General features: G+C 59.9%; 46 protein-coding genes (2 of these 46 only partly in view). 17 read left to right on the forward strand and 29 right to left on the reverse strand.

Annotated elements, in window-relative coordinates:
* Together ACFFT4_RS04370 and ACFFT4_RS04375 are read right to left on the reverse strand one after the other, a co-directional pair.
* Positions 1–368 carry the 5' portion of a CehA/McbA family metallohydrolase gene (locus ACFFT4_RS04370; RefSeq protein WP_378045366.1) on the reverse strand. Its footprint begins 628 nt before the window's first position, so the window shows 368 of its 996 coding nt (coding positions 1–368); it begins with the start codon at positions 366–368; the stop codon falls past the left edge of the window.
* Complete coding sequence (locus ACFFT4_RS04375) at positions 365–835, reverse strand: hypothetical protein (protein ID WP_378045368.1); 471 nt, start codon at positions 833–835, stop codon at positions 365–367. The genes ACFFT4_RS04370 and ACFFT4_RS04375 overlap by 4 nt, the downstream gene beginning before the upstream one ends.
* 342 nt (positions 836–1,177) lie before the next feature.
* On the opposite strand from ACFFT4_RS04375, the gene ACFFT4_RS04380 reads away from it, so the two are divergent.
* Positions 1,178–2,947: a 5'-nucleotidase C-terminal domain-containing protein gene (locus ACFFT4_RS04380; RefSeq protein WP_378045370.1), complete on the forward strand. Its 1,770-nt coding sequence runs from the start codon at positions 1,178–1,180 to the stop codon at positions 2,945–2,947.
* Between the two features lie 257 nt (positions 2,948–3,204).
* Here the strand turns inward: ACFFT4_RS04380 and pyrB are convergent, their stop codons facing one another.
* Both pyrB and ACFFT4_RS04390 read right to left on the reverse strand, forming a co-directional pair.
* Complete coding sequence (pyrB, locus tag ACFFT4_RS04385) at positions 3,205–4,140, reverse strand: aspartate carbamoyltransferase (protein ID WP_378045371.1); 936 nt, start codon at positions 4,138–4,140, stop codon at positions 3,205–3,207.
* 242 nt (positions 4,141–4,382) lie between these two features.
* Positions 4,383–5,234 carry a patatin-like phospholipase family protein gene (locus tag ACFFT4_RS04390; protein ID WP_378045373.1) on the reverse strand — a complete coding sequence of 284 codons (852 nt, stop codon included), beginning with the start codon at positions 5,232–5,234 and terminating at the stop codon, positions 4,383–4,385.
* 147 nt (positions 5,235–5,381) lie between these two features.
* On the opposite strand from ACFFT4_RS04390, the gene ACFFT4_RS04395 reads away from it, so the two are divergent.
* Positions 5,382–6,473: a M24 family metallopeptidase gene (locus tag ACFFT4_RS04395; RefSeq protein ID WP_378045375.1), complete on the forward strand. Its 1,092-nt coding sequence runs from the start codon at positions 5,382–5,384 to the stop codon at positions 6,471–6,473.
* Between the two features lie 59 nt (positions 6,474–6,532).
* Here the strand turns inward: ACFFT4_RS04395 and rnr are convergent, their stop codons facing one another.
* The 4 genes from rnr to ACFFT4_RS04415 form a co-directional block, all read right to left on the reverse strand.
* Positions 6,533–9,370, reverse strand: a complete 2,838-nt coding sequence (gene rnr / locus ACFFT4_RS04400) for a ribonuclease R (RefSeq protein ID WP_378045538.1) — start codon at positions 9,368–9,370, stop codon at positions 6,533–6,535.
* 134 nt (positions 9,371–9,504) lie between these two features.
* Positions 9,505–9,741, reverse strand: a complete 237-nt coding sequence (gene secG / locus ACFFT4_RS04405; protein ID WP_378045377.1) for a preprotein translocase subunit SecG — start codon at positions 9,739–9,741, stop codon at positions 9,505–9,507.
* Between the two features lie 318 nt (positions 9,742–10,059).
* Entirely contained in the window at positions 10,060–11,667 is a 1,608-nt protein-coding gene (locus ACFFT4_RS04410; RefSeq protein WP_378045378.1) for a response regulator, read from the reverse strand.
* Positions 11,660–13,423 (reverse strand): sensor histidine kinase, encoded by a 1,764-nt coding sequence (locus tag ACFFT4_RS04415; RefSeq protein WP_378045380.1) that lies wholly within the window; start codon positions 13,421–13,423, stop codon positions 11,660–11,662. The genes ACFFT4_RS04410 and ACFFT4_RS04415 overlap by 8 nt, the downstream gene beginning before the upstream one ends.
* A gap of 141 nt (positions 13,424–13,564) precedes the next feature.
* Here ACFFT4_RS04415 and ACFFT4_RS04420 point away from each other — a divergent pair, with 141 nt between their 5' ends.
* The 10 genes from ACFFT4_RS04420 to ACFFT4_RS04465 all read left to right on the forward strand — a co-directional run bounded on the left by ACFFT4_RS04420 (position 13,565) and on the right by ACFFT4_RS04465 (position 23,073).
* On the forward strand, positions 13,565–14,896 hold the full coding sequence (locus tag ACFFT4_RS04420; RefSeq protein WP_378045381.1) for an ABC transporter substrate-binding protein: 1,332 nt from the start codon (positions 13,565–13,567) through the stop codon (positions 14,894–14,896).
* A 129-nt stretch (positions 14,897–15,025) separates the two neighbouring features.
* Positions 15,026–15,895 carry a carbohydrate ABC transporter permease gene (locus ACFFT4_RS04425; RefSeq protein WP_378045383.1) on the forward strand — a complete coding sequence of 290 codons (870 nt, stop codon included), beginning with the start codon at positions 15,026–15,028 and terminating at the stop codon, positions 15,893–15,895.
* A complete protein-coding gene (locus tag ACFFT4_RS04430; protein ID WP_378045385.1) occupies positions 15,892–16,725 on the forward strand; it encodes a carbohydrate ABC transporter permease in 834 nt (277 codons plus the stop codon). Before ACFFT4_RS04425 ends, ACFFT4_RS04430 begins: the two co-directional genes overlap by 4 nt.
* Before the next feature lie 18 nt (positions 16,726–16,743).
* Positions 16,744–17,757, forward strand: coding sequence for a zinc-dependent alcohol dehydrogenase (locus ACFFT4_RS04435; RefSeq protein ID WP_378045386.1), 1,014 nt, complete (start codon positions 16,744–16,746; stop codon positions 17,755–17,757).
* Positions 17,758–17,772: 15 nt separating this feature from the next.
* Entirely contained in the window at positions 17,773–18,690 is a 918-nt protein-coding gene (locus tag ACFFT4_RS04440) for a dihydrodipicolinate synthase family protein (RefSeq protein WP_378045387.1), read from the forward strand.
* 21 nt (positions 18,691–18,711) lie between these two features.
* Positions 18,712–19,695: a Gfo/Idh/MocA family protein gene (locus ACFFT4_RS04445; protein ID WP_378045388.1), complete on the forward strand. Its 984-nt coding sequence runs from the start codon at positions 18,712–18,714 to the stop codon at positions 19,693–19,695.
* 19 nt (positions 19,696–19,714) lie between these two features.
* Positions 19,715–20,902, forward strand: coding sequence for a mandelate racemase/muconate lactonizing enzyme family protein (locus ACFFT4_RS04450; protein ID WP_378045390.1), 1,188 nt, complete (start codon positions 19,715–19,717; stop codon positions 20,900–20,902).
* Positions 20,892–21,713 (forward strand): amidohydrolase family protein, encoded by an 822-nt coding sequence (locus ACFFT4_RS04455; RefSeq protein WP_378045392.1) that lies wholly within the window; start codon positions 20,892–20,894, stop codon positions 21,711–21,713. The genes ACFFT4_RS04450 and ACFFT4_RS04455 overlap by 11 nt, the downstream gene beginning before the upstream one ends.
* Positions 21,714–21,824: 111 nt before the next feature.
* A complete protein-coding gene (locus ACFFT4_RS04460) occupies positions 21,825–22,184 on the forward strand; it encodes an L-rhamnose mutarotase (RefSeq protein ID WP_378045394.1) in 360 nt (119 codons plus the stop codon).
* A 4-nt stretch (positions 22,185–22,188) separates the two neighbouring features.
* Positions 22,189–23,073, forward strand: a complete 885-nt coding sequence (locus ACFFT4_RS04465) for a fumarylacetoacetate hydrolase family protein (RefSeq protein ID WP_378045396.1) — start codon at positions 22,189–22,191, stop codon at positions 23,071–23,073.
* Between the two features lie 72 nt (positions 23,074–23,145).
* Here ACFFT4_RS04465 and ACFFT4_RS04470 read toward each other — a convergent pair whose 3' ends face one another.
* Complete coding sequence (locus ACFFT4_RS04470; protein ID WP_378045398.1) at positions 23,146–24,342, reverse strand: GNAT family N-acetyltransferase; 1,197 nt, start codon at positions 24,340–24,342, stop codon at positions 23,146–23,148.
* Positions 24,343–25,316: 974 nt separating this feature from the next.
* On the opposite strand from ACFFT4_RS04470, the gene ACFFT4_RS04475 reads away from it, so the two are divergent.
* Together ACFFT4_RS04475 and ACFFT4_RS04480 are read left to right on the forward strand one after the other, a co-directional pair.
* Complete coding sequence (locus ACFFT4_RS04475) at positions 25,317–25,817, forward strand: RNA polymerase sigma factor (RefSeq protein ID WP_378045400.1); 501 nt, start codon at positions 25,317–25,319, stop codon at positions 25,815–25,817.
* Positions 25,814–26,884 carry a hypothetical protein gene (locus tag ACFFT4_RS04480; protein ID WP_378045401.1) on the forward strand — a complete coding sequence of 357 codons (1,071 nt, stop codon included), beginning with the start codon at positions 25,814–25,816 and terminating at the stop codon, positions 26,882–26,884. Before ACFFT4_RS04475 ends, ACFFT4_RS04480 begins: the two co-directional genes overlap by 4 nt.
* Positions 26,885–26,997: 113 nt before the next feature.
* Here the strand turns inward: ACFFT4_RS04480 and ACFFT4_RS04485 are convergent, their stop codons facing one another.
* The 7 genes from ACFFT4_RS04485 to ACFFT4_RS04515 form a co-directional block, all read right to left on the reverse strand.
* Positions 26,998–27,762, reverse strand: coding sequence for a sugar phosphate isomerase/epimerase family protein (locus tag ACFFT4_RS04485; protein ID WP_378045402.1), 765 nt, complete (start codon positions 27,760–27,762; stop codon positions 26,998–27,000).
* A 181-nt stretch (positions 27,763–27,943) separates the two neighbouring features.
* A complete protein-coding gene (locus tag ACFFT4_RS04490; RefSeq protein ID WP_378045404.1) occupies positions 27,944–28,678 on the reverse strand; it encodes a nucleoside phosphorylase in 735 nt (244 codons plus the stop codon).
* A gap of 1 nt (position 28,679) precedes the next feature.
* On the reverse strand, positions 28,680–29,354 hold the full coding sequence (locus tag ACFFT4_RS04495) for a sulfite oxidase-like oxidoreductase (protein ID WP_378045405.1): 675 nt from the start codon (positions 29,352–29,354) through the stop codon (positions 28,680–28,682).
* A gap of 34 nt (positions 29,355–29,388) precedes the next feature.
* Positions 29,389–30,312 (reverse strand): ABC transporter permease, encoded by a 924-nt coding sequence (locus tag ACFFT4_RS04500; protein ID WP_378045407.1) that lies wholly within the window; start codon positions 30,310–30,312, stop codon positions 29,389–29,391.
* Positions 30,296–31,363: an ABC transporter permease gene (locus ACFFT4_RS04505; RefSeq protein WP_378045408.1), complete on the reverse strand. Its 1,068-nt coding sequence runs from the start codon at positions 31,361–31,363 to the stop codon at positions 30,296–30,298. Before ACFFT4_RS04505 ends, ACFFT4_RS04500 begins: the two co-directional genes overlap by 17 nt.
* Complete coding sequence (locus ACFFT4_RS04510; RefSeq protein WP_378045409.1) at positions 31,356–32,852, reverse strand: ABC transporter ATP-binding protein; 1,497 nt, start codon at positions 32,850–32,852, stop codon at positions 31,356–31,358. The genes ACFFT4_RS04505 and ACFFT4_RS04510 overlap by 8 nt, the downstream gene beginning before the upstream one ends.
* Positions 32,853–32,942: 90 nt before the next feature.
* A complete protein-coding gene (locus ACFFT4_RS04515; protein ID WP_378045411.1) occupies positions 32,943–34,007 on the reverse strand; it encodes a BMP family lipoprotein in 1,065 nt (354 codons plus the stop codon).
* A 153-nt stretch (positions 34,008–34,160) separates the two neighbouring features.
* On the opposite strand from ACFFT4_RS04515, the gene ACFFT4_RS04520 reads away from it, so the two are divergent.
* Both ACFFT4_RS04520 and ACFFT4_RS04525 read left to right on the forward strand, forming a co-directional pair.
* Positions 34,161–35,234, forward strand: coding sequence for an LCP family protein (locus ACFFT4_RS04520; RefSeq protein WP_378045413.1), 1,074 nt, complete (start codon positions 34,161–34,163; stop codon positions 35,232–35,234).
* A gap of 225 nt (positions 35,235–35,459) precedes the next feature.
* Positions 35,460–35,918: an OsmC family protein gene (locus ACFFT4_RS04525; protein ID WP_378045415.1), complete on the forward strand. Its 459-nt coding sequence runs from the start codon at positions 35,460–35,462 to the stop codon at positions 35,916–35,918.
* A gap of 570 nt (positions 35,919–36,488) precedes the next feature.
* Here ACFFT4_RS04525 and ACFFT4_RS04530 read toward each other — a convergent pair.
* Genes ACFFT4_RS04530 through ACFFT4_RS04540 form a run of 3 tightly spaced genes read right to left on the reverse strand, consistent with a single transcriptional unit; the run spans position 36,489 to position 39,993 of the window.
* Positions 36,489–37,322 (reverse strand): sugar ABC transporter permease, encoded by an 834-nt coding sequence (locus ACFFT4_RS04530; protein WP_378045417.1) that lies wholly within the window; start codon positions 37,320–37,322, stop codon positions 36,489–36,491.
* A complete protein-coding gene (locus ACFFT4_RS04535; RefSeq protein ID WP_378045418.1) occupies positions 37,319–38,629 on the reverse strand; it encodes a carbohydrate ABC transporter permease in 1,311 nt (436 codons plus the stop codon). Before ACFFT4_RS04535 ends, ACFFT4_RS04530 begins: the two co-directional genes overlap by 4 nt.
* A gap of 50 nt (positions 38,630–38,679) precedes the next feature.
* The gene (locus ACFFT4_RS04540) at positions 38,680–39,993 is read right to left on the reverse strand and encodes a sugar ABC transporter substrate-binding protein (RefSeq protein WP_378045420.1); all 1,314 of its coding nucleotides are present in this window, start codon (positions 39,991–39,993) and stop codon (positions 38,680–38,682) included.
* A 667-nt stretch (positions 39,994–40,660) separates the two neighbouring features.
* Here ACFFT4_RS04540 and ACFFT4_RS04545 point away from each other — a divergent pair.
* Positions 40,661–42,460: an alpha-glycosidase gene (locus ACFFT4_RS04545; protein ID WP_378045422.1), complete on the forward strand. Its 1,800-nt coding sequence runs from the start codon at positions 40,661–40,663 to the stop codon at positions 42,458–42,460.
* Here the strand turns inward: ACFFT4_RS04545 and ACFFT4_RS04550 are convergent.
* The 10 genes from ACFFT4_RS04550 to ACFFT4_RS04595 form a co-directional block, all read right to left on the reverse strand.
* Positions 42,424–44,208 (reverse strand): RICIN domain-containing protein, encoded by a 1,785-nt coding sequence (locus ACFFT4_RS04550; RefSeq protein ID WP_378045424.1) that lies wholly within the window; start codon positions 44,206–44,208, stop codon positions 42,424–42,426. The genes ACFFT4_RS04545 and ACFFT4_RS04550 overlap by 37 nt on opposite strands.
* Positions 44,209–44,246: 38 nt before the next feature.
* The gene (locus ACFFT4_RS04555) at positions 44,247–45,959 is read right to left on the reverse strand and encodes a hypothetical protein (RefSeq protein ID WP_378045426.1); all 1,713 of its coding nucleotides are present in this window, start codon (positions 45,957–45,959) and stop codon (positions 44,247–44,249) included.
* 202 nt (positions 45,960–46,161) lie between these two features.
* Entirely contained in the window at positions 46,162–47,454 is a 1,293-nt protein-coding gene (gene eno / locus ACFFT4_RS04560) for a phosphopyruvate hydratase (RefSeq protein ID WP_378045428.1), read from the reverse strand.
* A 39-nt stretch (positions 47,455–47,493) separates the two neighbouring features.
* Positions 47,494–49,029: a 2,3-bisphosphoglycerate-independent phosphoglycerate mutase gene (gpmI, locus tag ACFFT4_RS04565; RefSeq protein ID WP_378045429.1), complete on the reverse strand. Its 1,536-nt coding sequence runs from the start codon at positions 49,027–49,029 to the stop codon at positions 47,494–47,496.
* 1 nt (position 49,030) lies between these two features.
* Positions 49,031–49,786, reverse strand: coding sequence for a triose-phosphate isomerase (tpiA, locus tag ACFFT4_RS04570; RefSeq protein WP_378045430.1), 756 nt, complete (start codon positions 49,784–49,786; stop codon positions 49,031–49,033).
* An 11-nt stretch (positions 49,787–49,797) separates the two neighbouring features.
* Entirely contained in the window at positions 49,798–50,979 is a 1,182-nt protein-coding gene (locus ACFFT4_RS04575; protein WP_378045432.1) for a phosphoglycerate kinase, read from the reverse strand.
* Positions 50,980–51,715: 736 nt separating this feature from the next.
* Entirely contained in the window at positions 51,716–52,726 is a 1,011-nt protein-coding gene (gene gap, locus ACFFT4_RS04580) for a type I glyceraldehyde-3-phosphate dehydrogenase (protein WP_378045434.1), read from the reverse strand.
* A 166-nt stretch (positions 52,727–52,892) separates the two neighbouring features.
* Positions 52,893–53,915, reverse strand: coding sequence for a sugar-binding transcriptional regulator (locus ACFFT4_RS04585; protein ID WP_378045435.1), 1,023 nt, complete (start codon positions 53,913–53,915; stop codon positions 52,893–52,895).
* Positions 53,916–54,198: 283 nt separating this feature from the next.
* Positions 54,199–56,562 (reverse strand): family 78 glycoside hydrolase catalytic domain, encoded by a 2,364-nt coding sequence (locus tag ACFFT4_RS04590; protein ID WP_378045437.1) that lies wholly within the window; start codon positions 56,560–56,562, stop codon positions 54,199–54,201.
* Positions 56,559–57,671, reverse strand: the end of a protein-coding gene (locus tag ACFFT4_RS04595; RefSeq protein WP_378045438.1) for a glycosyl hydrolase. Its footprint extends 1,557 nt past the window's final position; 1,113 of the gene's 2,670 nt are visible here — the last part of the coding sequence; its start codon lies off the right edge, out of view — the gene reads right to left on this strand; its stop codon occupies positions 56,559–56,561. The genes ACFFT4_RS04590 and ACFFT4_RS04595 overlap by 4 nt, the downstream gene beginning before the upstream one ends.

Consider the following 57,671-nt stretch of genomic DNA (forward strand, 5'->3'; position numbering starts at 1 on the left):
CACCCGGTGCAGATCGGGCTGCCCAGCCGGAACGGATGGGCCATCCCGGCCACCCCGCCATGCCTTCGCACTTCGGCCGCGCCCGCCCCGACGCCGCGAATGTCCGCTTGCCGCCAATCCACGAACTGTCGCAGCCCGACGGTAACCATATGTCCATAAAACGTTGTCCACTCCATCCCGGGAATGACGGTCATTCCCGTCTCCCGTTCCGCCGCTTCCCGCTCGGCGAGACCGGACATCGTATTATGATCGGTAAGCGCAATGCACTCGAACCCCAGTTCGGACGCGCCGCTGGCCAATTCAAGCAAGGACTGCCTGCCGTCGCTGTGAAACGTATGCGTATGAAGCTCGCAGGCGATCCACCTCATCGGAATTCCTCCTCCGCCTCGGCGGCCCACACCTTTAATCGATAGACACACCGTTCCGTAACGATGGAATGGAGACTTAACGTGACGGTCCATGTCCCTTCGGGAATTGTCCCTTTCATTAATCCGGGAGACGCTTCCCGCTCGGAAAGATGCAGCTCCTGACCCGGATCCTGACGATGGCACGCCCCTCTGTATCCGCGGCTGTCGTCTATCGACACCGTGATCAAATTGCGGAGAGGATAATACTGCTCCGCCCGCTCCAGCATCCGCTTCTGCCGTTCCGGCTCGACATAACGTTCGATGCTCCGCTTGATCAGTTCCGCTGCCAGTTCCCTCTCCTCCAGTATTTTGGGCGCGTATTCGAAGCTGACCCGGAGACCGGGGCACGGACGGTCAAGCTTGAAATCGTAACGGAGATGGGAACGGGTATCCGCGGGCGTCACTTCATTTTCAATGTTAAGCAGCATGGGCTAAGCGCCTCCTTCACAAGCCTGTGAGAGCGATCCCACATGCCGGATATTTCGTAAGTGAGAGCGATCCCACAAACTAAATGTACCGCGGGAATATTCGCAAATTATCTTCGCTGTATTAAAGGTTTATTAAAAAAATCCGTTTGGCAATTCAATAAACATATGCGCATGCGCGAATTCATAACCCGTCTTTTGCAGCGCGCTCCTCCGTTTGCCCTGCTCCTACTCCCGCCAAATCCGATAAGCCGCTTTACCTCCGGAACATCCTTTCTACGATTTCCGCAAACAAATATACGTTAAAATAAAACTAAATCTATTACTCTATTGGGAGGCTATGGAATGAACAGATTCAAGAAAAGACTGATCGCCGGACTTACGGCCCTCTTCCTTCTGATCCCGGTCGGGGTGTCCAGCGTGCAGGCGGCGTCTGTGAAGCTGCAGATCGTCCACTTTAACGACGTCCATTCGCGCGTCGAGGAGAGCGACACCAGCATCGGCTATGCCAAAATAGCTGCCTTGATCAAACAGTTAAAAGAAGCCAATCCGAATACGCTCGTTCTTGACGCCGGAGATACGTTCCACGGACAGACGGTCGCCAACCTGGTCAAGGGAGAAAGCATCGTCCAGATTCTCGATATTCTCGGGATCGATGCGATGACGACCGGCAACCACGATTACAACTACGGGTACGAAAGGCTGACCGAGCTCGCGGATCAAGCCAGCTTTCCCGTCCTTGCCGCCAACGTCTATCAAGCGGACGGAACGAGACTGCTCGAGCCCTATACGATTAAAACGGTAGGAGACGTCAAGGTAGCGATCTTCGGCCTGGCTACGCCCGAGACGCTGTTCAAAACCCATCCCAACAACGTCAAAGGCTTAACGTTCGCCGATCCGGTCGAAGAAGGCAAAAAAATGGTTGAGGAGCTCCGTGATAAAGCGGACGTTATCATTGCGCTGACCCACCTCGGTTTGGATGAATCGAGCAAGGAGACGAGCCGCCTGGTTGCCGAGCAGGTTGCCGGGATCGACCTGATCGTGGACGGACACAGCCACACGGTACTGGAGCAGGGCTTGAAGGCGGGGGACACGCTGATCGCGCAAACCGGGGAATACGGCAACAATTTGGGTGTCGTGGAGCTGACGCTCGACGATTCCAAGAAGGTCGTCGACCGTCAAGCACGGCTGATCGCCAGACCGGCTGCCGACGATGTCGAGGCCGATGAAGCCATTACGGAGATTATTAATAAGGTAAAAGAAGACCAACTCCCCGTCTTGTCCGAGGTTGTCGGCTCGACAAAGGTCGATCTTCAAGGGGAAAGAGAATTCGTGCGGACTTCCGAGACGAATCTCGGCAACCTGATTGCCGACGCCATGCTGGCGGAGAGCGGCGCGGACGTCGCGCTTACGAACGGAGGCGGCGTCCGGGCATCGATTCCGGCCGGCGACATCACGGTCGGCCAGGTGATCACCGTCCTTCCGTTCGGCAACTATATTCAGACCAAACGGGTTAAAGGCTCCGATCTGCTCGCGGCGCTGGAGCTCGGCGTAGGTGCGTATCCGGATTCGCTTGGCGGATTTCCCCAAATCGCCGGCATGAAATTCACCTTCGACGAGAGCAAGCCGCAAGGGCAGCGCGTTCAATCCGCAGTCGTGGGCGGCAAGCCGCTGGACGCCAACGCCACCTATCTGCTGGCTACCAACGACTTCATGGCCGCAGGCGGCGACAACTATACGATGTTCAAAGATTATCCGATTGAAAACGACTTTGCTTCGCTGGAAGAAGCGGTCATCAAGCATATCCGTTCGTTGGGACAGCTGAATCCGCAGAAGGAAGGGCGCATCACCGCGGCGAGCCCGTCTCCCGCTCCGCAGCCCCAGCCGGCTCCCGAGAAATCGCCTGAGCCGACGCCGGTGCCGCAGCCTCAACCGCAGCAACCGCAGCCGAAGCCTCAGCCAAGCGATTCGCCGGAAATCTACGTCGTCGCAGCCGGAGACAATCTGACGAAAATCGCCAAGCGCTACGGCACGACCTGGCAGACGCTGCACAAGCTGAACAAGCTCGCCAACCCGAACCTGATCTTCCCGGGCCAGCGCATCGTTCTTCCTTGACGAAAATTGCGGACTGTTTCAAAAGGGGCTATCCCCTAAGCAATCCAAGCTGCTTTAAAAGATAATCGATGAACAAGGTGCAAGGGGTATGTGTCTCCTTCCGCTGCTATACGCTCCTGAAATGGGAATAATTAACCCGAGATAGGGTGATTTCAGGAGCGTATGAGGCAGTCTACAGGAGACACATCCCCCTTCTTTGTCTATCGATCATCTTAAGCAGCTCTGCTTAGGGGATAGCCCCTTTTCCGTTTCCGGCCTTATTTTCCTTGCGATTCCACGATACACTTATCCACCAGGGCCATCCGAATGTACAAGCCGTTGACGGCTTGGCGGAAGTACGCGGCGCGAGGATCGTCGTCGACTTCCTCGGTAATCTCTCCGGCGCGCGGCAGCGGATGCAGCACGATCGCCTGCTTGCTCATCCGCGACATCAGCTCGGCGTCGACGATAAACTGGCCGGAAGCCTTCTCGTACTCCTCGACCGACGGGAACCGCTCCTTCTGGATCCGCGTCTGATAGAGGACGTCGATCGATCCGGCAACCGAGTTCAAGTCGTTCGTCTCGGCGTAGCGAATGCCCTTCTCGTCCATATACCTCTTCACATTGTCCGGAATCCGCACATTGTCCGGCGAGATATAATACACCATGACATCCTGATAATTCGCCAACATGTAGCTGAGCGAGTGTACCGTTCGTCCATAGGCGAGGTCTCCGACCATCGCGATCTTAAGGCCATCGATTTTGCCGAATTCCTTGCGAATCGTGTAGGCGTCGAGCAGCGCTTGCGTCGGATGCTCTCCCGCGCCGTCTCCGGCGTTGATGACCGGAATCGAAGCGACCTTCGCCGCCCGCTTGGCCGCGCCGATCTCCGTATGCCGCATGACGATGACGTCGCTGTAGCCGCTGACGATGCGAATCGTATCCTCCAGCGTCTCGCCCTTGATCGCGGACGAGAATTGAGCCGCGTTCTCCGTCCCGATGACGCCTCCGCCGAGCCGATGCATCGCCGCTTCGAACGACAACCGCGTTCTTGTGCTGGCTTCGAAGAACAGCGTCGTCATAATCCGTCCCTCGTGACGCCGATCCCCGCCGCGGGCGACGACCTTCTCCATGTCCAGCGCCGAATCGAACAACCGCTCAAGCTCGTTTCTTTCGAATTGCTTCGCTCCAAGCACATGATACAACTGTTTCATCTATCGTTTTCCTCCCCGAACCTGTCCATGCACACCAAATATTATCCTATAAGATACGGAGCCGATTGTAAATCGGGAATCTGCCCCGTTCTTCCTCTTTCACGCAACGTACAAATTTATAGTGTTCGGGACGCCCGGCACGGTGCGCTTTCGGGTTCAGGTCCCGGTAAGGGGGACGGCATGGGTATCGGTATAGAGTATGACACGGGTCATAGCCATGCCCCTGCCTGCGGCTGCATCTCCTATCTCGCCAGCCATTCCCGCAGAGAAGGCAGAAGCGCTCTCGCGTCCTCGTACCCCCGATCGTACAGAATCTGCAGCTTGGCCGGATTCCGCTCCATCCGCCCGACCTCCAGAGGAAGACTCGGCCGAATGACGAACGCCGCGCCCTCGCTCGCCCGCTTCTGCGCATAAGCGACGGCCTCGTTGTAAACCTCGTGCCGGCGCAGCATCGTCGCCACGAATTCGGGATATTTGCCGTAAGCGGCCCGGAGTAGCCAGGAGAAGCGGTTCGGGGACTTGCGATATCCTTCGTTTCTCGTCAGTACGAGAAGATTGCGCGCACAGCCGTCCCGCTCCGCCTGGCGCAGCGGAATCGGGTCGGCGATTCCTCCGTCGAGCATCGGCACGCCGCCGTAATCGACGACGGGAGCGATGAACGGCAGCGAGCTGGAAGCTCGCAGCGCCCTCAGCACATCGAAGCCGGGGGCGCTTTTATAGTGATAGACGGCCTCTCCCGTCCGGCAGTCCGTCGTGGCCACGACAAGCTCTTCCTCGCTCGCCGCGAACGCGTCAAAGTCGAACGGAACCAGCGTATTGGGAATCTCGTCGAAAATAAAATCCATGCCGAACAACTGCCTGTCCCTAATCCAGTTTCTAACGGACAAGTACCGCGGATCGGACACCCAGTCGATGTTCACGACTTTGTTGCGTCCCCGCTGCCTGGACAAATAGCTTATTGCCAAGCAAGCCCCCGCCGATACGCCGATCGTATAGGGAAAGTATAGATCGCGCTCCGCGAAAAATTCCAGCACTCCCGCGGTATACGCCGTACGCATGCCGCCGCCCTCCAGCACCAGTCCGATCTTCTCCATATGACGGCCCTCCCCGTTTTTCCCGTATTCTACCAGACTAGCACCGAACCTGCAGGCATGCAAATGCGCGGCGATCCGGCGCTTCCCCGGAGTGGAACCCTCCTGCCCAATCCGCTACAATGAAAACAGAAAGGCGGTCGATGGCAGATGACGGAGAGAATTCGGCAGCTTCAAGCCTACATGGATCGGCAGAGCCTGGACGCCATGCTGATCACTTCCCCGAAACACGTCTATTATTTGACGGGCTTCGCCACCGAGCCTCACGAGAGACTCCTGGCGCTTATTCTGCCCAGAGGAGAGCAGGCCCGCCTGCTCGTGCCGGCGCTCGATTACGAGGCCGCCCAGACGGCCGGCTCCGTCGCCAATATTCATACGCACCAGGATACGGACAACGCGTACGAGATCCTCGGGCGACTGCTTCCAGACCGATTAACGACACTGGGCGTGGAAAAGGATAACCTCAACGTCAATCGGTACGAAGCGATCCAGGCCGCGGCGGAAGCGGAGCGATACGTCGACGTCGGCTTGGCGCTGCGAGAGATGAGAGCCGTAAAGACGCCGGAGGAGATCGGGCGCATGAAACGCGCCGTCCGCCTGGTCGAGGAAGCGCTGCGGGCCGGCGTCGCGCTCGTCAAGCCCGGCGTAACGGAGCTCGAGCTGGTTGCGGAATTGGAGTATCGGATGAAAAAGCTTGGGGCGCAAGGCCCGTCCTTCGACACGATGGTGCTGACGGGACCGAAGACGGCGCTGCCGCACGGCACTCCCGACAGACGCGCGGTTTCCGCAGGCGAGCTGATCCTGTTCGACCTTGGCGTCTATGCGGAAGGGTACGCATCGGATATCACCCGCACGTTTGCGGTCGGCGAAGTATCGAAAGAGCTGGCGCGTATTTACGACGCGGTCCTGCAAAGCAATCTGCGGGCGATCGAGGCGATCCGCCCCGGCGTCCCGTTCGGGAGCCTCGACCGCATCGCCCGGGAATCGATCGCCGCGGCCGGATACGGCCCTTACTTTAACCATCGCCTCGGGCACGGCCTCGGCATGGACGTTCACGAATACCCTTCGGTTCACGGGAACAACGAGGATGCTGCCGTCGAAGGCATGACGTTCACCGTCGAACCGGGCATCTACGTCCCCGGCCTTGGAGGCGTGCGCATCGAGGACGACGTGCTCGTCACCGCCGGCGGCGTCGAAGTGCTGACAACCTTCCCCAAGACGCTCACGACGATCGGGGCCTGACAGAAAGCAGAAAAACCTTCCGGCAGGGCCCCCTAGCACCCTTTCCGGAAGGTTCTTTGTTATTCCTTCTTTTTCTTGCGCTTTCGCGGCTTCTCGTCCCCGGCAGCCTGCGGCGTGACCGAGGCGTCCGGTTTGACGAGCGGCTTGGACGGCCTGGAAGGTTTGGACGGCTTGCCCGTGCCTCGAGCGCCGCCGTCTCCGCGGCCTTTGCGCTTGCCGTAGGACTTGCCGCCGTCGGCCTCGTCGTCGATCGTCTTGTAGTTGCCCGAACGGGGCAGCCCCCACATATCGACTCCGGGCCCGCGCCGCTTCCCGCCGGAGGCTTTGCCTGCGGCGCTCTCCCGAACGACGCCATCCTCCGCAGTCACCCGAGCGACGGGCGCCGCAGCCGCAGACGGAACGCTAACGGCCTCCGCCTCGGCCCGCGGCTTCTTCTTGCGCTTCCCGCTGCCGGCGACAACGCTGCTGTAGAAGCCGCCGTCCAGCTCGGCCGGCACCGAAGTGCCGCGGCCCGCGCCGCCTTTACGCTCCTCGCTCCCGGCACCCGGACCTCCTCTGCGATCTTCGCGCCCCGCCTCCTTGCCTCCGCGGCTGCCGCCCTTGCCGCGGCCGCTCCGCTCGCCGGAACCCGAACCGCCGCCTCCGCCGACGCCGACCCAACGTCCCGCCGCGTTCAGCTTCTTGCGCTTGCGGGCGGCGTTGCGCCCGGCTCCCGGTCCGCCGCGCGCGTCGACGAAGCTGACGCGCTCCGCGCTGCGCGGCCGCATGTTAAGCGGCTCGAAATCGATCGTATGATCGCCCATGTTCACCCGCGCCACGCGAATCTCCACCTCGTCGCCGATCCGGTAGATTTTCGACGACCGCTCGCCGATGAGCGCCATATGCAGCTCGTGGAAATGATAATAGTCGTCCGTCATATCGCTGAGACGAATAAGTCCTTCGACCGTGTTTTCCAATTCGACAAACATGCCGAAGCTTGTCACGCCGCTGATAATCCCGGTGAATTCCTCTCCGATCTTGTCGAGCATATACTCGGCCTTCTTGAGCTTCTCCGTGTCCCGCTCCGCGTCGACCGCCACGCGCTCCCGCTCGGACGATTGCGAAGCGATGTCCGCCATCCGGGCGTTGAGCGCTTCGAACCGCGATTCCGGCAGGGCCCCCTCGTTCTCCAGCACCTCGCGCATGACGCGATGGACGATCAGGTCGGGGTACCGGCGAATCGGCGACGTGAAGTGCGTGTAGTAATCCGCGGCCAGTCCGAAGTGGCCCAAGCTCTCCGCCTCGTACTTCGCCTGCTTCATCGACCTCAGCAGCATCGTGCTGAGCACCGTCTCTTCCTTCGTGCCGCGAATTTCCTCCAGCAGCGTCTGCAGCGCCCGGGGATGAACCGTATTGCCCTTGCCCCGAACCGCGTAGCCGAAGTTGCTCGCGAACTGCATGAACGTCAGCAGCTTCTCGTTGGTCGGCTCCTCGTGAATCCGATACACGAACGGCACCTTCAACCAGTGAAAATGCTCCGCCACCGTCTCGTTGGCCGCCAGCATGAACTCCTCGATAATCTGCTCGGCGATCGAACGCTCGCGCTTGATGATATCGACCGGCTTGCCCTGCTCGTCCACGATCACCTTCGATTCCTGAAAATCAAAATCGATCGCGCCCCGACGCATCCGCATCGACCGCAGCCCGAGCGCCATTTCCTTCATCAGCTTAAACGTATCAACCAGCCCGGCATAGCGCTCGGCCACTTCCGGATCCTCTTCGTTCACAATTTTGCGCACGTTCGTATACGTCATTCTCTCGGTCGTGCGAATCACGCTCGTGAACAGGTCGTAGCGCACCCGCTTCATCGTGTCCGGCTCGAACTCCATCTCGCACGACATCGTCAGCCGGTCCACCTGCGGATTAAGCGAGCAGATGCCGTTCGACAGCCGGTGCGGCAGCATCGGAATAACGCGGTCGACCAGATAGACGCTGCAGCCCCGATTGTAGGCTTCCTCGTCCAGCTTCGACTTCTCGCGCACGTAATAGCTGACGTCGGCAATATGCACGCCCAGCAGCAGATTGCCGCTCGGCAGCCGCTCCACGTTCACCGCGTCGTCCAGATCCTTCGCGTCCTCGCCGTCGATCGTCACGATGACCTTGTTCCGCAGATCGCGACGGCCCTGCTGCGCGATCTCCTCTTCCGTGATCGTGTCCGGAGCGGCTTCCGCCTCGGCCAGCACATCGTCCGGGAAGCTTTCCGGCAGCCCGTGCTTGCGAATAATGCTCAGAATATCGACGCCCGGGTCGTCCTTATGACCGAGAATCTCGATAATTTCACCCTCGGCCGCCGTACGCCCTTCCGGATAGGTTATGATGTTCGCGACAACTTTCTGCCCCGTCACCGCCCCCTTGAAATTTTCCGCCCGGATGAAAATATCCTTCGTAATCCGCTTGTCGTCCGGCTCCACGAAGCCGAAGCTGTCGTGATTGTGGAACTGGCCGACGACCTGCGTCACCGCCCGCTTGACGATGCGGACGATCTCGCCCTCCAGCTTGCCGTTCTCGTTTTTCGCGGACACCCGCGCCAGCACGATATCCCCGTTCATCGTACCCTTCATGTCGTTGGCATGTATGTACAGGTCGGGATGCTCCTTATCCTCCGGGATCAGAAAAGCAAAGCCCTTGGAATGCGTCTGGATTCGTCCCCGCAGCAAATTCATCCGTTCCGGCACGCCGTAACGGTTCGAGCGCGTCTGCAGCACTTTGCCCTCTTGCTCCAGCCCGGTCAGCAGGCGCAGGAATTCTTTGAATTCCGCCGCGTCCTCGATGCCGAAATGCTTCTCCAACTCTTTATACGTCAATGGTTTATAAGCGGTCTCCCGCATAAAATCGAGCAGCTCCTGCTCCGTGCACAGCGGCATCCGTATCACCTCGTCCAATTATAGTATACACACATTCCGGCCCCGGCAATCGGACGAACACCCGCCTGTGCGCCATCTACGCCAAAAAAGGCAGGAAGCTCTCGCCTCCTGCCCGACTTGTCCGGTCCCTAGTTCTTCACGAAATAAGCAACCACCAAAGAAAGGATGAAGAATCCAACCGCCAGCCCGATCGTCAGACGCTGCAGGAACAGGTCGATACCGCGAGCCTTCTGCTTTCCGAACAAGTGCTCAGCGCCCCCGGAGATCGCCCCCGACAAGCCCGCGCTCTTCCCGCGTTGCAGCAGAACGACCGCAATCAATCCGATCGAGAAAACGACCAAAATAATTTTAAGTACGACGTCCATCACTTACACCCCCTAAACCCGTCACAAAAACAGTATTTTTATTTTATCACAACCTGCGCCCGGTTGACAACCTGTCAAAAACTCCCGCCCAGCAGCGTCCAATCCTCAGCTCGATCCGGAGCTTTCCGCCCCCGTTTTCCTCCCGTCACTCCCCGCTCGCCTTTGCGCATCCAGTTAAGCATTCCCAACCGCTCCGGCGCCCTCCCTGCCATCCAATCGGGCTATCCCCAGTCGCTCCGGCGCCCTCTCCTGCCATCCAATCAGGCTAACCCCAGTCGCTCCGGCGCTCTCCCCGCCATCCATTCCGGCTATCCCCGCTCATTCCCGCGCCCGCCCCTGCGCGCCCACCGCCGCGGCCCGGTATTCCGTCGGGGACATTCCGATCTTCTGCTTAAACTTGCGGAAAAAATAATTCGAATCCGAGAACCCGCACAGCGATGCGATCTCCGAAGCCTTGAGCGAGGTTTGGGCGAGCTGCCGCATCGCTTCCTCCAGCCGCAGCCGGTTCAAATAATCGCTGAAAAACTCCCCCGTCTCCGCCTTGAAGAGACGCCCCAGATAGATCGGGCTCACGTGCAGCTCGCCGGCCACCATCTGCAGCGTCAGCTCCTCGCGGTAATGCTCGCGCAGGTAATGCTCCGTCTCCAGCGTCAGCCGGTTTTTCTCGTGCGAGCTCAGCTCCCGGACGATCGCGTCGACTGCCTCCAGCAGACGAAGCACGTCCTGGCGAATCGCTGGCACCGACGCCGACGCGAACGGCCGGGCGAACAGCTCCTCCGGCAGCCGCTGCCGCGCTTCTTCCGCCCGAAGCAGACGCAGCGCCTCCTTCGCGGTCGCGATCCACTCCGAAGCGGCGTATTTGGCCGCGGCCAGCGGATCGGCCTGCTCCGGCGCGGCGGCAAAATCCCGCTCCACCGCGGGCTCCCACTCCTCGCGGCGGCCGGCCGCCAAGGCGGGGACGAGCTTGCCGTAATCCCCGGCCTCCCGTCCCGCTCCCGGGGAAGCGGCGGCCAGCGAACGGCGGTCGGCGCACTGCGCAGGCCCCGTCTGGTCCATGCCGTCCAGCAGCCGCATCGCGTCCGTGTAGGAGGCATGGGCGAGATGCAAGCGATCCGCCGGCTTGCCCAGCGCACAGTACCACGGCGTCTTCAGCAGCGCCGCGCACTTCTCCGAGGCTTCCCGCAGCCAGGCGAGATTCGCCTCTGCGAAAGCCGCGGCATCCTTGCCCTCGCCGAGCATCAAGCAGACGACTTGCTGCTCCGAATTGAGAAAGGCCGTGCCCTTCCCGGCCTCCGAGAGCAGCTCGTCCATCGCGTTGTAGATCGCGAACGGCCGGAAGCGGCGCTCCGCCTCGGACAGCTCTCCCTCTCTCGCATCCTTCCAGCCGATCACCGCCGCCTGCACGAGACGCGTACGCTCGACGCGGATTTTCAGAAAATCGAGCTTCTCCCGAAGCTGCTCGTCCTCGATGCGATTTTCCACCCAACGGTTCAACACGTTGTTGCGCAGCAGCTGGAACGTCTCCCGGCGAATCCGTTCGTCCATCCACCGGCTTTCGATCTGGGCCACGCACGACTTGGCGATCTCCTCCAGCTCCCCGGGATCGACCGGCTTAAGCAGATAATCCTCGACCTGGTACTTCATCGCCTGGCGGACATAGGAGAAATCGTCGTACCCGCTCAGTACGATCAGGTGCGTGTTCCAGTTTTTCGCGCGAATTTTCTCCATCAGCTCGAGTCCGTCGCCGTCGGGCATGCGAATGTCGGTCAGCACGAGCTGCGGCGCCTTGCTCAGGAACATTTCGTAGGCGCGGTTTCCGCCCTCGGCCTCGCCTACGATTTCGATGCCGAGGTTTTCCCAGTCGATCAGATGCTTTAACCCGTTGCGGATATATTCGTCGTCGTCGACGATTAGCAGCTTAGGCATGCTCATGCGCTCCTCTCGAGGTCGAATCGGCCGGCAGCTTCATCGTCAAGGCGAACCCTTTGTCCGGGGGCAGCGCGTTGACGACAAGACCGTACGGATCTCCGTAATAGGACCGGATTCTCTCGTGAATGTTTTTCAGGCCGAGGTGCTCCGTCGGAATGACGTGCTTGGCGTTCAGCCAATCGTTCAGCTTGGCCTGCTCCGCCAGCGTCGCCCCCTTGCCGTTGTTCCAGATTTCGATCAGGCGCGCTCCCGTCTCCCGCTCTCGCCCGATTCTCAACCGAATGACCGGGTCGGCGGCCTTCTCCAGCTCTCCGTGCAAAATCGCGTTCTCGACGATCGGCTGCAGGCTGAACTTCGGCATCAGGAAGTCCCGCAGATCCTCGTCGTTCTCCGCCTCCAGCTCGACCTGCTTCGTCTTCCCCATCAGCAGCAGGTCGAGATAATACTGCGTATACCGGAGCTCCTCCTCGACCGGAATTTCCTCGCTCTCGGTTTTAAGCAGCCAGCGGTACAGCCTTCCGAGATAAAACAGCTTGTTCGCCATCTCCGGCTGCTTGCCGACGACCGCCTGCATCCTCAGCGATTCCAGCGTGTTGTATAGAAAATGGGGATTGATCTGCATCTTGAGCGCCAAGTATTCCGCGTTGCTCTTCTGCACGTCCGCCACGTATACCCGGTTGATATAATCCTGCAGCTCGCGGGTCATCCGGTTAAACCTTTCGATTAGGTCCCCGATCTCGTCGTTGCCCGATTTCTCCATCGGCTCGGCGAACGGGTTCGCCTGCACCCGCTTGAAATGCTGGGTCATGCCCCGGAGCCGCTTCGTTACGAAGCCCAGAATATAGTGGATCAGCAGCATGCAGACGATCCAGATCGCGAACAAGCCTCCGACGATCAGCAGCGTAATCTCGGACAGCCTGCCCTGAATGCTCGCCTTGCTTACCATGCCGACGACGCTGATCCCGTATTTGGGAATGTCCGCCGAAGCCCGCAGCATCCCTTCCTCGCGCAGCGCCTCGCTTTCCCGGCTGTCCAGAAGCGTCCGCCCCGCCTGGCGGATGACGACCCGCGCGTCGCGTTCCTCCTCGGGCACGAACTTGCCGAACAGCGTGCGAGAATCGATGACCGTCATAAAATATCCCGTCACATTGTCGGTGCGAATATCCGAAAAATCGAACAGCGGGTTAATCAGGTACAGCAGCGGACGTTCGATATTGCCGTATAAACCGTCGGCGCGGCCGACAAACGGATATTCGAACGTGCGGGGCAGCGACGCGAACAAGCCCGGCAGATCGAATTCGCGGTCCAGCGCTGCCGAAGGATAACGGCTTTTATGGAACAGCGCCCCGTCTACTCCGCGGTACATTAGCACCGACATCACGTTCGGGTTTCGCTCCAGCATGTACGACTGCATGCCGGTAAAATATTTGCGCTCCTCGATCGCCTCCGCTTCCGAATGCGCCGCGCCCTCCGGCAAAAAGCGGGAATAATAGCCGGGCGTATCGCCGCTCAGCGGGTAGACGGCGATCGTCTCCCGCTTGAACTGCGTGATCAGCTCGGACAGCTCCTCCCGCAGCAGCTCCGTCCGAACCTTCAGCAGATCGTTCTCCCGCTCCTCGAGCAGGCCGTAGAAGCGATAATAGGTCAGCAGCCCGATCAGCACGAACACGAGCAGCAGCGCCGCGCCGATGCCGAGCGTCAGCTTGCGGAATACGAATCGTCCGACGAAATCCCGGTACAATTTGGCTAACATGACGCCCCTCCCCGCCGCACGGGCGCAAAGTCGTTTAATCCGTCCAGCGAATCGCAAGTTATTGCTGTAGAGACTGCCATTCGCCTCGAAATATACTAGAACTGTAGCAAATCTCAACCAGATTCGAAAGGGGTACATCAGATGAAAACTAGAAAATGGCCGCGCCTGGCTTTCGCTTCGTCGCTTGCGTTGGTTCTGGCGGTTACCGCCGCTTGCGGCAATAACAACGGCAAAGACTCGAACGCCTCCGGCAGCCCGTCGGGTTCTCCGGAGCCGTCTTCGTCCCAACCGGCCGGCGAGCCGGTTGAAATCTCCTTCCTGTCGCTCATTACGACAAACCTGACGGAAGAATTCTGGGACAAGTGGATCGGCGACTTCGAGACGAAAAATCCGGACGTCAAGGTCAAGCGGATTCAAGCGCCTTCGCTCGAAGGGCTTAATGACAACTACGCCAAGACACTGCTGACGTCCGGGGATTTTCCCGACGTGCTGAGCAACATCTCCTATCAGGACTTCGCCAAAGCCGGAGCGCTGATGGACATTCCGATCGACGACGACATCAAGAAAATCAACGATTACGAGTCGCTGCTGCTCGACGGCAAGCTCTACACGCTCCAGGCCTACCTGCAGCCGCACACGCAAATTTTCTACAACAAGGACCTGTTCGCCAAGGCCGGCATCGACCAGCTTCCCCGCACGTGGGACGAGCTTGAAGCCGTCGCCGAGAAGCTGAAGCAGGCGGGCATCACGCCGTTCCTGACCGCGGGCGACTGGATGACGACGCTGACGTTCTCCATTCTGACCGGTCCGGAGATTTTCGGCAAAAATCCGAACTGGTATGCGGACAAGAACGCGGGCAAAGTCAGTTACCAGGATGAAAACTGGATGACCGTCGCCGGACGCTACAAGGATTTCGCCGCCAAAGGCTATTTCAACAAAGGCGCCCTGAGCATCGGCTACGAGCAGGTCGAGCAGGAATTCCTCAAAGGCAACGGCGCGATGTATCCGATGGGCTCCTGGTTCACGGCCGCTTACGCGGCGGCGAATCCGGGCTTCGAAGCCGGCGTGTTCGCTCCGCCGACGGTGGACGGGGAGAAGACTTACATGTCCGGCTCCCGCGGGACGAGCTTCGCGGTATCGAATACGACATCCCATCCGGAAGCCGCTCTGAAGTTCGCCAAGTATTTGGTGCTCGATCCCGATTTCCACAAAGCCTTCGCCGCCAGCGACGGCATGTTCTCCGGTCTCGCGGAGCCGGATAACTATGAGTTTTCCCCGCTTCAGCAGGAAATCGCCGATCTGCTCGCGGAGGCCGGCACGATGTCCGGCTACGAGACGCAGCGCGCCGGAGATTTCCCGGTGAACGGGCTCGGCAACCAGCTCGCCAAGGTCGGCCAGAATCTGCTGCTCGACGGCAGCGATCTCGCCAAGGAAATGAAGAGCCTCGACGACTACTGGGAGAAGAACAAGTAAGAGGCGCCGGACAACCGATCCGCGATTGCCTGACCGCAGTCCCGAATCGACAGCCAAGGGTACACGCGCTCGTCGCCTGTACCCTTGCTTTTTCCCGCCCGAACGCCCAAGCAAGGGAGTGAACCGACTATGAGAAAAGACGCGTGGACGCGGGGATTTCTATTCGCCCCGGGCTTTCTCGTCTACCTGATCTTCATGATGATCCCGATCGGCATGTGCGTCTATTACAGCCTGCACAACTGGGACGGCCTGAGTCCGGTTTACCGGTTCGTCGGCCTGGACAACTTTGTCTCCGCCTTGTCGGATACCGATTTTCAACGTGCCATGCGCGTGACCGCGATCATTACGATTGCGGGCACGCTGGCGATCAACGCGCTTGGCCTGCTGTTCGCCGTGCTGCTCAACAAGCCCGGCCGCATGATCAACCTGTACCGCTCGGTGTTCTTTTTCCCGCTGCTGCTGAGCGCCGTCGTCGTCGGCTTCCTGTGGAAGGCGATTCTGAACTATAACGGCATTCTGAACGGCGTTCTCGAGCAGCTCGGCCTGGAGAAGCTGGAAATCTTCGGCGTTCCGGGCAACGCCATCCTGACGATTACGATCCTGATTGTCTGGCAGAACGTCGGGGGCGTCATCGTCCTCTATCTCGCCGGCCTGCAGGGCATTCCGAACGACCTGTACGAAGCGGCCAAGATCGACGGAGCCGGACGGCTGCAGACGTTTCGCAGCGTCACCTTCCCGATGCTGGCGCCCAGCATGACGATGTGCATGATCTTCATCTTCACGACGCTGGCGCGGGAATACGACCGCATCGCGGTGCTGACGAACGGCGGGCCCGGAGGCGCGACGGAGACGGCCGCCTTCACGATCGTCAAGCTCGGCATCAACACGAACCGCTTCAGCTACGCCGCTTCGCTGGCCGTTATTTTGATGGCGCTCGTCGCCTTCATTTCCATCGTCATGACCTTATATTTGCGCAAGAGAGAGGAGCGGATCTTATGAGCGAACGCATGGCCAACCGGCTGCGGCACGGCTTTCTGATGCTGCTCTGCCTCGTGCTGCTTGTCCCGTTCTATATCGCCGTCGTCAACGCCTTTAAGCCGAAGGACGCGATCGTATCCGATCCGATGGGCATCCCGTTCGCGGAGCTGACGCTGCGCAACTTCGCCGAAGCGGCGTTTACGCCGACGTTCAACATTTTCAAGGCGTACGGAACGACCGCGCTCATCACCGTCGCTTCCATCGTCTGCCTCGTCGCGTTAGGCTCGATGATGTCCTACGTGCTGGCCCGAACGAAGCATCGTTTCTTCACCTTCGCGTACCTGCTGCTGCTCGGCGGAATGATGATTCCTCCCCAGGTCATCCTCATTCCGATCATCAAGCTGCTGCGGGCGCTCGGCCTGATGTTTTCCGAAACCGGGCTGATTCTGTACAACACCGGATGGTATATCCCGTTTACGGCCTTTATTTATACCGGCTTTATTCGCACCATTTCGAAGGAGCTCGACGAGTCGGCCATGATGGAGGGCGCGAACGGCTTTCAGATTTTCTGGCGCATCATCTTCCCGATTCTGAAGCCGCCGACCGCTTCCGTCGTCATCTTCCTGTTCCTGTTCGTCTGGAACGACTTCCTGAACCCGCTCGTGCTGCTCGGCTCGACCAAGGGCTACACCGTCACGACCGGCATTTACATGGCCGTCGGCCAGTACAGCACGAACTGGGACGAGATTTTCGCCCTTGTCGTGCTCGCCTCGCTGCCGGTGCTGATCGTCTTCCTGCTGCTGCAGCGCTACTTCGTCTCCGGCCTGGCCGACGGAGCCGTCAAAGGATAACCGAAAGGATGATTCGTTATGGGTAAAACGCCAATGAGCGCCCTCGTCTACGAGGGTCCGAGAGAGATGAACGTCTGGGGAACGCCGATCCCCGAGCCGGCCGAGGGCGAGGTGCTGATCCGCGTCGCCAAAGCCGGCATCTGCGGCTCCGAGCTGAGCGGCTACCTCGGCCACAACTCGCTGCGCAAGCCTCCGCTCGTCATGGGCCACGAGTTTGCCGGCACGATCGCCGCGCTCGGGCGGGGCGTGCAGGGCTTCAGGCCCGGAGACCGGGTGACGGTTAATCCGTTGATCGCCTGCCGAGTCTGCCGCAGCTGCCGGGAAGGTCATCCCCAGCTGTGCGAGAGCCGGAAAATCATCGGCGTTCACCGCCCCGGCGCGTTCGCCGAATATACGACGGCGCCGGCGGCGAGCGTCTATCTGCTGCCGGAATCCGTCTCCATGGAAGCCGGCACCTTAACGGAGCCGCTCGCCTGCGCCGTTCACGCGGCACGCCTGGCCGAGCTCGATCCCGCCGACCGGCTGCTGATCTACGGCGGCGGACCGATCGGCCTGCTGCTGCTGCAGGCCGCGCAGCGCTTCGGCCTGAGCGGAATCGTGCTGGCCGAGTTGAATCCGCATCGCCGGCGGATCGCGCACGAGCTGGGCGCGATCGCCGTATCCGGCGAGGAGGAGCTGCGCGCGGCGATGCCCGCAAGCGGCTTCGACGTCGTCGCCGATGCGGTGGGCGCGGCCGCCACTCGCATGCAGAGTGCTCTCAACGCCCGGCTGGGCGGCAGAGTGGTGTTCTCCGGGCTGCACGAGGCCGACAGCTCCCTCCCGGTCAACGTCGTCATCCGCAACGAGCTTAAGCTCAGAGGCGCCTTCTGCTATGACGACGGCGACTTCGAGACCGCGCTGCAGTGGCTGGCCGACGGAAGCGTCGGACTGGACGACTGGCTGCGGATCAGCCCGCTGTCGGAGGGCAAAGCCTCCTTCGAGCTGCTCCTGTCGGATCCCGGCCCCGTCGCCAAAATTCTGCTATCCATCTAGAGGAGGACCTTTCTCATGACGAAATTGCGCGGAATCATTCCCATTCTGCCCGCCCCGTTCACGGACGACGGCGCAAGCGTCGATTACGCCGATCTCCGCTCGATTGTCGAGACGGTCATCGCGGAAGGCGCGCATGGCGTCGCCCTGCTCGGAGTCGCCAGCGAGTTCTACAAGATCGACGACGCCGAGAGACGGCTGATGATCGAGACGACCGTCGATCAGGCCGCCGGACGCGTGCCCGTCGTCGTCAACATCACGCGCAACGCCACGGAGCTGGCGGTCAAGGACGCCCGCCATGCGGAGGAAGTCGGCGCCGACGCGATAATGATCGTCCCGCCGTCCTTTATTCCGCCGGGCAGCGCCGCCATTATCGAGCATATTCACGCCGTCGCGGACAGCGTCAAGCTGCCGGTCGTCATCCAGTATGCCCCCAATGTGACGGGAGTTTCCATTCCCGTCTCCGCCTTCCTGGACATCGAGCGCCAGCGGGGCGGAGAGCTGTATATCAAAGCCGAATCCGTGCCCCCTGGACCGCTGCTCAGCGCGATCGTCGAGCAGACCGAGGGCCGGATGGGCGTATTTATCGGCAACGGCTGCGTCCAGATGTACGACTCGCTGGAGCGCGGAGCGGCCGGAATGATGCCGGGAGCGGCGATGGTCGCCCCTTATCTGGCCATCTACGACGCCTTCGTCCGCGGCGATAAAGCGACCGCCTTCCGCCTGTTCAACGACCTGCTTCCGGTGCTGAACCATACGACGCAGGCGGCGGAGCTGTTCGTCCAGTTCGAGAAGACGATTCTGAAAGCCCGCGGCGTCATCAAGAGCGACGTCTGCCGCCGGCCAAACGCCGTGCCGGACGAAGCGATGCGGACTATGCTTCGGCGTTACAGCGACTATATGAAGGAGCGTTTCGGCGCTCCGCTGATGCCTTAACCCGGGAAGGAAGTGACGAGGATGAACGTAAACGACCAATCGCCCGTGCGCATCGCCTTTATCGGCTGCGGGGGCGTGGCGGATCTTCACGCCAAGGCAATCGCCCCCTGCTCCGCCGCCCGTCTGGTCGCCGTCAGCGACCTTAGCGACGACTTGGCGAAGGACAAAGCCGCCGCATGGGGCGCGGAAGCGCGTACGACGGAGCAGCTCCTGCAGGCGGACGATATCGATGCGATCTACGTGCTTACCCCGATGGAGAGCCATATCGCGCTGGCCGAGGCCGTGCTTCGCCACGGCAAGCACGCGCTCGTCGAGAAGCCGGTCAGCCGCGATCTCGAAGGCATCCGCCGGTTGATCGCCTTGGCCGAACGGCAGGGCAAACAGTGCGTTCCCGGCCACAGCTATTTGTATTTGCCGGAGCTGGCCCGCATGCAGCGGCTGATCGGGGAAGGCGCCGTCGGACGTCCGCTGTCGATGTTCATGAGCGAAATCTATCGGATGCCGGACGAGCGGGCCCGCCTCTATCACGGCCCCTCCATCGAAGTGCTGTGCCATCAAATCTATTTGATGCTCGCGCTCCTCGGCGTGCCCCGCCGCATCCAGGCGTTCGCCGGCACGGTCCGGCCCGGGCTGTTCCCGGACGGCGATGAGCAGGTGACGGTGAATGCGGAATTCGAGAGCGGCGCGCTCGCCCACCTGTACGTCTCCTGGGCGGGAGAAGACGAGACGAGCGATCCCTGGACCTTCAAGCTCAAGGTGCTCGGAGAAACCGGCGGCATGCACTTCTCCCGCCGCGATCAGGTGAACGGATCGGCGGAGACGCAGCGGGACTATCCGCTTTATCTGGAGATGTTCGAGCGGCAGACCGAGCATTTCGTCCGCCGCTGCATTCCGGGCGGGGAAGCGCCGCTGTCGACGATGAACGACGCGCTGCGCACGATGGAGATTGCCGCCGCGGTGCGGCGCTCTTTTACGAACGGAACGGTAGAAGCACTGACAATTTAACGAGAGACGGTGAATTTTCATGAGCGAGCTGGTCATTACGAATATCGAGACGATTCGCCTGTCGTACCGCTACAGCGAGGAAGAGCGCTGGCAATGTCCGGGCTGGACGACGCTGCAGCGCAACGCCACCCTCGTGCGCATCTGGACGAACAAAGGCATTCACGGCGTAGGCGAGGTCAGCGAGGATTCCTGCATTCCGCAGTCCGTGTCCTCGATTATCGACGAGCATTTCCGGGCCATGCTGATCGGGGAAAACCCGTTCGACATCGAGAAGCTGTGGCGCAAAATGTTCGTCCGCTCCCTGCACTGGGGCCGCAAAGGCGGTGCGATCAAAATCATCAGCGGCCTGGAGATCGCCCTGTGGGACATCGTCGGCAAAGCGCTGAACCGGCCGGTGTACGACCTGCTCGGCGGCGTCTGCCGCGACCGCGTCCGCGTCTATGCGAGCGCGGGCATGAGCAACGAGGAGAACGAGCTGATCGAAGAAATGCTGCGGCACAAGGAAGAAGGCTATACGGCGCTGAAAATGAGGATCGGTGGCAGTCCGCGAGGCGACGTGGAGAAGGTGCGCAAGGTGCGCGACGCCATCGGCAAGGACATCGACCTGATGGCCGACGCCGGCATGAGCTACGTGGACGCGACCTGGGACTTCAACACGGCGCTGCGCGTGGCGCGGGGATTGGAGCCGGCCGACCTATTCTGGCTGGAGGAGCCGCTCATCAACGACGATATCGACGGATACGCCCGCCTTGCGGCCGAGGTCGATATTCCGATCGCCGCCGGTGAGAACGAATATACGAAATACGGCTTCAAGGAGCTGATCGCGCGGCACGCCGTCGACATCGTCCAGCCGGACGCCACCCGCAGCGGCGGCATTATGGAGTGCAAGAAGATCGCCGCGATCGCGGACGCGTTCCAGATGCGCATGGCGCCGCATATTTTCACGTCCGGCGTGTCGCTGATGGCGAACCTTCACCTGATCGTCTCCTCGCCCAACGCGATCATCATGGAGTACGACCGCACGATCAACCCGCTGCGCGACGAGCTGCTCGTCGAGCCGCTGAAATACGAGAACGGCTTTATCACGTATCCGAAGGGCATTCCGGGACTCGGCGTCAATCTGACGGACGAGCTGATCGAGAAATTCAAGTTCATACCGGGCGAAATTTTGAGCAAGGGCCCGTTCGCGTGCGACCATGCGTTTTGACGCGCACCAGCATTTCTGGAACCCCGAGCGGCTGCACTATCCGATCCTGAGCCCGGAAGCGTTCGGAGAGCTGTACCGCACGATCGAGCCGCCGGAGCTGCAGCCGCTGCTGCGGGAAGCCGGCATCGACGGCACCGTCGTCGTGCAGGCGAAGGACGGCTTGGACGAGACCGAATATTTGCTCGAGCTGGCGGAGCGGTATCCCTGGATTGCCGGCGTCGTCGGCTGGGTCGATCTCGCTTCGCCGGAACGAGCCGCTTCCCAGTTGGCGGCGTTCGGGCGGCATCCGAAGTTCAAAGGCGTTCGGCACTTGATCATGGTCGAGCCCAATCCCGATTGGCTCGTCCGTCCTGACGTTGTGGAAGGGCTGCGCGTGCTGGCCGCTTCCGGTTTCCCCTTCGATGCCGGAGCGGAATTCCCGAAGCACCTGCGCCATGTGGAGACGATTGCCCGGGCCGTGCCCGATCTGAAAATCGTCGTCGACCATCTCGGCAGGCCGCCCGTCGGCACGCCGGACATGGCCGCCTGGGAAGCGGAGCTGGCCCGCGCCGCCGCGTACCCCAACGTCTACTGCAAGCTGTCCGGCCTGAGTGTCGCCGATCCGGCCAGCCCGGCCGAAGCCGCCGTTCGAACCGCCCTCCGCCTGTTCGGCGCCCGGCGGCTTATGCTCGGCAGCGATTGGCCGATCTCGAATCCCGGCCTCCCATACGGCGAAGCGCTGGACCGCCTCGTCCGCGCCGCCGGCGACCTCTCCTCGGAGGAGCTGGACGCTCTGCTCGGAGGCACGGCGAAAGCATTTTATCGTTTATAGTCGGCTAACGCCGTCTGTCGCTCCGCCAGTCGATTCCGGCCAGTTCGATCCAGTCGATTCGGCGAACGGAAGGCGGCGGAAGATCCGTTGCCGGAGGAAAGGAGCCTTTATATGTCGCATGAACCGGCACAGTCGCGCCGTTTCGGCAGCGTCGTCCGCGTCCGCGCAGAGCGCTGGGAGGAATATCGCAAGCTGCACGAAGCCGTGTGGCCGGAGCTGCTGGAGCTGTTCCGGCAGTATGGCGTGAGAAATTTCACCATCTATCATTACGAGCATCTGCTGTTCAGCTACAAGGAATACGCAGGCGAGGATTACGAGCGGGATATGGACCGACTGGCGCAAGAGCCGCTCATGCGCCGCTGGCTGGAGCTGACCGATCCGTGCCAGCTTCCGCTCTCCCCTTCGTCCTCCTCTTTGTGGGCCGATATGCAGGAAATTTTTCATATGGACGGTCGCGAGAAAGGAGATTAAAGCCATGAAATGGTTAACGATGAACAAAAACGGGGGCTATCGCCTCGGAGTGCAATTGGAGGAAGGCGTGCTGGACATCGAAGCGGCGCTGGCCACTCATTCGGCCGACGGCGTTCCCGCCGAACCGATGGCTCTGCTGCGCTCCGGCGCCGAGGGGCTTCGGGCTCTTGCCGACTATCTCTCGGAGCTTCGCCGCCAAGGCCTCCCCAAGCTGCTCGCAACCGATGAAGTGAACTGGGCGCCCTGCGTGCCGAATCCCGGCAAAATCATTTGCGTCGGGCTCAATTACCGCAAGCATGCCGACGAATCGAACCTGCCGTATCCGCCCGTACCGCTGCTGTTCAGCAAATACGGCAATACGATCACGGGCGAAGGCGCGGACATCCGTATCCCGGAAGGAACGGCGGAAGTCGACTACGAGGTCGAGCTCGGCATCGTCATCGGCCGTACCGCCGCCTCCGTCGATGAAGCGGCGGCGCTCGATTACGTTCACGGCTATTGCGCCGTGAACGACGTCTCCGCGCGGGATTGGCAGATGCGCACGTCGCAGTGGATGCTCGGCAAGACGGCGGACGGCTTCTGCCCGGTCGGCCCGTATACGGTGACGGCCGACGAGGTCGGCGATCCGCAAAACCTCGGCCTGCGCACCCGGGTGAACGGCGAGCTGCGGCAAAACTCGAACACGAAGGACATGATCTTCTCGTGCGCCGAGATTGTCAGCTATGTCTCCCGCCACATGACGCTGGAGCCGGGCGATCTGATCCTGACCGGCACACCGGAGGGCGTCGTCTTCGGCCTGCCGCCGGAAAGCCGCGTCTACCTGAAGCCGGGAGACGTCGTCAGCGTAGAGATCGACAAGCTCGGCAAGCTGACGAACCGCTTTATTTGACCCTTGTCGGCAAAACAGCCGGGTATTCACCGCTCCAGGAAGTGCGAAGCGAATACCCGGCTGCTTGTTTATTCAGAAGAAATCCATCAAGAACGACGTTCTTTCCGGAATACGCCGCTCCAACAGCCGCAAGCTCTCCGCGGAACCGGCGAGACGTCCGACCGAAGCGAGCCAGGTCGGTTTCCGTCCGCCCAGCAGCATCGCCGCCAGCGTCTGAATGTCGCAGACGATCGCTTCGCCGCCGCGTCCGGATTCCCGCCCGGAGCCGGAATCCAGCCGCTCCAGCGCTCCCTCCCCTTCCTCGCTCCAGCTCAGCCGGAACGTTCCGTCGTTCCATGGCGCATGCCGATCCTCCAGCTGCAGCAGCACCGATTCGCCGCCCGCCCCCTTTTCCCAGGCATACAGCTTGGCGAACGCTTCCGCATCCACGATCCGCGACATGAAATAAGGAACGATCTCCTGTTTGAACCTGGGATCGGACAGCATAAGCGGCAGTTGGTCATCCATCGGGGCAAGCAGCGCAACCTCGTCGACCATCGAATCGTGATTCGCCGCGTAAGACCAGAGCGCCCGTCTCGCCGTCTCCGTCAGCGCCGCCATTTCGTGCACCGTCAAAATCCGTTCTTTTGCCTTATAGTAGAAATACCCTTCCGGAACATCGCTTTCGTTGTAATAAACCGCAAGGTTGCTGCCCTCCTGGGTCAGAATGCGCGTCTCCCACCATTTCGGAGTTCGGACCAAATTGCCGTTATAACGGGAAGCGTAAGCCGAGTAAATGCCGTCCAATACCCCGATGTCCGGAGCGGTCATCCGAACTACGCGCCCCGGCGCTTCCCCGCGCGGCGGAAGATGCTTGGCGTCCAGCGTATATTTCTTGCGCTCGATCGTCAGCTCGTAACCGAATTTCCGATAAAACGGGAACGAAAAAGGATGCAGCATGCTAACACTCTGTCCCTGCTCCCGCATCGTCTTCAGAGCATGGGAGAGCAGCCGGCTCACGCAACCCTGCCTTCTCGCCTCCGGCCACGTCGCGACGCCCGCCACTCCGCCCATCGCCAGCTTGCGTCCCTGAACCCACGCTTCGAGGGGCAGCAGGAGCAGAGCGGACATGAGCTCCCCCTTCTCGTCGAAGGCTCCCCAATCCTGCTCCGGCTTAAAACCGCTTTTCCTCGCCGCCGTCTGCTCCTCCGTCCACGTCATCTGAAAGGCGAATTGGGACAAGGCCGCCCTATTCTCGAAATCCTCCATCGTTAACTGCCTGATTTCCACGCTCGCGTCCCCCCGTTTCCTCTTCTAATCGTCGTCCTCCTTATCCTAACAAAAAGATCGCCTCCCCGGAACCGCCCGTTTTTCGCAATGCGGGGTCCCGCGCGATCGATCCGCCCAAGTCGCCCGGGTTTCCGACTTCTCCGCCCCCCTTTCTGACTTCTCCGACCACCCCGGGTTCGTCTCCTCATCGAACAGTCCGCCATCGCCGGCCTCGCCTTTTCTCCAAACTCCGTTATCATTAAAGGCGTTAGTCCTTAATCCCGTAAAAGAGTCCCCCGCCTGTGGCAGGGGCACCGGAATAACAGCCGGACGCTCGAATCGGCTCGCTTAACGGTCCGTCAGACCGTTAAAACCAGCCAGACGCCCGATTGGGCTCGTTTAACGGTCCGTCAGACCGCTAAAACCAGCCGAACCCCCGATGCGGCTCGTTTAATGGTCCGTCAGACCGTTAAAACCAGTCGAACTCCCGATTGGGCTCATTTAACGGTCCGTCAGACCGTTAAAACCAGCCGAACTCCCGATGCGGCTCGCTTAACGGTCCGTCAGACCGTTAAAACCAGTCGAACTCCCGATTGGGCTCGCTTAACGGTCCGTCAGACCGTTAAAACCAGTCGAACTCCCAATTGGGCTCGCTTAACGGCTCGTCAGACCGTTAATACCAGTCGAACTCCCGATTGGGCTCGCTTAACGGTCCGTCAGACCGTTAAAACCAGTCGAACTCCCGATTGGGCTCGTTTAACGGTCCGTCAGACCGTTAAAACCGGCCTAACTCCCAATTGGGCTCGTTTAACGGTCCGTCAGACCGTTAAAACCGGCCAGAGACCCGGTTTGACTCGTTTAACGGTCCACCTGACCGTTAAAACCGGCCGTACAATTTATCCGGGCTCACGTATATACAGGGGTTTGCCGACTTTTTTGCCCCGGAATGGGATGTTTGCGATTGTTCGATCGTGTTATATGCAGGAGGAGAATAAATGAACAACGATTCTTTGCCGCCTGCGGACAAAGATTGGGCCGAGCTCTATCAGCGCCACGTCGATCAGGTTTACAGGCTGTGCTATCTCTATTTGCGAAATTCCGTCGACGCGGAGGACGCCGTGCAATCCGTATTCCTGAAGCTGATCCGTTCGCGGACGGTTTTCAAGGACCCCGAGCATGAGAAAGCGTGGCTGATCGTCACCGCCCGCAATCACTGCAAAGACGTTCTGAAGCATTGGTGGAGAACGCGCCGCGCGGATATGGACGCTTTGCCGGAACCGCCTTCCCGGAGCGGAGGCGAACTAGCAGGAGAAGTGCTGTCCAGACTGCTCTCGCTTCCCGAAAAATATAAAACCGTGCTTTATCTGCACTATTTCGAGGGATATGCGGCCAAAGAAATCGCCACGATGCTGGGGAGTGGGGAAAGCACGATCCTCACGCGGCTGTCCAGAGGCCGGGAGCGGCTTAAAATCGACTTGGGGAGGGAATCGCCATGAGCGAAAACAGGATAAAGCGGCTGTTCGACGGCCTTGCGCCGACGGACGAGCAGAAGGAACGGATGTATCGGAGCATTGTGGCCCATAGCGGCAGCGAAAACGCGAAGCATTCGCCCGGCGCGCCGGCGAAGCGGATCCGACTCGCCATTCTGGCGGCCGTTCTGATGGTGCTTTTGACGACGACGGCTTTTGCGGCGGGCTTCGGAGGGCTGGACGCAGGCTTCTTGAGGTTTCTGAGCCCCTCGAGCCCCGAGCAGGCGGACGATTTGTCCAACGGCGCCTATGCGATCGACAAGCAAACGTCCAACGAGAACGGAACGCTTATCGTCAAGCAGGCGATCGGAGACGGCAATCTCACCTACATTCTGATGGACTTCATCGGTCCTGAAAACGTCGTGTTGGACGCGGCGCGATACCGTTTCGAGAATCCCAATACGACGACGGACGAGAGCTTCCACGGCACGGGCTTCGAACTGCTGGACGACGGAAACCCCGACGATAATAAAATCAGCCTGGTCATGAGCCTCATGACCGAAAACTCCTTGCAGGGGCAGACGGCCCGCTTCCGGTTTACGGACCTGCAAGCGGCGGACCCGTACCCGGGTCTCTTCCGGACAGTCCTTCCCGGGGAATGGGAGGTTTCGTTTAAGCTGGATTTTAAAGCTTACTCCTCCGTCTATCGGCCGGACAAACGAATCAACCTGTACGGCTATGAAGCCGTATTGAAATCCGTATCCGTCTCGCCCATCTCGATCGCGTTAAAAGTCGAAAGCAAATTCCTGAAAGAAATCGGCGAAGCCTCTGGAGAACGTCGGGAAATCGGGCCGAATCAATACGCGGATGAATACCCGGTCACGATCAACTACAAAGACGGTACGTCGGAAACGACCGGGATTTTTACCGGACTCCGCTTGAGCGATCTTCTGTCCTCCCGAATGCTGATCATCAAAACCTTCGAACAGGTGATCAACGATAAGGAAATCGCGTCCGTCGTCTTCTTCGGCGTGGAAATTCCGCTCGCCGACCGCTCCGCTGCTCCAGCAAACACGCCTGCTGCGTCTCCTTGACGGCGGACCCGTTTTTGTCGGAGACGATCCGGAGAAGGATTGTCAAAAAAGGCAATGGCAGTCCGGGAAACAATCCCGACGCAGCCATTGCCTTTAAAGACCGCCGTATAAGCTTAAATCCAGCCGCGGGCCTTAAACCATTCGTAGTTGTTCTTCGCGCTGACGATCGAAGACACGTCGTACTCTTCCTGCTCGATGATGACGTACTCCACGCCGGCTTGCTCGCAGGCCGCCAGCGCCGAATCCCAGTCGACCGAGCCTTTGCCGATCTCCGCGTCCGTTCCGTCCGCTTTGAAATCCTTGGCGTGAACGACCGGTACCCGTCCCGCATACTTGTTCACGTACGCCGCAGGGTCCTGGCCTCCGACCTTCACCCAGCCCAGATCGAATTCCGCGAACAGCAGATCGGCCGGAACTCTGTCCAGGACGTGGTCGATGACCAGCTTGTCGCCGACTTGCTTGAACTCGAACGCATGGTTATGGTAGCCGAACGCCATTCCCGCTTCTTTCACGATGCCGGCCGCTTGCGCCAACGTATCGGCCATTTTATGCACGTCGTCGAGCGTCGGGTCGTCGCCGAGCGGATACCACGGCACGATGAACCGCTTGATGCCCAGCTCCTGCGCGTAGGCCACCTGGCTCTTCAAGTTATCCCAGATCGCCGGATCGTTGACCGACAGGCCGATATGCGCGGAAGGCGCGTGCAGGCCCGCATCGGCCAGCGCTTGCTTAACCTCTTGTGCGGAATGGCCGTAGTAGCCGGCCAGCTCCACGTTCTTGTAACCGATTTCTCCAATTTCCTTAATCGTGCCCAGGAAATCCTGCTGGCAGCGGTCGCGTACGGAATACAGTTGAATGCCTACCTGCGGTTTGCTCATTCTCGTTTCCACCATCCCATGGTTTCTTATTCGCGCGGCGCTCCGCGCTCTGCTAAAGGGTATGCCTCTTTATTATAGGCGCGGGAGCGCTTTCCCACGAGAGAAGTTTTTGTCCTCTTTGTATGCATTTTGGAGTTCGCCCCTCCGCAGAGACGGGAAGGGCGAAGGAAGGGAACGGGACTCAGCCGCGATCGGCGCGCGCCAGCTTGACCACGGCGCCCAGCGCGGCGGCGATCTCCCGCTCGACGGCCTGGGCCACGACGTTCGTATGCGGATCGTACTCCGCCGCCAGATCGGCGTCCGCGTAGCCGTCCACCGCCGCGATCGCTCCCGCCCTTGCGCCGCGCAAGCTCGCCACTACGTACAGGGCGGCGATCTCCATCTCCACGGCGACCGCTCCGGCCCGCTTGTAGGTTTTATGCGGGATATCGAGCGCCCCTTGGAAGAAGACGTCCAGCGACACCGTAATGCCCTGCCGGACGACTCCTCCTTGCTCCAGCGCGCTTTCATGCAGCGCCTGAACGACCCGGCCGTCTCCGACGGCGGGGAAGCCGTCCGGCACAAGCTGGCGCGTCAGCCCTTCGGCGCGAACGGCCGCGGTGCTGACGACCAGGCTGCCCGCCGGCGTATCCTCCGAATAGGAGCCCGCGGTCCCGACGCGGATCAACGTTGTCGCGCCGCCGCGAATCAGCTCCTCGAAGCAGATCGCCGCTCCGGAGGAGCCGACTCCGTGACTGGCCACCGCCAGCGGAACGCCCTCGTAGCTTCCGACGAACGTGCGGTATTCCCGGCTGAACGCCAGCTCACGCACATCCTCCAGCCGTCCGGCGATAACCTCCGCTCTTTTGGGGTCCCCGCATACGAGTGCGTACGCCGGGATATCCTCCGAATTGACCTGTAAAATGGGTAGAAACATGTTAGTCGAACTCCTTCCTGGTCCACTCGTCCTCGGGAATCGGCAGCGCCTCTCCGGAGAACCGCTGATCCTCGAACGGATCGGCTTCGTTGTGAAAGCCGTTGCGCTCCCAGAACCCCGGACGATCCTCTTTCATAAATTCGATCCGCCGCACCCATTTCGCGCTTTTCCAGAAATAGCGGTGCGGCACGATCGTGCGCAGCGGCCAGCCGTGCTTGTCGGTCAGAGGCTCCCCCGCGTAGCGGTAAGCGAGCATGACGTTGTCCATCAGCAGATCGGACAGCGGCACGTTCGTCTCGTAGTCGGGATCGGCATGGAACATCACGTAGCGGGCTTCGGGCTTCAGCTTGATCCGCGACAGCAGATCCTTGAACAGCACGCCCTCCCACTCGGTGTCGAACTTCGACCAGCGCGTCACGCAGTGGATATCGCATTCGATGCGGGAGGTCGGCAGCGCGAGCACGTCTTCGTACGTCAGCTCCAGCGCCTCCTCCACCTCTCCGTCGACGGTCAAGCGCCATTTTTCCATATCGTATCGGGGCACTTCCCCTTCATGGAGAATCGGAAACTTGGCCGTCAACGTCTGACCCGGGGGCAGACGCCCGCCCAGCGCCTCGTCCGCCGACGACGGAGCGATCGGTTTGGCTTTCTTCAGTCTTTCCGCTTTGTTGTGCATGGTGCCGCCTCCTGATCTTCCCGCGCCGGTCCGGCTACCTGGAGCTGGTGCCCGAGCTCTGCGCGTCTTTGACGAATTCCTTGTTCTTGAAAAAAAACATCGCGGCAATCGTAACGGCGTAAGGCACCATCTGCGTAAAATGCGACGGCATCGCCAGGCCTTGCAGACGAATGCTGAACGCGTCCATGAGCCCGAACAGCAGGCTCGCCGCAGCGACTCCGAGCGGCCCGGATTGTCCGAGCATGGTGGCCACGAGCGCGATGAAGCCCCGTCCGGCCGTCATCCCTTCCGTGAACATCGTCACCTGGCCCAGCGACAGCTGCGCTCCGGCGAGCGCGCACAGAACGCCGCACGCCAGCATCGCCCCGTACTGGTAACGCCGCACCTGGATGCCCAGGCTTCTGGCGGCCAGCGGATTGTCGCCGGCGGCCAGGAAGCGGAAGCCTCCGATTGTCCGGTAGAAATAAAACCACATCGCCGCGACCAGCACGATAGCCAAATAAACAAGCGGCGAATGTCCCGACAAAATGTCGCCGACGACGGGAATCTCCTTGATCAGGGGAATATCCCACTTCGGAAGTCCGACCATGTCCTTGTTGTAATAAGCACCCTTAACGTCGAACAGCGTTCGCAAGCTGAAGGTGGTCAGCCCCGCCGCCAGCAGGTTCATGGCGATGCCGACGACGATGACGTTGGCCCGCAAGTGGATGCACAGATAAGCGAACAGCAGCGCGAAGAGCGATACGCAGCCGATCGAGAACGCAATCGCCGCTCCCGTGCTGCCGAAATAATGGTTGCCGACGATTGCCGAGAACGCGCCGATCAGCATCAAGCCCTCCAGACCGACGTTGAACAGCCCCACTCTCGCGCACAGCGCACCGCCCAGCGCGGCGAGCAGAATCGGCGTCAGCATGCGCAGCGCCGAGTTGAACAGCGCCAGATCAAACAGCTGCTCCATTCGGGTCCCCCTCCTTTCTGCGTCTCCGGAAGCCCCGAACGAATTTGACGGTAATGAACAGAATCAGCACCGCTTGAATAACATCGCCGATTTCCAGCGGCACGTCGGTATTCATCTCCACGCCCATGCCCCCCGTCTGCAGAGCGACGAGGAAGAAGGCCGCGATCGCCGTGCCGATCGGATGCGCGTTCGCCAGCAGCGCGGCCATAATGCCCGTCCAGGCAAAGTCCGCCGCCACGAACGCATTGTCGATGTACCGGTACTGCGAACCCAGCACCTCTCCGGCTCCCGCCAGTCCGGCCAGCCCGCCGCTGGCGAACATGACGCCGAGCATCAAGGGCGTCCTTCTGACGCCTCCGTAGACGGCGAACAGCGGGTTGCCCCCCATCATCCGGGCCTCGTAGCCCGATACGGTCCTCGTCAAGTAGACGTAGAGCGCGACCATCGCGGCAAGCGCCAGCAGCAGCCCGACATGCGCGGGCATGCCCTTGAACAGCTTGGGCAGCCAGATCGCGTTATCGAGCATCTGCGACTGGGCCATCGCGGCCGAACCGGTCTTGTCCTTGAACGGGTAGGCCACCATGTAGCTGGCAAAGAGCGTAGCGATATAATTGAGCAGCAGCGTCGTGATCAGCAGATTTACGCGGAAGCGGGCGTCCATATACCCGGCGAAGGCGGACCACAGGCCGCCGGCCGCAATTCCGACCAGCATGGAGACAATGGCGACGAACCAGCCCGGTCCGGGCACATACAGCGCCGTCAGCGCCGCCGCCAAGCCTCCGAGCGCCATCTGCCCCTGCGCCCCAAGATTGAAAAATCCGGAACGGAACGCGACGGCGGCTCCCAGGCCGACGAGAATCACGGGAGTGGCGCGATTCAGCGTGCTCGTGAGGAAGTAGAAGCTGCCGAACGCCCCCTTCCACATCTCCGCATAGGTTTCCAAAATCGAGCCCCCCGCAATCGCGATGGCGATCGAGCCCGCGAGCAGGCCGAGCGCGATGGCGGCCGCCGGCCCGGGAAGGGAAGCCGCCAGCTTCTTCCATCTATCCATTGCGCTTCCCCCCTACCATTAACAGACTCAGCTTTTCTTCCGTCGCTTCCCCTTCTTGCAGTTCCCCGACGATTCTGCCCTCATACATGACGAGGATGCGATCCGACAGCTTCAAGATTTCCGACAGCTCCGACGACACGAGCAGAATGGCGCCCCCGTCGTCCCGTTTGCGCAGCAGCTGCTCGTGGATCGTCTCCATCGCTCCGATGTCGACGCCCCGGGTCGGCTCCGCCGCGATAAGGAATGGCGTCCGCTGCGCGATCTCGCGGGCCACGATCAGCTTCTGAAGATTGCCGCCGGACAGGTTCTGGGTTTCGTTGTCCGGAGAGCCGGCCTTGATCGCATACTGCTTGATCCAGTCCGAGACGCGGGCCTTTACCGCCCGCCCTTGCAGAAATCCGAGCTTGCTCAGCTTGCGCTGATGGCCCATCGTCCCCGTCTCCGCCACCGTCGCCGCCTTGTTGGCTCCCCAGACGTAGCGGTCCTCCGGGATGTGGGCCAGGCCCGCGTTCCGGAACTCCCGGGCCGACTTCCCGGTGACGTCGGTCCCGAGCAGCGACACGGTCCCCTGCGCCGGCTTCGTCAGGCCCGAGATCGCCTGAAGCAGCTCCGACTGGCCGTTGCCGGATATGCCCGCGATGCCGACGATCTCTCCCGCCCTGACGTGGAGGCTGACGGCGTCCACCGCAGGCTTGCTCCCGCTGCCGAACACGGACAGCTCCCGTACCTCCAGCACCTTTTCCTTCGGCGAAGCCGGCTGCTTGTCCATCGCGGCCAGCGGCCTGCCGACCATCAGTCTGGACAATTCCTCGACGCTTGTCCGGGAAGTCTCCAGCACGCCGGTCACCTCGCCGTCCCTCAGAACGGTGATGCGGTCCGCCGCGCTCATGACCTCGTTCAGCTTGTGGCTGATCAGAATAAAGCTTTTGCCCTGCTTGGTAAGCGTGCGAATCGCTTCCAGCAGCTCGCCCACCTCCAGCGGAGTCAACACCCCCGTGGGCTCGTCGAGAATAATGATTTCCGCCCCTTGATAGAGCACCTTGAGAATTTCCACCCGCTGCTGGACGCCCAGCGGACAGTCGACGATCCGCGCGCGCGGGTCCACGCGAATTCCGTACTGCTCCGACAGCGCCTCCACCCGGGCAATCGCGGCTTTGCGGTCGAAGCGCAGCTTGCCGGGCTCCTGGCCGATCACGATATTTTCCGCGACCGTGAAGTTCTGGAACAGCATGAAATGCTGATGAACCATGCCGATGCCGTGACGAATGGCGTCCTTCGGATCGGCAAAATGCGCCTCCCGTCCCCTGATCCGGATCGTCCCGGAGGATGGCTGCTCCATTCCGTACAGAATGCGCATCAGCGTCGTTTTGCCGGCCCCGTTCTCCCCTACGATCGCGTGCACCTCGCCGGGCTTCAGATCGTAATCGATTTGCCGGTTGGCCTGCACGTCGCCGTAATTTTTCGATATCCCTTCCATCTTAAGCAGCATGGACTTGCCTCCATCCCTCTTCGCAAGCGTAGGAAACCGGCTGCTTAAGGCAGCCGGTTACGAATAAGCAGTATGGAACTGACTATGATTTTATTGCAAGGAGTCGTCTACGACAATTTTCCCTGCAACGATATCATCATTGATCTGCTTCAGCTTGTCAATGGCTTCTTGGCTAATCGCTTCGTTAAGCGGGGATTTGCCGTCCTTGTTCACGTAAGTAAGGCCCACTCCGCCTTCCTTCAGACCGTAGTCGCGCACGTCGAACGAGAAGCTGCCTTCGACGAAATCCTTGACCGTCTCGTAAACGACGGCGTCCGTTCCTTTCAGCTGGGCCAGAATGACCTGCTTGCCGTCGGTGTTGTCCGTATCTTGGCCGGACGTGTAGAAGCCCTTCTCGGCAGCCGCTTCGAAGACACCCAGGTCGCCTACGGCGGACATGCCGGCAACGAAATCGGCTCCCTGCGAATTTTGCAGCAAGGCGAGCTCCTTCGCCTTGGCCGGGTCCGTAAAGCCGCCTACGTAATTCACCAGAACCTTGATGTCCGGATTAACGGACTTCGCTCCTTGCTCGAAGCCGCCCGTGTACTTCTTCATCAGCGGAATGTCCACCGCTACGACGTTGCCGATCGTGCCGCTCTTGGACACCAGCGCCGCCGCCGCGCCCAGCAAATAAGCGGCTTCGTGCTCGCGGAAGGCTACGCTGCGAACGTTCGGCAGATCGACGACGGTATCGATGATCGCGAACGACTTGTCCGGATATTGGGGAGCGATCTTCTTCAGCGCGTCCTCCATCTGGAAAGTCGACGTAATAATGAGATCGAAGTCTCCCGCCGCGGCCGATTGCAGGTTCTGCTCGATGGAAGCCGGGTCCGAGGACTCGATCGTCTTGAATTCGACGCCGAACTCCTGTCCCGCCTTCTTCAAGCCCTCGTCCATCAATTGGAAGAACGGATTCACGCCGATCGGCTCCGGAGTGACCAGCGCGATTTTATAAGCTTTTGCCGGCGAAGCCGGCGCGGACTCCGACGGAGCCCCCGAATTCGAAGGCGAAGCGGACGGGCTGCCCTGCGCATTGTTGTTATCCTTGGACCCGCACGCCGCCAGCACTCCCCCCAGAACGACAAGCATAAGTACGAGCAAAAAAGGTTTTTTCATCTGTCTTCTCTCCTATAGTAAAATACACATATTCTGTTGATATCCTAGCAGTAGGGTCGGCTTTTGTCAAAAGAAATCGTAGATCTGGAACAACTTTCCTCCCGTTTGCCACGTATTATTGGTAACGAATCTTCGGGAAGGATGGACGAACGCATGGATCGTGAACCGGTTGAAGCCGCAAGCCCCTCCAGATCGCGCGCACCCAAGAAACCCATAAGCAAAAAGAAAATGCTGCTTTACGGCGGCCTTGGCGTCTTTCTTGTTACCGCTTCCATCGCGGCCTATTACGTTTACACGATCGTCTCGTTCGCCGGTGAAATCTACCAGCCGCCAGCCGCTCCCCCGCCGAGCGCCGTCGTTCCGGCCGATGGCAGCACTCCCGCACCGGTGGCCGTCGTCGAGCCGCCCGAGCGGTTCGCGGACGAGCGAATCAACATTCTGCTGCTGGGGGGAGACACGCGGGGCGTCAAGGGCACCGTCAAGCCGCGCTCCGATACGATGATCGTCGTCTCCATCGACCCGGTCTCCAAGAACACGCATCTCTTCTCGCTCCTGCGGGACACTTACGTGGACATTCCGCGTTACGGCTCGAACCGCTTGAACGCCGCAATTACGCTCGGCGGACCGCCGCTGGCGATGGAGACGGTGCAAAATCTGATCGAGCTGCCGATCCATTATTACGTCTACACCGATTTCGAGGGATTCATTTCCTTGATTGACGCGTTGGGCGGCATCGATTTCGAGATCGACAAAAATATGCGGCATATAGACAACCGGGACGACCCAAGATACAACATTGATTTGGAAAAAGGCGTGCAGCATCTCGACGGACTCACCGCGCTGCAGTATGTCCGGTTCCGCAGCGATGCCCTGTCCGACTTTGCCCGTTCCGAACGGCAGAGGCAGTTTCTGTCGGCGATCGCCGACAAGCTGAAATCGACGACGACGCTGATCAAGCTGCCGCAGCTGTTGAACGGCATCGCTCCGTATATCGAGACGAGCATCCCGCCGAGCGATCTGTTCGAGCTTGCCCGGCTCGGCCTCAAGCTGGACACCGGTAATCTGACGGGCATCCAGATCCCGCAGACAGGCGCTTTCCGGAACGAGATCATCTCCGGAATGGACGTGCTCGTTCCGGAGCTCGGGAAGATCAGGAGCTACGTCCGGGAGCAGGTCGACGGACCAGCCTCCGAGCGTCCTCTGAGCAGCTCTGGTTCGGGAGCTTAGGTTCGGGAGCTTAGGTTCGGGAGCTTAGGTTTGGGAGGTTAGGTTCGGGAGGTTAGGTTCGAACAGCTTAGGTTCGGGTGACGAGTAGTTAGATTCGAGTGGCTTTAGGGGGCTCAGATTCGAATGGCTTCCAACGATTTCGTCGTCGCGTCAAAATTCTCATTAACTACATAGGAATAATATGCTATTATGGGTTTATCTTATTTATAGGAAGGGTTGGGCCATATGGCGGTCACGACATTTAAAGCGTCGGCGCATTTACAAGAAGGAGTCGCAGTTAAGGTTCGCTCCAGAAATTTCGAATTGACGATCGACGAGCCGAAAAGTCTGGGCGGAACGGACACGGGAATGAATCCGGTAGAGGCGGTGCTGGGCGCGCTCGGCGCCTGCCAATCGATCGTGGCCAGAGTGTACGCCAAGAAGTTCGACGTTCGCCTCGACGACTTTCGCGTGGAAGTGGAAGGGGATCTCGACCTGGACGGCTTCTTCAAGAAATCCGACGTTCGCCCGGGCTATTCGGACATTCGCTATACTTTCTACATTAAAACGGATGCCCCTCAGGAGCGCGTCGAGGAATTCGTCAAGTTTCTGGAAGAAACTTGCCCCGTCGGCGACACGATCGCCAACGCGGTTAACCTGAAATTGAGCAGCATCGTCATCGAGGCTCCGGAAACGGTGGAATAACTCTGCCCCGTCCTTTCGCCTCGCTTAAAAACGGTCCTCGGCCAAGCTTTCCGCAACAGCGGAAGCCAACCGTGGACCGTTTTTTCTGCAGCCGCCTCATCGGCCGCTCCGTTTGCGCCGCGACTCCACCTCAGCGCCGATGTGCGATTCCTGGTCCCCCCTTCGTTTGGGTTCCCTTCGCCTCCCATTACTCGATTTCTTAGAACAACGCTCTCCTTTTGCGCCCCTTTCGCGCTCCGTTACACGATTTCTTAGAACATCACCCTCCGTTTTCGCTCTTTTCGAGCTCCGTTACACGATTTCTTAGAACATCGTCCTCCATTCTCGCTCTTTTCGCGCTCCGTTACACGATTTCTTAGAACATCACCCTCCATTTTCGCTCTTTTCGTGCCCCGTTACACGATTTCTTAGAACATCGCCCTCCATTTACACCCTTTCCGCCTCCCGTTACTCGATTTCTTAGAACAACTCGCCCCTACTAACAGCTCCCACAGGACGTGCGCTTATTCACCTGTATACTCGAATGGCGTTAGTCGCCATTGTTGGCGCTTCGGCGCTTATCCGGCTCTTCTACCCCTTGCTCGCCCCGGCCGTCAAGCCGTCGACCAGGTTGCGCTGCAGCGCGAGGAACAGCGTCATTACCGGCAGCGCGACCAGCACCGCTCCCGAGGCGAACAGCGTAAACTCCGTCGAATTGCGCTGGTTGACCATTTTATACAGCCCGACGGCCAGCGTCCGCTGGTCCTCCGAACGCAGCACCAGGTCCGCGAAGATGAAGTCGACGAAGCAGCCGTTAAAGATCATCAGGCTGGCGTAAGTCAGCATCGGCTTGGCCAGCGGAACCATGATCCGGAAGAAGACGGTCAGATGGCTGGCCCCGTCGATTCGCGCGGCTTCCTCCAGGCTGCCGGGGATCGTATCGAAGAAGCCTTTGGCCACGAACACGTTGGTCACGATCGCGCCGGAGCTGTACACGAGCACGAGCGCCAGATGCGAATTGAGCAGGCCCAGCGTATTGAGCACGACGTACACAGCGATCATCGCCATAAAGCCCGGAAACATCTGCAGCACGAGCAGCGCGTTCAGCGAGAAGCGCCGTCCGGCGAAACGAAACCGGGACACGGCGTAAGAGGTCAACAGCAGCAGAAACGTTCCGAGCACCGTCGACAGCGACGCGATTTTAAGGGTGTTCATAAACCATATCGGATATTTGGTCGCACGAAACAGCTCGCGGTAATGCTCGAGCGTAAAATGCCGCGGAATCAGCGTCTCGCTGTACAGGCTGTTCCCCTCCTTCAAGGAGGACAGCACGATCCACAGCGCGGGATACAGGCTGACGATCGACAGCACGATCAGGATGGCGTAGCTGAGACCGAGCTTTAAGCGAGCGTTGGGACCGTTCATGCGATCATGTCCTCCTCTTTGTAGGATCGGGTGCGGCGATAGCTCCAGATGGACAGCGACGCGACCATCAGGAATATCACGATGCCGATCACCGACGCGAAGCTGTACTGCGCCTGATCCAGCGCGAGCTTATACAGCCACGTAACGAGCAGATCGGTGTGCCCGGCGTATTGGTAACGGGTATTGACTGGCCCGCCGTCGGTCATCAGATAGATGACGTTAAAATTGTTGATATTGCCGGCGAACTGCATGATCAGCACCGGGGCCGTGGCGAACAGCACCATCGGCAGCGTGATGCGGCGAAACTTCTGGTACGAGCCCGCGCCGTCGACTTCCGCGGCCTCGTACAGGTCGCGGGGAATCGTCGTCAGGATGCCGAAAGCGAGAATCATCGTAATCGGAATGCCGATCCACATGTTGACGATCATCAGCGTCGCCTTGGCCCACATCGGGTTCGTCAGCCAAGGCACGCCCTCCAGTCCGATCATGCGCAGCATGTCGTTGATCGGTCCGAACTTGTTGTTGAACATGTTGCGCATGACCAGCAAGGAGATCAGGCTCGGAATCGCGAACGGAACGATCATGACGGTGCGCCAGAACGCCTTGAAGCGGATGCGGGGCTGGTGGATGAGCACCGCCACCAGAATGCCGCCGACATACGTCGTCGCCGTCGCGACCGCCGCCCAGACGACCGTCCACAGCAGCACGCCGAAGAACGTGTCGCTCCACACCTTCAAGCTCACGAGCTTGAGGAAATTGGAGAAGCCGACCCAGTCGATCAGATTGGCCGGCGGCAGGTTCGGGTCCGCGTAGTTCGTAAAGGCGAGCAGAACCGAGAAGAGCAGTGGAAGCACGGTCAGAAACAAAATAAATACGGCGGGGATCAGCAGCACGGCGTAGGCGAAATTACGTTGATTCATCGCCCGGAGCGTCTGCGGGAACGAACGGTCCTGCTGACCCGCCTCCCGCAGAGCTCCCGTCTTGTACGCGTCGCGAATGCCCGCCGCATACAGCGCGACGCCCAGCAGCGCGGCCAGCAGCGCCATCAGACCTTTAATCAGGAGGAAGATCGAGTGATCTCCCTCCACCATCCGCGTCAGCTTGCCGACCTTGACCAAGCCGCTGGGCTGGTCGCCAAGCGTCCACAGCCCGCGCAAATATTCGGGCAAGTCCAGCGCGACGGCTCCGCTCAAGAGACCGATGCCGGCGGCCAGGAACAGCAAGCCCTTTATCCTCTGCCCGTGGTAGAGCTGCCCCAAGCCCATGAAGAGCGCCGACAGCAGTGCTCCGGCGGTTGATTTGCGCATACCGATTCCTCTCTTTCTTCACTTCGGACGGGGCCGTCCCATCATTCTCTCTATTGGGAAGCGATGGCCGTCTTCGTCGTCTCCACCAAGGCGTCCAGCGTCGCCTTGACGTCGGCCTTCGGATCGTCCCACAGCGTTATGAACGCCGCCTTAAGCGGGTCCCACAGCGCGTTGATCGCGGAGATGCCGGGCATCGGAGTCGAGTTCTCGAACTGCTGGAAGAAGCCGCTGACATACGGATCGTTCTTGATCTTCGGATCTTCCCCGGCTTCCTTGTTCGCCGGAATCGCCCCCGTCAGCTCGTAGTTTCTCAGCTGATTCTCCTTGTTTGCCGCGAAATTCGCGAACAGGCGGGCTGCAATCGGATACGGCGTATACGAGTTGACATAGTACGATTTGACGCCGGAGAACGAGGTGGACGGCTTGCCGCCGGGCACGGCCGGAAGCGGCGCGACGCCGAAATTGACCTTGTCCTTAAAGGCGGCGACCGACCACGGGCCGTCGATGTTCAGAGCCAGCTTCCCGTCCGTGAAGAGCTGCGTCTTAATGTCGTAGGTGACGTCCGCCGCGTTCATCGGCAGAATCGGCTTAAGCGACCGCAAGAACTCGAAGCCCTGCACCGCGCCCGGGCTGTTCAATCCGATGTCGTTCGGATCGGTATTGTCCTGTCCGAAGAAATAACCGCCGAAGCTGCCGATGAACGGATAGGAATAATAGCCGACGAATTCCCACATGACGGCATACTTGTTCTCCTTCGAATTCGTGAACGTCTCCGCGAATTTTACGACCTCGTCCCACGTCTTGGGCGGTTCCGGGAACAGGTCTTTGTTGTAGAACAGCGCGTATGTCTCCACCGACTTCGGATAGCCGTACAGCACCCCTTCGTAGGAAGAAGCCTTGACGGCCGCCTCCGCCATGGAAGCGCGCGTCTCCTCTTCGAATACGTCGTTGGGAAGCAGCAGCCCCGCCTTGACCGCCTGGGCGATCTGATCGTGCGGGAGCGTCAGAATGTCGGCCGCCAGCTTCGAGGGACCGTCCGTCGCCAATCTCCCGCCCTGGTCTCCGCCCGCGACTTCCTCGAGTGTAACGGGAACGCCGTATTCCTGCTCGAAGGCCGCCGCCAGCTCCTGCATATACGGCATCTGCTCCTTGGATTCCCATACCTTCAGCTTGGCGCCCGCTTCCGGCACGAGCGCTTCCTCCTCGCCGTCTCCGGACGGGGCTTCGTTCGTCGCCGACGGACTCTCGTTCGCGGAAGGCGTCGCGCTCCCGCTGCCGCCGCTGCCGTTCCCTCCTCCGCAAGCCGTCAAACCCGCCAACAGCAGCGCGGCGAGCAGTCCGATACTCCATTTTTTAAGCTTCATGCTCCTCATCCTCCCGTTTTTGTTTGCTTCCCCTTTTCATTCCCGCGTTTCATTCCCACCCGCCTTGCGTGACAATCGCCTTTAATTTCTTTCGGACACCCTGGCCGCAGGCGTTTTTGCTTGCCAAGACGATTCAGACAGGATAGCGGGCTTTGTCCTTCAAAATCGTCAAAAAGGGGCACACCCTCGCCAGGTGAATAGCTCGCGAGGATGTACCCCCTAAGGGTAGCAGTGCCTTCAGAATGTCGAAGAAATCGGGTTCCGATCGTTCGTGAAAACGATTGCACAAACTCATCATAAGCGATGGACGAAATGGTTAGCAAATTCCGTATTCCGCTGCGATTCGCGATTTCAGGCCGAAAATTCGCATTAATCCTTATAAATTCTTTGTATTCCTGCGAAATTGTCACGTTTTCGTCCTATTTACAGATGCCGCGAACTGAGCTAACATAGAACCCAAGATCGGGATTGGATACCGCTGCCGCTGTCGGAGCAAACGATTGCGCAGATCAACACCATCATCGTCGGCCGCGCGGCCCTCCTCCTCTACCCGAATATCGCAAACAACGCAACCGCAACTTAAAGGCGCTGTTACCGTCAGGTACAACCTCGTCCATGCACGACGAGGCTGTGCCTTTTTCATTTTCCAAACCGAGGAGAGATAGCCATGCTGCGCGAAGCGATCTACCATCGTCCGAAACAAAACTGGGCCTACGCCTACGACAACAAAACCGTTCACTTAAGAGTCCGCACGAAAAGAGGCGAGGCGGACGAAGCCTGCGTCATCGCCGGAGACAAGTACGCCTGGAAGCAGACGCGCGACGTCGTCCCGATGAAGCTGCTCGCGTCCGACGAGCTGTTCGATTACTGGGAGGCCGAGGTCGTTCCTCCTCTGCGCCGATTGAAGTACGGCTTCTGCTTCCGTTCCGGAGACGAGCGATTATACATGTCGGAGAAAGGCTTTTCCCCCGTCGAGCCGGACAACTACCTGACTTTGTTCGAATTTCCTTTCTTGAATCCGGCCGACGTGTTCGTGCCTCCCGCCTGGGTGAAGGACGCGGTGTTTTATCAGATTTTCCCGGAACGGTTCGCGAACGGCGATCCGTCCCTGAATCCCGAGGGTACGCTGCCCTGGGGCGGCGCTCCGACTCCGACGAACTTCTTCGGCGGCGATCTGCAGGGCGTTCTCGAGCGTCTGGACCATTTGAGCGCGCTGGGAGTCAACGCCATCTACTTTAACCCGCTGTTCGAGGCGACGACCAATCATAAATACGACACGAAGGACTATTTGAAGGTCGATCCCCGATTCGGCACGAACGAAAAGCTCAAGGAGCTCGTGGACGCCTGCCACGCCCGGGGAATCCGGGTGATGCTGGACGCCGTGTTTAACCATTCGGGCAAGGAGTTTCCGCCGTTCGTCGACGTGCTGGAGAAAGGAGCCGAGTCTCCGTATGCCGGCTGGTTCCACGTGCGCGACTTTCCCCTGCGGGTGGAGAACAGGGTCCCGACATATGATACGTTCGGCTTCGAGCCGATCATGCCCAAGCTGAACACGGAAAACGCCGAGGTCAAACGCTACCTGCTCGACGTGGCCCGGTATTGGATCGAGGAGGTCGGCATCGACGGCTGGCGGCTGGACGTGGCCAACGAAGTGGATCACGCGTTCTGGAGGGAGCTTCGCGCGGTCGTCAAAGGACTGAACCCCGAAGCTTATATTCTCGGAGAAATCTGGCACGACTCGATCTCGTGGCTCCAGGGAGACCAGTTCGACGCGGTCATGAATTATCCGGTCACGGAAGCCGCGCTGGATTTTTTCGCCCGCGGCAAAACCGGACCGGCGCAATTCGCCGATGTGATCGGCAGCCAGCTGGCGGCTTATCCGCGGCAGGCCGCCGAAGCGGCGTTTAACCTGCTGGGAAGCCACGACACCCCGCGGCTGCTCACCGTCTGCGGAGGGGACGAGCGCCGCGTGAAGCTGGCCACGCTGTTTCAGCTGACCTACCCGGGCGCCGCATGCATCTATTACGGCGACGAAGTCGGGATGGCCGGCGGCGGCGATCCCGACTGCCGGGGATGCATGGTGTGGGAAACGGACAAGCAAAACCGCGAGTTGTTCGCGTTCTTCGCCGCGGCGATCCGGCTTCGCCAGGACCACGAAGCGCTGCGGAGCGCAGGCTTCAGGTTCCTGGCCGCCGACGGCGGGCTTCTGGCGTACGAGCGGCTGGCCACAGACGGCTCGGAGCGCTTCGTCGTCGCGATGAACGTCTCGGAGCGGCCGATCGACGCCGTCCTCCCCGTCGATCCGGAAGACCGCCGGACTCCAGACCCCACGGCGGCCTGGAGTCCGATCTTCGGCGATGCTCCGGCGGAAGCGGACGGCGGCCTCCTGAAGGCGAAGCTGCCGCCTTTCGGGTATTGCGTCTGGCGCCGTCAGACTATTTTTACGACTCCTGCCACATTGCTGTAAAGCTTGTTGTATTCGCGGAGAAAATCCGCAATGCTTTTTCTTTCCATTCTCTGGGGATTCACGATGTCGGAATAATACACAACGCCGTCAATGATGGCCTCCAGCAGCAGGACATGACCGTACTGCCTTTCCTCGGGCGTGGCGCCGTAGCTCTTTTCGAATGAAACGACTACATTTTCCACCACCGGGCCGTACGCCCTGACCGCGTCTTCGATCGTTCCGAATTTTTGCTGCCGCTTCGCCGAGTCGGGAGAATACTTGTGCCACCGATTTCCGTTCAAGTCGTAATCCTGCGTAAATTGATAGGCATATCCCGTTTTCTCCTTGATTCGGCCGTAGGTCAGGTAGGTGCAATTTACGTAGGCGCTGCCCTCATACCAATCCTGGAACTTCGTATATTGGGAATAATCCCGATTCAGCCCGTTCGCCACGAGACGATCGTAAACGGCTTTTATTTCCTCTTTGGACGTTTTGTTATTCGGAGCGCCGACGTTCCCGTTGACAGCCTGAACGGCGAACAACTGAGAATCGAGGCCGCGAAACGGGCTTATCGTCAGCTGCGGGCCGTCCTTCTTCACCTCCGCGCTCGTAATCGCGAGATCCGGATTGGAAGCCAGCGCGAAGTAGAAGTATCCGCTGCTTTCTTTCATGTAAAAATGCTGCGCCGGCGGATCGTTGGCGTCGAACACCTGCAGCTTCATGCCGGACACGATCGGCTTTCCGTCGCGCTTGACATCGATCACCCTGCCGTAACCGCCCGCGCTGGACAGGAGACGAAGGCGCACCTTGCCGTCGCCGACCGGATCGATCCGGAACTGCTGGGTGCTGTGGCCCGTGTGCGGCCAGCTGTTGACCGTTACGCCGTTGCGATCCGCGCCCGCGTCGTTCTCCGCCCGGATATTCACGTTGATGGAAGTCCCCTTAAACGTTAAGTATACCGTCTGATTTTCGAACCGCTGTGCGTCCGGCTGGGCAGATTGCGCCGGTTGGATCGGCTGGGCGGGCGGAGCCGGCTGCAGCGGTTGAACCGGCTCGGCCGGCTGAACGGGCGGAGTCTCGGGACGAACCGCCGTTCCGTACCTTGCCAGATTATACGTTTCATCGACGATGTCCGAATCGTCCATTACCGCCTTAATGGATGCGGTGTAGCGCAGCAGTTCCTTTCGCAGCTTGGAATGGAACAGCGTGATAATCCACGAATTGGCGTGGTTTTCAATCGTTGAGATGTGCTGGTTCAGCAGCGGCCGATGATTCAGGAGCGAGCGCAGCAGAGCCAGTTTCTCCTCCGGCACCGAATTGGCGGTTCCGCGATCGCTCTTGCCAAGACGATAAGCGGCGTCGATCGCGCCCTGCTGCCCAATCTGGAGTTGAATGGCCAAGTCGCGAATCGCTTCGGACTTCTGGTCGTGCACGAAAATCAGATCGCTCAGGGCATTGCCCAGATCGGTAAAAGCATAGCTGCTTGCAAGGAAGGTGTTCCACACCGCTTCGATTTGCGCAGCGGCGGGCAGCTTGTTGCCCCGCATAAGCGCTTCAATCGTATCGCCGTCAAGCTCCGTTACCACGCCTTCTCCGAGCTTTGCGAAGTATTCGAGCAAGTTCAAGGCAATGGCGTCGAGCTCGTCAAACGTTTCCGAATCGGCGGCATACAGCTGCGAGCCCGCCGCCTCGTACGCCGCGGCAGTTCCCGGCACGCTGAATCCGAAGGCGATCAAGCCGGCCATGATCATGGAAAGCCATCTTTTCATTCCGCAGCCTCCTCTATTTGAAATGCTTTGCGCAACCTCTACTCCTCGTATCTTTCGTTCGTTACGATGGAGATCGCGTGTGCCGCGCTATCCCGTCGAATGGCAAAATCCATCATTTTCGCAATGTCCCGCAGCTTAAAATAACTGTTGTTGCCGATGGTATACGCGGTTATGCTGATCGTCCTGCCATCCAGAGTCAGCGTGGCCGCTGCGGGCGTGACAACGACCTTCTTCCGATTTTTCTCCGGCAGCATTTCTTTTCCCGTGGCGGTATACCGCTCTCCGCTCAGCAGTCCGATGGCTTGCGCCCGACTGTCCCACGTAATCTCGAATTGCTTGTCCGTTCCGTTCAGGGCAAAGGCCAAATCCCTCAGCTTGAAGTAATTGTTGTTCAAAATCTCATACCCGTCAAAATTGACTTTTTTACCGTCTATCGTCATGGACGAGCGCACCGGAGTCGCGGAGATGGCGATGTTGGAGAGGACGGTCAGTTTATAATCCAGGCTGCTGTATTTATAAGGATACCGATCGTAGTAATTCACTTTGACATAATAATCTCCCGCGGCCGCTCTCAGCTTGTTGCCCAGACTCTTATAGAGACCTGTCGTGGTGCTTTTGTCGGTATCGTATCGGAACTTCTCAAGCGAAGACACGACGCCGCGCGAATCACTTTTTAACACCTCCACCTCGTACGAGCCGGCAATCGGGAATTCGAATTGCACTTGCAGGTTTGCCGATTGGGGCAGCGATATTTTGTAATAGTCCAAGTCGGATTTGGATTCCAGGTTGCCTGTCACTTTGGCATTCCATAAAATCGGAGTCGCATTGCCAATCGAGCCGTTGGGCTGCTTTTCGTAGTCGCTGCCGGGTTCGGGTTTGTATTCGGCCACCAGAGCGTAATCCCGGCTGCTGTATTTGTAGGGGTATCGGTCGTAATAGTTCACTTTAAGATAATAATCCCCCGCGGCCAATCTTAGCTTGCTGGCCCACTGCGTATACAACCCTGTCGTAGATTGCTCGCTCGTATCGAAAACAACCTTCTGCCTGGAGGACAGCACGCCCGCGGCATCCTGCTCGAACACTTCGACCTCATAGCTTCCGGCAATGGGAAAATTAAATTCCACTTGCAGACTGCCCGGTTGGAGCAGAGCTATTTTATAGTAATCGACATCCAACGTAGATTCGAGATTGCCCGTAACTTTGGAGCTTAGCGCGATTGGAGTGGCGAGATCGGTCGATCCGTTGGGCTGTTTTTCGTAATCGTTTCCCGGCTCGGCTGTATACTCCGCCGTTAGTATGTAATCCTCGCTGCTATATTTATAGGGATACCTGTCGTAGAAATTCACTTTAATCAAATAATCTCCCGCCGCTACCCGCAGTTTGTTCGCCCACAACGTATAGCTCCCGGTTACGGTTTCCTTGTCCGTCGTAAAGGCAACGCTCTGCAGCGTGGATAACGTGCCGTCCGCATCGCTCTTCTGAACTTCAACCTCAAAGCCCCCCGCAATCGGAAAATCGAACTTGATCTGCAGACTCCCCGGCTGCGGCAGCGTGATCTTAAACGAATCCGCGTCGCTCTTCGATTCCAGATTGTCCACGACAGGCACATTCGGTGAAATTCCCGTATTCGTACCCGCGGAAGCTGCGTGGGGCACGAGGAAGAACGCACCTAACACGATTAGGGCATACCACATACGCTTCATCTCGGCAGACCTCTCCTTCTGGTAGTAGCGCGGCAATTTTCTCTTCATAATTTCCTCCCGATTTCTTTGTATTTAAGTTGGTTAAATCATACAATTAAACCGCGGCCGCGGGCATTCATTTGTAATAAGTCATATTCTTTTTGTAACAAGCCATTTTTTCCTTGGAACGCAAAAAAGACAGGAAAACCGATGAAGGCTTTTCCTGTCCTTTTGCTGCTTGGCTTGCTGTATCGCTTGCTGTGCAGTTCGCTTATTTCAGGTTGCTAAGGTTGTAGAACGCCGATTTGCCGCCGTATTTCGCCGTGGAGCCGAGGCGGTCTTCGATGCGGAGCAATTGGTTGTACTTCGCCACGCGGTCCGTACGGGACGGAGCGCCGGTCTTGATCTGGCCGGCGTTCGTCGCCACGGCGATGTCGGCGATCGTGCTGTCTTCGGATTCGCCGGAGCGGTGGGAGATCACGGCCGTGTAGCCGGCGCGCTTCGCCATCTCGATCGCGTCGAACGTCTCGGTCAAGGAACCGATTTGGTTGACTTTAACGAGGATGGAGTTGCCTACGCCCTTCTCGATGCCGTCGGCCAGACGCTCGGTGTTCGTAACGAACAGGTCGTCGCCCACCAGCTGGACTTTGCCGCCCAGCTTCTCGGTCAGCAGCTTCCAGCCTTCCCAATCGTCTTCGGAGCAGCCGTCTTCGATCGAGATGATCGGATATTTTTCTACCCAGCTGGCGAGCAGGTCAACGAACTCGGCTGGCGTGAAGGACTTGCCTTCGCCTTCGAGGTGGTATTTACCATCTTTGAAGAACTCCGTGGAAGCCACGTCCATGCCCAGGAAAATTTCTTCGCCGGCTTTGTAACCCGCCTTCTCGATCGCTTCGAGAATGGTGGACAGCGCTTCTTCGTTGGAGCCGAGGTTCGGAGCGAAGCCGCCTTCGTCGCCGACTGCCGTGTTCAGGCCTTTCGCTTTCAATACGCCTTTCAGAGCGTGGAAGATTTCCGCGCCCGCGCGCAGAGCTTCGGAGAACGTCGGCAGGCCGATCGGCAGCACCATGAACTCTTGCACGTCGATGTTGTTGTCCGCGTGCTCGCCGCCGTTGACGATGTTCATCATCGGTACAGGCAGCGTTTTGGCGTTAAATCCGCCCAGGTAATTATACAGAGGAACGTCAAGCGCGTCGGCAGCCGCGCGAGCGACAGCCATCGATACCGCGAGGATCGCGTTGGCGCCCAGGTTCGCCTTGTTCGGCGTACCGTCGAGCTGGATCATTTTGCTGTCGATCTCGACTTGGTCCAGCGCATCGTAGCCGATAATTTCCGGAGCGATGACCGTGTTTACGTTCTCTACGGCTTTCAGAACGCCCTTGCCCAGGTAACGGCCTTTGTCGCCGTCGCGAAGCTCGACCGCTTCGTATGCGCCGGTAGAGGCGCCGGACGGAACGATGGCATGGCCTTTGGCTCCGGATTCCAGTTGTACTTCGACTTCGACGGTCGGATTGCCGCGAGAGTCCAGCACTTCGCGTGCGTAAACGTCAGTAATGATCGTCATGAGTAGAACACTCCTTCGGTAGGTTTATTTGCGTTGCGGTTAGACAATCAAGGATTTGCCCGTCATCTGCTCCGGCTTCGGAAGCTGCATCAGCGTCAGCAGCGTCGGAGCGACGTCAGCCAGAATGCCGCCATCGCGAATCGCGAGACCGGCTTGGGTCACGATGCAAGGAACGATGTTGGTCGTGTGCGCCGTAAAAGGCCGGTCGTTGTCGTCCAGCACCATGTCCGCGTTGCCGTGGTCGGCGATGATGACGCAGACGCCGCCTTTGGCCGTCACCGCGTTGACGACGCGTCCGAGGCATTCGTCGGTCGCTTCCACCGCTTTGATCGTCGGCTCCAGCATGCCCGAGTGGCCGACCATGTCCGGATTCGCGAAGTTCAGGATGATCGCGTCGTGCTTGTCGTCGGCAATCTCCTTCTCCAGCGCCTCCGTTACTTCGTAGATGCTCATCTCCGGCTTCAGGTCGTAGGTGGCGACCTTCGGCGAATTGATAAGAACCCGGGTCTCGCCCTCCAGCACATGGTCCCGTCCGCCGCTGAAGAAGAACGTGACGTGCGGATACTTCTCCGTTTCGGCGATTCTGAGCTGCTTTTTCCCGTGTTGAACGAGTACCTCGCCAAATGTATTATCCAACTCTTTAGGCTTATACGCAACCAGGCCGCCTACGGTTTCCGCGAACAGCGTCATGCACACGAAATAGAGATTCTTCGGGAAACCCGGGCCGCGGTCGAAACCGCGAAAATCCTCGTTCGTGAACACGTTCGACAGTTGAATCGCACGGTCGGGGCGGAAGTTGAAGAAAATGACCGAGTCCTCGGACTCCACCAGGCCGTGCGGCTTGCCGTCCGCTCCGACGATCACCGTCGGCACGAAAAACTCGTCGTATACGCCCTGCTCGTAAGAAGCTTGGACCGCGGCGATCGGATCGATGGCCACAGGGCCTTCGCCGTATACCATCGCGCGATACGATTTCTCCACGCGATCCCACCGCTTGTCGCGGTCCATCGCGTAGTAGCGTCCTTGCAGCGTGGCAATGCGGCCGACTCCGAGCTCTTCGATCTTGCCCTGCAGTTGAGTGAGATAGCCGACCGCGCTGTCGGGAGCGACGTCGCGGCCGTCGAGGAAGCCGTGGATATAGACTTCTTGAAGACCTTCGCGCTTCGCCAAGTCAAGCAAAGCGAACAGATGGTCGATGTGGCTGTGAACCCCGCCGTCGGACAGCAGGCCGTACAGGTGCAGCTTCTTCCCGTTCGCCTTCGCGTGGCGTACGGCACCGACCAGCGTCGCGTTCTCGAAGAAATCCTGATCGCGAATCGACTTGGAAATGCGGGTCAGGTCCTGGTACACGATGCGGCCCGAGCCGATGTTCAGGTGGCCGACCTCGGAGTTGCCCATCTGGCCCTCCGGCAGGCCGACCGCTTCCCCGCTCGCCGTCAGCGTCGTATGCGGGAACGTGCTCCAATACTTATCGAAATTCGGCTTGTTCGCTTGAGCGACGGCGTTGCCGTGCTTATTTTCGCGAAGTCCGAAACCGTCCAAAATAATTAACGCAACCGGTTTGGGTGCCGTCATCTTATTTCGCTCCTTCGACCAACGCCACGTAGGAGTCCGGCTCCAGGCTGGCGCCGCCGACCAACGCGCCGTCGATATCGGATTGGCCGAGGTACTCGGCTACCGTGTTCGGCTTAACGCTGCCGCCGTATTGGATGCGAACCTTCTCCGCGGCTTCCGCGCCGAATTGCTTCGCCACGACGCCGCGAATGTAGGAGATCGTCTCGTTCGCTTCCGCGGACGTGGACGATTTGCCCGTGCCGATCGCCCAGATCGGCTCGTAAGCGATGACGGCCGCCGCGACCTGCTCGGCCGACAGCCCGGTCAGCGCGCCTTCGGTCTGCACGCGCACGACTTCGTTCGTCGAGCCGGCTTCGCGCTCCTCCAGCTTCTCGCCGACGCATACGATCGGCACCAGGCCGTGACGGAATGCCGCGTGGGCTTTCTTGTTCACGATCTCGTCCGTCTCGCCGAAATATTGACGGCGCTCGGAGTGGCCGATAATGACGTAATCGATGCCGAGGTCCTTCAGCATAGCGCCGCTGATCTCGCCCGTGTAAGCGCCGCTGTCTTCGAAGTGCAGGTTTTGCGCGCCGACCTTGATCGTCGTGCCCTTAACCGCTTCGACCAGCGCAGGAAGCGCCGTGAACGGAGCGCAGATAACGCTCTCCACGCCGGCAACCTCCGCTTTGCCTTTTACTTCGGCCGCGAAGGAAGCTGCCTCGCCCGCTGTCTTGAACATTTTCCAGTTGCCCGCGATAATCGGTGTTCTGCTCATCCTTGTCACCTCTATTTGTCGTTAAGTGCTACGACGCCCGGAAGCGCCTTGCCTTCCATGAACTCCAGAGAAGCGCCGCCGCCCGTGGAGATGTGGTTCATTTTGTCGGCCAGATGGAATTTCTCCGTCGCCGCCGCGGAGTCGCCGCCGCCGATCACGGTGTAAGCGTCCGAGTCCGCGCAAGCTTGCGCCACCTCGCGAGTACCGTGTGCGAAATCATCCACTTCGAATACGCCCATCGGTCCGTTCCAGAGAACCAGCTTGGAGTTTTTGATGACTTCCGCGTAGATTTTACGCGTTTTCGGACCGATATCGACGCCTTCCTTGTTGGCCGGGATACCGTCGATGCCGACAATATCCATGTTAACGGCCGATTTAAAATCTTCGGATACCACGATATCGACCGGGAGATAGAAGTTTTTGCCGAGCTTCTTCGCTTTCTCGATGAACTCGAGCGTCAGGTCCAGCTTGGAATCGTCGCACAGCGACAAGCCGATCTCATTGCCTTGCGCCTTCAGGAACGTGTAAGAGAGACCTCCGCCGATGAGGATGTTGTCCGCGATCTCGATCATTTTGTTGATGACGTCGATCTTGTCCTTCACCTTGGAGCCGCCGACGATGGCCGTGAACGGACGCTCCGGGTTGTTCAGCGCTTTGCCGAGGACGTCAAGCTCCTTCTCCATCAGCAAACCCGAAACCGCAGGAATGTGGTGCGCGATGCCTTCCGTCGACGCATGCGCGCGGTGAGCCGCTCCGAAAGCGTCGTTGACGAACAGATCGGCCAGCGCGGCCAGCGACTTCGCCAGCTCGGCGTCGTTCTTCTCTTCTCCCGCTTCGAACCGAACGTTTTCCAGCAGCAGCACGTCTCCGTCCTTCAGCTCGTCAACCTTCGCTTGCACCGACGCTCCGACCACTTCGTCGGCCTTCGCTACCGGCTTGCCCAGCAGCTCGGACAGGCGCGCCGCGACCGGCGTCAAGCGCAGCCCGTCGACGACTTGACCGTTCGGACGGCCCAGGTGGCTCGCCAGAATAACTTTTGCGCCCCTCTCGATCAAGAATTTGATCGTAGGCAGCGTCTCGCGGATGCGCGTGTCGTCCGTGATCGCTCCGTTTTCCAGCGGCACGTTGAAATCAACGCGCACGAACACTTTCTTCCCTGCAACCTCTACGTCTCTTACGCTTTTTTTGTTCAAGGGTCGAACCTCCTCAGATGGCTGTCTATCTCCTTGCGCAAAGCTAGGCTCCTGTAGGGAGCCCGCCTTGTTTTTGTATCTATCTTTCCACGAAGGGAAGCTCTGCTTTTGATCCGGGTTCCCGAGCGGCGTAGTCATTGCGTGGGGAACCCCGGCCGTTGACCTTAGGTTTCCGAGCGGCGCAGTCAGCGCGTGGGGAACCCCGGCCCTTGACCTCGGTTTCCAAGCGGCGCAGTCAGCGCGTGGGAAACCCCAGCCTTTGACCTTAGGTTCCCGAGCCGCGCAGTCAGTGCGTGGGGAACCCCGGCCCTTGACCTCGGTTTCCAAGCGGCGCAGTCAGCGCGCAGGGAACCCCGGCCGTTGACCTTAGGTTTCCAAGCGGCGCAGTCAGCGCGTAGGAAACCCCAGCCTTTGACCTTAGGTTCCCGAGCGGCGCAGTCAGCGCGCAGGGAACCCCGGCTCTCAAGCCTTCTCTCCTCAAGAAGCGCAGTCATGCGCAGAGGAGAGCCGCCTTCCCTTCCGGCCCGCGGCCGCACATCCCGCTCGATAGTTAAGCGTAGTCCCGGGTTTGCAGAGCAAATCCGGGACGCAGCGATCCAAGCAGGCCGTTCCCTCCCCCGTCCTCTGCCGCTCAACCGACAGCGCCGGGTGTCCAGAGGGCGGAGCCCTCTGGAGTCCCCCTTCGGGAAGGGGGATTTAGGGGGATGCCGCACTCTGATTTAGGAGGTTGGTTAACTTATAGGCCCTTGCTTGCAATATAAGCAGCCAAATCAACGACGCGGTTGGAATAGCCCCACTCGTTGTCGTACCAGGAAATCACTTTAACCATGTTGCCTTCGACGACCATCGTGTTCAGCGCATCGATCGTGGAGGAAGCAGGGTCGCCGTTGTAGTCGCTGGATACGAGCGGCTCTTCGGAGTAGTTCATGATGCCTTTCAACGGACCTTCGGAAGCAGCTTTCAGAGCCGCGTTCACTTCTTCGACCGTAACGTTGACTTTCAGCTCGGCCACGAGGTCCGTAACGGATACGTTAGGCGTAGGAACGCGCATCGACATGCCGTTCAGCTTGCCTTTCAGCTCAGGCAATACGAGAGCAACGGCTTTGGCAGCGCCCGTGGAAGAAGGAATGATGTTCTCTGCGGCAGCGCGGGCGCGGCGCAGGTCCTTGTGAGGCAGATCCAATACTTGCTGGTCGTTCGTGTAGGAGTGGATCGTGTTCATCATGCCCTTGACGATGCCGAACTTGTCGTTCAGAACTTTCGCGAACGGAGCCAGGCAGTTCGTCGTACAGGATGCGTTGGAGATGATCGTGTGCGAAGCTGCGTCGTACTTGTCTTGGTTAACGCCCATAACGATCGTGATGTCTTCGTTCGTAGCCGGAGCGGAGATGATAACTTTCTTCGCGCCGCCTTTCAGGTGAAGCTCGGCTTTGTCTTTCGCTGTGAAAATACCCGTGGATTCAACGACGATCTCGACGCCTACGGAAGACCAAGGCAGGTTGCCCGGATCGCGCTCCGCGAATACTTTAACCGTCTTGCCGTTAACGATCAGCGCGCCTTCGCCGACTTCAACCGTTCCGTCCAATTTGCCGTGCGTCGTATCGTATTTCAGAAGGTGAGCAAGCGTGTTAACGTCCGTGAGGTCGTTGATCGCGACAATTTCCACTTCAGGGTTGTTCAGAGCCGCGCGGAACACGTTGCGTCCGATACGTCCAAATCCGTTAATGCCCACTTTTACTGCTGCCATGTTGATTTCCTCCTTGGATTGGAAAAAATGATTTGATGCTATATCAAGGCGCTAAGCGCCGAGACCGCTGTCTCAGAGGTCGTTCGACCGATGCCGGAGTCGGACTTGCGGAACATTCGCTATAAGTAAGGATTACCCGAATTCCCGGCTTTAAGCTCGCGATCGGTTAAATATGCCGCAGCGCTTCCCTGGCCGCCGCTTCGTCCGTCACAAGCACATCGTCGTGGCCGAAGCGCATCACGGACGCGATCGCCTCTCCCTTGCTCTTGCCTCCGGCGATGCCGATCACCATTTCCGCCGCTTCGATATCGTCGAGCCGGAGTCCGGCCGTAGCCATGCGGTGAACGACCCTGCCGTGACGGTCGAAGTAATACCCGAAGGCTTCCGCCAACGCTCCGTCCTTCACCAGCTCGTCTATCGTCCCGTCCACAAGCTTGCGGCGTCTGGCCATCGTAACTGCGTCCCCGATCCCGTGAACGACAATTCGCGCCCCCCGGATCATGTCGACCACTTCCCTGACGTTCGGCTCCTGCATGATCGTCTGATAAGCCTCTTCGCTCAGATGGTCCGGAACGTGCAGCATTCTGTAGCGCGCGCCGGCCCGCTTGGCCAGCTCCGAAGCGATCGTGTTGGCCTGGTAGTCGACGCTCTCTCCGAGCCCGCCTCTTGCCGGGACGAACCAGTTCTCCTTCATCTGGGAAAGCGCGGAAAACTGCTTGGCCATCTGCGCCATCGTCGAGCCGCCCATGACGGCGACCACGTCGCCCGAGGAGAGACTTTCGCGAAGAACGCGGCCGCCCGCCCTGCCCAGCTCCGCCTTGACGTGATCGGATTCGTCCGAATCGCCCGGAACGACGATCACCCGCTTCAGCCCGAAAGCCTCGCGAACCTCGTCCTCCAGATCCGACAAGCCGAACAGTTCCTTAACGATCGGCTCCATGTCTTCCACCAGCTGCCTGCCGTCGGAGCTCAACGTCATGCCTGTCGTCGCCGTATCCAGCAGCCCTTGGGACTTGAGCAGCTCCAGCTCCGAACGAAGCACCCGCTCCGTCATCCCCAGGCTGGTCGCCAGCGTGCGCCGACCGATCGAGCCCTCGAGATAAATCCGGTGCAAAATGTCGTACCTCGTCTCCATTACCCGGAGCAGGTCCGGAAGCAGCTTCTTCTGTATATCGATAATTTTTCGCATTCTTCCGCCTATCCTCCTGAGACCGAACGGTCATCGTCGGCAACGATGCGAAGCTTCCGTTGGACATAAAACGTCCCGCCACATCAATTTAAGTCCCACCTATATCTTAGCTAATTTTCGCGCTTGTTGCAAGAGTCGTTCCGCATAATATCCCCGCGAAAAATCTCCTCCATGTCCCGAACACGGGAAAGCCTTGAGCGGCCTGCCCCCCTCCAACCCTCCGCGCGCAAACGACAGAGGGCGGGAACCGCGCGCCCGCGCGAATCCCGCCCTCTTCCATCCCTCATCCGAAGAACGTCAGCTCCAGACTGCGGCGAACCTCGAGCCATTCCCCGAGCCCCGATCCGCCTCTGTCTTCCTCCTTGCCGTCGACCGCTTGCCGCACGATCGTTCCGCCCTCTATGCGAATCCGCAGCGGCCGGTCGGTCCGCAGCGAGTACGTCCAGCCGCCCGCGTCCGCGCGCGACCATTCAACTGAGACGGACTCTCCCTGTTGGGTCAGCAGGGGGACGACTCCCGAGGCGAACGGCAGCGAACCGGGCCGAAACCGCAAACGATACCGGCGCGAATCGCGCTCGCCGGGGTCCGGAATCAGTCCGAGCACATAGCGGGACAATTGCCAGGTCGGAGCCGCGGACCACGGGTGACAATGGCTCCAGCGCGTGTCGAACACCTCGAGCAGCGTCGTCGCGCCCTGCTCCAGCATCCAGCCCCAGCAGGAACGATACTGCCCCAGCACGAAATCGGCCTCCCCGGCCTCCCACAACGCTTGCAGCGAAAAATGGGCAAAGCTGGGGGTGATCAGCCGATCGCTTGCCGCATCCGGCCGCGACAGTCTCGGCGCCTCCGGATCGTTCGGAAAACAGCTCTGTATATGCCGTTTGACGAACCCGATCGCCGCGGGTTTCGTCCGGTCTTCGAACATGCCCGTCAGCAAGCCGAGAACGGTGGCGTGGAACCCGGCCCGTCTCCGTTTCGGCAGATTCTCCCCTTCCGCGGGAACCGACTTGGCGAGCAGCCCTTCCGCCGTCGAGTACGTCTCCCTGACGAGCAGCCGCAGCTCCTCCGCCTGCGCAAGCCGCCGTCGCGCCTGTTCGGCCTTGCCGAGCGTCCGCTCCCAGGCCGCCATCTCTTCCAGCGCCAGCAGCAGCAGCAGGTTTAAGCTGACGTTGATCTCGCCCGGCGCGACCTCATGCCCCCAATCGAGGAAATCCCACGTCTCGCCGGAAGGCTTCGTCCCCCTCGGTCCCTTGTGCGAGAAAAAGAAAGCAAGCGTCCGCTCGGCCGTATCGTAGCCCTCCCGCAGCAGCTCCGCGCTTCCGGTCAACCGGCTGTACCGCACGCAGCCGATGATCCAGTACAGCGCGTACGACGTCAAATAAGACTCCTGTCCCGGGCACAGTCCGGCCGCCAGTCCGTCCTCGCTTCTTCTCCGGTAAGAGGCCTGCAGCAGTCCTCTTCGCACCAGCTCCAGGCTGCCGTAGACAACGCTCAGCGTTTCCATTCCGGTTACCGCCGCATCTCCCAGCCACTGTCCCCGCTCCCTCGTCGGAGTATCGATCAGCGCGTCCTCGCAGCAGGCCTGCAGCGTCCTGGCGCCCAGGCTCCAAATCTCGTTCAGGAGCGGATCGGCGCATTGGAAGCTTCCCGCCGGACGGTCGTAGAGCGTTCGCATCGCCCCTTCCGCCCGCAATACCCGAGCCTCGGACGAAGGAGCGGCGACATGCACCTCCAAATACCGAAAGCCTCGCGGAACGAACGTCTGCAGCGTCTGCCGCCCTCCCTGGGCTGCCCAGCGATCCATGTTGCAGGAGGCGCTGGCGGAAAGCGTGATGACGGGATGCACCTTCCCGTCAGTTAACGTCTCGCCGTAGCCCGCCTCCACAATCGTCCCGGCGGGCGCCTCGATCTCGATTCGCGGCCGGTACAGGCCGATCCGGCCCAGATCGTAGCGCACCCAGAAACCGTCGGCCGGAACGTCCGGCCGCAGATCGCGGCTGAGAAACCGCAGCGGAGGATCGTCGTCGACGTAGCCGAAGCGATCGGCGTACGCGCCTCGGGCGATCTCTTCCGCCTCCACGGGCAGGCTCAGACAATCTCCGATCGTCTTGGGGCCGTACGCCGCTTCCCCAAGCGGCTTCGCGACGACGACCGGCTCCGTCCAGCCGGCTCCGTCGAAGGCCAGCCGCAGGTCCGGCAGCAGCCGGGTGTCGCAGTTTTCCATCCAGCCCAATTGTCCGTTCACCCTGCGTTCGGTCGGCCCGAAGGCCGACAGCTCCCGACATTTCCACTCGAGCGGCAGCGCCCCGTCCGGTCCGATCGCCTCGCATTGCAGGAACGGCGGAATTCCGCCCATCAGAATGCGCGTATGCACGCCGTAATCGTGAACCATCACGGAGAGGACATGCTCTCCACCTTCTAACGCCAACTCCAGCTCGTCGTATTCCGGACGATCGGGGGAGAAGCGAGCCGGACCTTCCCCGAGCTCCTCCCCGTCCCAATACAGTCGATACAGGCTGACGCCGAAAACGCGCAGCCGCAGCCGGCCAACACCGGCTGCCGGGCCGGAAATTCGCGCCTGAAAAAGCACGTAGACGTTCTGAGACCGACTGGGCGACGGGTGCCATAGACAAGGAATGCCGATCATGCGAATCCCTTCCTTTCCTCCAATGCCGCTCGGCTTTTCCAAGCCGTCAAGGTCACCGGACCGATCAGACCGGCCGGCGCCGGGACGTCCCTGCGGAAATCGTCCTCCCTGAAATACGGACCGAGCGTGTTCGTCACGGTCGCCTTGACCCGGTTTTCGCCGAGCCTGAGCGCCTCTGACGGAAGCTCCCAACGATACGGAGGGCACAGCCTCGGAGTCAGCTCCCGGCCGTTCACCGCGAGCGCCGCAACTTCTCCCACCTGCCCCAGATCCAGCGAGAAGCTCTCCTCCAAGCTGTCCAACCGGAACGACGCCTCGTAATCGACGCTGCCGCAGAACGTCTCCATCCCCTCGATTCGGCCCCAATCGCCAAGTCCGGACAAGCAATCCACATTGGGCGCTTCCGGCAGCGGGCTGCGAACGGCCGTCGCGCTCCATGGCTCGATCCGCCGTTCCCCGCTTCGCATCGCCAGCCGGAGGCTTCCGTCCTCCGACCGCTGTGCCCGATGCCATTCTTCCTTGGAGAGCCCCAGCTCCGCCGCGCCCTCTCCATGTCCGGTCCTGTCCGGATCGACGACGATAAAGCACGATTCGTACGGCTCCAGACGAATCGGAGCGCGAACCCGGTCTCCCGTTCGTTCGTACAGAGGCAGCGCTTCGATTTTCCCGTCCATCGGCGTCCATCGCTCCATCGCTCCGCTTGCCGGAAACTCGACAATATCCTCGAACGTCTCTTCGACGCTTTCGTTGTTGAGGAAAAAAATCTGCAAGCCGCTTTTCTCGTAATGGCAGAAGCGAAGCTCCGGGAACGGCTTCGTCGTTCCGACGCCGGGCGCCAGCCAACCGGACAGGCGCTCCGCCAACTCGTCCAGTCCGACAGGCTCCCCGCCTTCCACGGCCGCCCGGTTCACCGATACGACCTTTCCTCCCGACCGGATGAAGGCCTTAAGCCGTTCGCGGACCGGAGCCGGAAGCCGGACGATCCCTGGCAGCACGACCACGGAGAATCGCTCGCCCCCGATCTGCAGCTCTCCTCCCTCAATCCTGCACCGTTCCTCGTCGACCAGCAGATCCATCGACAAAATATCGAAGTCGTACTGGCTCCGCAT

The organism is Cohnella cellulosilytica (assembly GCF_042431195.1).
Taxonomy (GTDB): domain Bacteria; phylum Bacillota; class Bacilli; order Paenibacillales; family Paenibacillaceae; genus Cohnella; species Cohnella cellulosilytica.

What these genes read in the sequence shown, in the direction of transcription:
- ACFFT4_RS04375 (WP_378045368.1), bottom strand. Translation starts at nt 835, where the DNA reads ATGCTGCTTAACATTGAAAATGAAGTGACGCCCGCGGATACCCGTTCC.
- ACFFT4_RS04380 (WP_378045370.1), top strand. Translation starts at nt 1,178, where the DNA reads ATGAACAGATTCAAGAAAAGACTGATCGCCGGACTTACGGCCCTCTTC.
- pyrB (WP_378045371.1), bottom strand. Translation starts at nt 4,140, where the DNA reads ATGAAACAGTTGTATCATGTGCTTGGAGCGAAGCAATTCGAAAGAAAC.
- ACFFT4_RS04390 (WP_378045373.1), bottom strand. Translation starts at nt 5,234, where the DNA reads ATGGAGAAGATCGGACTGGTGCTGGAGGGCGGCGGCATGCGTACGGCG.
- ACFFT4_RS04395 (WP_378045375.1), top strand. Translation starts at nt 5,382, where the DNA reads ATGACGGAGAGAATTCGGCAGCTTCAAGCCTACATGGATCGGCAGAGC.
- secG (WP_378045377.1), bottom strand. Translation starts at nt 9,741, where the DNA reads ATGGACGTCGTACTTAAAATTATTTTGGTCGTTTTCTCGATCGGATTG.
- ACFFT4_RS04410 (WP_378045378.1), bottom strand. Translation starts at nt 11,667, where the DNA reads ATGCCTAAGCTGCTAATCGTCGACGACGACGAATATATCCGCAACGGG.
- ACFFT4_RS04415 (WP_378045380.1), bottom strand. Translation starts at nt 13,423, where the DNA reads ATGTTAGCCAAATTGTACCGGGATTTCGTCGGACGATTCGTATTCCGC.
- ACFFT4_RS04420 (WP_378045381.1), top strand. Translation starts at nt 13,565, where the DNA reads ATGAAAACTAGAAAATGGCCGCGCCTGGCTTTCGCTTCGTCGCTTGCG.
- ACFFT4_RS04425 (WP_378045383.1), top strand. Translation starts at nt 15,026, where the DNA reads ATGAGAAAAGACGCGTGGACGCGGGGATTTCTATTCGCCCCGGGCTTT.
- ACFFT4_RS04430 (WP_378045385.1), top strand. Translation starts at nt 15,892, where the DNA reads ATGAGCGAACGCATGGCCAACCGGCTGCGGCACGGCTTTCTGATGCTG.
- ACFFT4_RS04435 (WP_378045386.1), top strand. Translation starts at nt 16,744, where the DNA reads ATGGGTAAAACGCCAATGAGCGCCCTCGTCTACGAGGGTCCGAGAGAG.
- ACFFT4_RS04440 (WP_378045387.1), top strand. Translation starts at nt 17,773, where the DNA reads ATGACGAAATTGCGCGGAATCATTCCCATTCTGCCCGCCCCGTTCACG.
- ACFFT4_RS04445 (WP_378045388.1), top strand. Translation starts at nt 18,712, where the DNA reads ATGAACGTAAACGACCAATCGCCCGTGCGCATCGCCTTTATCGGCTGC.
- ACFFT4_RS04450 (WP_378045390.1), top strand. Translation starts at nt 19,715, where the DNA reads ATGAGCGAGCTGGTCATTACGAATATCGAGACGATTCGCCTGTCGTAC.
- ACFFT4_RS04455 (WP_378045392.1), top strand. Translation starts at nt 20,892, where the DNA reads ATGCGTTTTGACGCGCACCAGCATTTCTGGAACCCCGAGCGGCTGCAC.
- ACFFT4_RS04460 (WP_378045394.1), top strand. Translation starts at nt 21,825, where the DNA reads ATGTCGCATGAACCGGCACAGTCGCGCCGTTTCGGCAGCGTCGTCCGC.
- ACFFT4_RS04465 (WP_378045396.1), top strand. Translation starts at nt 22,189, where the DNA reads ATGAAATGGTTAACGATGAACAAAAACGGGGGCTATCGCCTCGGAGTG.
- ACFFT4_RS04475 (WP_378045400.1), top strand. Translation starts at nt 25,317, where the DNA reads ATGAACAACGATTCTTTGCCGCCTGCGGACAAAGATTGGGCCGAGCTC.
- ACFFT4_RS04480 (WP_378045401.1), top strand. Translation starts at nt 25,814, where the DNA reads ATGAGCGAAAACAGGATAAAGCGGCTGTTCGACGGCCTTGCGCCGACG.
- ACFFT4_RS04485 (WP_378045402.1), bottom strand. Translation starts at nt 27,762, where the DNA reads ATGAGCAAACCGCAGGTAGGCATTCAACTGTATTCCGTACGCGACCGC.
- ACFFT4_RS04490 (WP_378045404.1), bottom strand. Translation starts at nt 28,678, where the DNA reads ATGTTTCTACCCATTTTACAGGTCAATTCGGAGGATATCCCGGCGTAC.
- ACFFT4_RS04495 (WP_378045405.1), bottom strand. Translation starts at nt 29,354, where the DNA reads ATGCACAACAAAGCGGAAAGACTGAAGAAAGCCAAACCGATCGCTCCG.
- ACFFT4_RS04500 (WP_378045407.1), bottom strand. Translation starts at nt 30,312, where the DNA reads ATGGAGCAGCTGTTTGATCTGGCGCTGTTCAACTCGGCGCTGCGCATG.
- ACFFT4_RS04505 (WP_378045408.1), bottom strand. Translation starts at nt 31,363, where the DNA reads ATGGATAGATGGAAGAAGCTGGCGGCTTCCCTTCCCGGGCCGGCGGCC.
- ACFFT4_RS04510 (WP_378045409.1), bottom strand. Translation starts at nt 32,852, where the DNA reads ATGCTGCTTAAGATGGAAGGGATATCGAAAAATTACGGCGACGTGCAG.
- ACFFT4_RS04515 (WP_378045411.1), bottom strand. Translation starts at nt 34,007, where the DNA reads ATGAAAAAACCTTTTTTGCTCGTACTTATGCTTGTCGTTCTGGGGGGA.
- ACFFT4_RS04520 (WP_378045413.1), top strand. Translation starts at nt 34,161, where the DNA reads ATGGATCGTGAACCGGTTGAAGCCGCAAGCCCCTCCAGATCGCGCGCA.
- ACFFT4_RS04525 (WP_378045415.1), top strand. Translation starts at nt 35,460, where the DNA reads ATGGCGGTCACGACATTTAAAGCGTCGGCGCATTTACAAGAAGGAGTC.
- ACFFT4_RS04530 (WP_378045417.1), bottom strand. Translation starts at nt 37,322, where the DNA reads ATGAACGGTCCCAACGCTCGCTTAAAGCTCGGTCTCAGCTACGCCATC.
- ACFFT4_RS04535 (WP_378045418.1), bottom strand. Translation starts at nt 38,629, where the DNA reads ATGCGCAAATCAACCGCCGGAGCACTGCTGTCGGCGCTCTTCATGGGC.
- ACFFT4_RS04540 (WP_378045420.1), bottom strand. Translation starts at nt 39,993, where the DNA reads ATGAAGCTTAAAAAATGGAGTATCGGACTGCTCGCCGCGCTGCTGTTG.
- ACFFT4_RS04545 (WP_378045422.1), top strand. Translation starts at nt 40,661, where the DNA reads ATGCTGCGCGAAGCGATCTACCATCGTCCGAAACAAAACTGGGCCTAC.
- ACFFT4_RS04550 (WP_378045424.1), bottom strand. Translation starts at nt 44,208, where the DNA reads ATGAAAAGATGGCTTTCCATGATCATGGCCGGCTTGATCGCCTTCGGA.
- ACFFT4_RS04555 (WP_378045426.1), bottom strand. Translation starts at nt 45,959, where the DNA reads ATGAAGAGAAAATTGCCGCGCTACTACCAGAAGGAGAGGTCTGCCGAG.
- eno (WP_378045428.1), bottom strand. Translation starts at nt 47,454, where the DNA reads ATGACGATCATTACTGACGTTTACGCACGCGAAGTGCTGGACTCTCGC.
- gpmI (WP_378045429.1), bottom strand. Translation starts at nt 49,029, where the DNA reads ATGACGGCACCCAAACCGGTTGCGTTAATTATTTTGGACGGTTTCGGA.
- tpiA (WP_378045430.1), bottom strand. Translation starts at nt 49,786, where the DNA reads ATGAGCAGAACACCGATTATCGCGGGCAACTGGAAAATGTTCAAGACA.
- gap (WP_378045434.1), bottom strand. Translation starts at nt 52,726, where the DNA reads ATGGCAGCAGTAAAAGTGGGCATTAACGGATTTGGACGTATCGGACGC.
- ACFFT4_RS04585 (WP_378045435.1), bottom strand. Translation starts at nt 53,915, where the DNA reads ATGCGAAAAATTATCGATATACAGAAGAAGCTGCTTCCGGACCTGCTC.
- ACFFT4_RS04590 (WP_378045437.1), bottom strand. Translation starts at nt 56,562, where the DNA reads ATGATCGGCATTCCTTGTCTATGGCACCCGTCGCCCAGTCGGTCTCAG.